At 40.9% G+C, this 57413-nt stretch carries 64 protein-coding genes and 1 tRNA gene (2 of these 65 cut by a window edge); 24 read left to right on the top strand and 41 right to left on the bottom strand.

The annotated features are described in order from the left end of the window. On the top strand, window positions 1-318 hold the 3' portion of the coding sequence (locus POV26_RS09455) for a peptidylprolyl isomerase (protein WP_272856236.1). Its footprint begins 408 nt before the window's first position; 318 of the gene's 726 nt are visible here — the last part of the coding sequence; its start codon lies off the left edge, out of view; it ends in the stop codon at window positions 316-318. A 384-nt stretch (window positions 319-702) separates the two neighbouring features. On the opposite strand, the gene tnpA is transcribed toward POV26_RS09455, so the two are convergent. The 4 genes from tnpA to POV26_RS09475 form a co-directional block, all read right to left on the bottom strand. Further along, window positions 703-1170, bottom strand: a complete 468-nt coding sequence (gene tnpA, locus POV26_RS09460; protein WP_272856237.1) for an IS200/IS605 family transposase — start codon at window positions 1168-1170, stop codon at window positions 703-705. Window positions 1171-1803: 633 nt separating this feature from the next. Beyond that, entirely contained in the window at window positions 1804-2802 is a 999-nt protein-coding gene (locus POV26_RS09465) for a T9SS type A sorting domain-containing protein (RefSeq protein WP_272856238.1), read from the bottom strand. 147 nt (window positions 2803-2949) lie between these two features. Then, window positions 2950-3573, bottom strand: coding sequence for a trimeric intracellular cation channel family protein (locus POV26_RS09470; RefSeq protein ID WP_272856239.1), 624 nt, complete (start codon window positions 3571-3573; stop codon window positions 2950-2952). Then, window positions 3570-4295 (bottom strand): RDD family protein, encoded by a 726-nt coding sequence (locus POV26_RS09475; protein WP_272856240.1) that lies wholly within the window; start codon window positions 4293-4295, stop codon window positions 3570-3572. The genes POV26_RS09470 and POV26_RS09475 overlap by 4 nt, the downstream gene beginning before the upstream one ends. Window positions 4296-4334: 39 nt before the next feature. Here POV26_RS09475 and POV26_RS09480 point away from each other — a divergent pair, with 39 nt between their 5' ends. From POV26_RS09480 to POV26_RS09510, 7 genes are all read left to right on the top strand, one after another. Beyond that, complete coding sequence (locus POV26_RS09480) at window positions 4335-5309, top strand: stage II sporulation protein M (protein ID WP_272856241.1); 975 nt, start codon at window positions 4335-4337, stop codon at window positions 5307-5309. Next, a complete protein-coding gene (locus POV26_RS09485; RefSeq protein WP_272856242.1) occupies window positions 5284-6210 on the top strand; it encodes a hypothetical protein in 927 nt (308 codons plus the stop codon). The genes POV26_RS09480 and POV26_RS09485 overlap by 26 nt, the downstream gene beginning before the upstream one ends. Before the next feature lie 25 nt (window positions 6211-6235). After that, a complete protein-coding gene (locus POV26_RS09490; protein ID WP_272856243.1) occupies window positions 6236-6928 on the top strand; it encodes a hypothetical protein in 693 nt (230 codons plus the stop codon). Continuing rightward, complete coding sequence (locus tag POV26_RS09495) at window positions 6918-8105, top strand: DUF4350 domain-containing protein (RefSeq protein WP_272856244.1); 1188 nt, start codon at window positions 6918-6920, stop codon at window positions 8103-8105. The genes POV26_RS09490 and POV26_RS09495 overlap by 11 nt, the downstream gene beginning before the upstream one ends. Window positions 8106-8108: 3 nt before the next feature. Continuing rightward, complete coding sequence (locus tag POV26_RS09500) at window positions 8109-9101, top strand: AAA family ATPase (RefSeq protein WP_272856245.1); 993 nt, start codon at window positions 8109-8111, stop codon at window positions 9099-9101. 91 nt (window positions 9102-9192) lie between these two features. Beyond that, window positions 9193-10527, top strand: a complete 1335-nt coding sequence (locus tag POV26_RS09505; protein WP_272856246.1) for a DUF58 domain-containing protein — start codon at window positions 9193-9195, stop codon at window positions 10525-10527. Between the two features lie 57 nt (window positions 10528-10584). Beyond that, a complete protein-coding gene (locus tag POV26_RS09510; protein ID WP_272856247.1) occupies window positions 10585-11523 on the top strand; it encodes a hydrogen peroxide-inducible genes activator in 939 nt (312 codons plus the stop codon). Between the two features lie 96 nt (window positions 11524-11619). On the opposite strand, the gene POV26_RS09515 is transcribed toward POV26_RS09510, so the two are convergent. Further along, complete coding sequence (locus POV26_RS09515; RefSeq protein ID WP_045079953.1) at window positions 11620-11817, bottom strand: hypothetical protein; 198 nt, start codon at window positions 11815-11817, stop codon at window positions 11620-11622. A 190-nt stretch (window positions 11818-12007) separates the two neighbouring features. After that, window positions 12008-12460: a DUF4442 domain-containing protein gene (locus tag POV26_RS09520; RefSeq protein WP_272856248.1), complete on the bottom strand. Its 453-nt coding sequence runs from the start codon at window positions 12458-12460 to the stop codon at window positions 12008-12010. Window positions 12461-12594: 134 nt separating this feature from the next. Here POV26_RS09520 and POV26_RS09525 point away from each other — a divergent pair, with 134 nt between their 5' ends. The 6 genes from POV26_RS09525 to POV26_RS09550 all read left to right on the top strand — a co-directional run bounded on the left by POV26_RS09525 (window position 12595) and on the right by POV26_RS09550 (window position 16679). Continuing rightward, complete coding sequence (locus tag POV26_RS09525; RefSeq protein WP_062619090.1) at window positions 12595-13095, top strand: DUF4870 domain-containing protein; 501 nt, start codon at window positions 12595-12597, stop codon at window positions 13093-13095. Then, window positions 13079-13264 carry a hypothetical protein gene (locus tag POV26_RS09530; RefSeq protein ID WP_062619091.1) on the top strand — a complete coding sequence of 62 codons (186 nt, stop codon included), beginning with the start codon at window positions 13079-13081 and terminating at the stop codon, window positions 13262-13264. The genes POV26_RS09525 and POV26_RS09530 overlap by 17 nt, the downstream gene beginning before the upstream one ends. Beyond that, on the top strand, window positions 13261-13599 hold the full coding sequence (locus POV26_RS09535) for a PadR family transcriptional regulator (RefSeq protein ID WP_062619092.1): 339 nt from the start codon (window positions 13261-13263) through the stop codon (window positions 13597-13599). The genes POV26_RS09530 and POV26_RS09535 overlap by 4 nt, the downstream gene beginning before the upstream one ends. Beyond that, window positions 13596-15308, top strand: a complete 1713-nt coding sequence (locus POV26_RS09540; RefSeq protein ID WP_272856249.1) for a PspC domain-containing protein — start codon at window positions 13596-13598, stop codon at window positions 15306-15308. Before POV26_RS09535 ends, POV26_RS09540 begins: the two co-directional genes overlap by 4 nt. Before the next feature lie 69 nt (window positions 15309-15377). Then, window positions 15378-16097, top strand: coding sequence for a head GIN domain-containing protein (locus POV26_RS09545; RefSeq protein ID WP_272856250.1), 720 nt, complete (start codon window positions 15378-15380; stop codon window positions 16095-16097). Between the two features lie 150 nt (window positions 16098-16247). After that, window positions 16248-16679: a hypothetical protein gene (locus POV26_RS09550; RefSeq protein ID WP_272856251.1), complete on the top strand. Its 432-nt coding sequence runs from the start codon at window positions 16248-16250 to the stop codon at window positions 16677-16679. Window positions 16680-16750: 71 nt separating this feature from the next. On the opposite strand, the gene trxB is transcribed toward POV26_RS09550, so the two are convergent. Both trxB and mqo read right to left on the bottom strand, forming a co-directional pair. Next, a complete protein-coding gene (trxB, locus tag POV26_RS09555) occupies window positions 16751-17713 on the bottom strand; it encodes a thioredoxin-disulfide reductase (RefSeq protein ID WP_272856252.1) in 963 nt (320 codons plus the stop codon). Window positions 17714-17826: 113 nt separating this feature from the next. After that, entirely contained in the window at window positions 17827-19329 is a 1503-nt protein-coding gene (gene mqo, locus POV26_RS09560; RefSeq protein ID WP_272856253.1) for a malate dehydrogenase (quinone), read from the bottom strand. Window positions 19330-19561: 232 nt separating this feature from the next. Between mqo and POV26_RS09565 the strand changes: the two genes are divergently transcribed. Further along, window positions 19562-19635, top strand: a tRNA-Pro gene (locus tag POV26_RS09565). 209 nt (window positions 19636-19844) lie between these two features. Here the strand turns inward: POV26_RS09565 and POV26_RS09570 are convergent. The 4 genes from POV26_RS09570 to POV26_RS09585 form a co-directional block, all read right to left on the bottom strand. Beyond that, window positions 19845-19967 (bottom strand): hypothetical protein, encoded by a 123-nt coding sequence (locus POV26_RS09570; RefSeq protein ID WP_272856254.1) that lies wholly within the window; start codon window positions 19965-19967, stop codon window positions 19845-19847. A 73-nt stretch (window positions 19968-20040) separates the two neighbouring features. After that, window positions 20041-20982 (bottom strand): YeiH family protein, encoded by a 942-nt coding sequence (locus POV26_RS09575; RefSeq protein WP_272856255.1) that lies wholly within the window; start codon window positions 20980-20982, stop codon window positions 20041-20043. Then, complete coding sequence (locus tag POV26_RS09580; protein WP_272856256.1) at window positions 20979-22121, bottom strand: mechanosensitive ion channel family protein; 1143 nt, start codon at window positions 22119-22121, stop codon at window positions 20979-20981. Before POV26_RS09580 ends, POV26_RS09575 begins: the two co-directional genes overlap by 4 nt. Window positions 22122-22310: 189 nt before the next feature. Next, window positions 22311-23087, bottom strand: coding sequence for a cation:proton antiporter regulatory subunit (locus POV26_RS09585; RefSeq protein ID WP_272856257.1), 777 nt, complete (start codon window positions 23085-23087; stop codon window positions 22311-22313). 210 nt (window positions 23088-23297) lie between these two features. On the opposite strand from POV26_RS09585, the gene hemN reads away from it, so the two are divergent. The 5 genes from hemN (at window position 23298) to POV26_RS09610 (ending at window position 28960) form a co-directional block, all read left to right on the top strand. Then, window positions 23298-24662, top strand: a complete 1365-nt coding sequence (gene hemN, locus POV26_RS09590; RefSeq protein WP_272856258.1) for an oxygen-independent coproporphyrinogen III oxidase — start codon at window positions 23298-23300, stop codon at window positions 24660-24662. Window positions 24663-24767: 105 nt separating this feature from the next. Beyond that, complete coding sequence (locus POV26_RS09595) at window positions 24768-26051, top strand: alginate export family protein (protein ID WP_272856259.1); 1284 nt, start codon at window positions 24768-24770, stop codon at window positions 26049-26051. Between the two features lie 27 nt (window positions 26052-26078). Then, window positions 26079-27545 (top strand): copper-containing nitrite reductase, encoded by a 1467-nt coding sequence (gene nirK, locus POV26_RS09600; RefSeq protein ID WP_272856260.1) that lies wholly within the window; start codon window positions 26079-26081, stop codon window positions 27543-27545. Between the two features lie 89 nt (window positions 27546-27634). After that, on the top strand, window positions 27635-28327 hold the full coding sequence (locus tag POV26_RS09605) for a formylglycine-generating enzyme family protein (protein WP_272856261.1): 693 nt from the start codon (window positions 27635-27637) through the stop codon (window positions 28325-28327). A gap of 12 nt (window positions 28328-28339) precedes the next feature. Then, window positions 28340-28960 (top strand): SCO family protein, encoded by a 621-nt coding sequence (locus POV26_RS09610; RefSeq protein WP_272856262.1) that lies wholly within the window; start codon window positions 28340-28342, stop codon window positions 28958-28960. A gap of 52 nt (window positions 28961-29012) precedes the next feature. Here POV26_RS09610 and POV26_RS09615 read toward each other — a convergent pair whose 3' ends face one another. The 27 genes from POV26_RS09615 to POV26_RS09745 form a co-directional block, all read right to left on the bottom strand. Further along, window positions 29013-29198, bottom strand: a complete 186-nt coding sequence (locus POV26_RS09615; protein WP_272856263.1) for a hypothetical protein — start codon at window positions 29196-29198, stop codon at window positions 29013-29015. Window positions 29199-29210: 12 nt separating this feature from the next. Further along, window positions 29211-29378, bottom strand: coding sequence for a hypothetical protein (locus POV26_RS09620; protein ID WP_272856264.1), 168 nt, complete (start codon window positions 29376-29378; stop codon window positions 29211-29213). 12 nt (window positions 29379-29390) lie between these two features. Then, on the bottom strand, window positions 29391-30128 hold the full coding sequence (locus POV26_RS09625) for a sulfite exporter TauE/SafE family protein (RefSeq protein WP_272856265.1): 738 nt from the start codon (window positions 30126-30128) through the stop codon (window positions 29391-29393). A gap of 220 nt (window positions 30129-30348) precedes the next feature. Continuing rightward, the gene (locus POV26_RS09630) at window positions 30349-30795 is read right to left on the bottom strand and encodes a FixH family protein (protein WP_272856266.1); all 447 of its coding nucleotides are present in this window, start codon (window positions 30793-30795) and stop codon (window positions 30349-30351) included. Between the two features lie 127 nt (window positions 30796-30922). Next, window positions 30923-32347: a cytochrome c oxidase accessory protein CcoG gene (gene ccoG, locus POV26_RS09635; RefSeq protein WP_419180014.1), complete on the bottom strand. Its 1425-nt coding sequence runs from the start codon at window positions 32345-32347 to the stop codon at window positions 30923-30925. Between the two features lie 61 nt (window positions 32348-32408). Further along, window positions 32409-33392: a cbb3-type cytochrome c oxidase N-terminal domain-containing protein gene (locus POV26_RS09640; RefSeq protein WP_272856267.1), complete on the bottom strand. Its 984-nt coding sequence runs from the start codon at window positions 33390-33392 to the stop codon at window positions 32409-32411. Continuing rightward, a complete protein-coding gene (locus tag POV26_RS09645) occupies window positions 33389-33586 on the bottom strand; it encodes a CcoQ/FixQ family Cbb3-type cytochrome c oxidase assembly chaperone (protein WP_272856268.1) in 198 nt (65 codons plus the stop codon). The genes POV26_RS09640 and POV26_RS09645 overlap by 4 nt, the downstream gene beginning before the upstream one ends. Before the next feature lie 2 nt (window positions 33587-33588). Beyond that, on the bottom strand, window positions 33589-35790 hold the full coding sequence (gene ccoN, locus POV26_RS09650) for a cytochrome-c oxidase, cbb3-type subunit I (protein ID WP_272856269.1): 2202 nt from the start codon (window positions 35788-35790) through the stop codon (window positions 33589-33591). 13 nt (window positions 35791-35803) lie between these two features. Next, the gene (ccoS, locus tag POV26_RS09655) at window positions 35804-36031 is read right to left on the bottom strand and encodes a cbb3-type cytochrome oxidase assembly protein CcoS (RefSeq protein WP_062619247.1); all 228 of its coding nucleotides are present in this window, start codon (window positions 36029-36031) and stop codon (window positions 35804-35806) included. A 63-nt stretch (window positions 36032-36094) separates the two neighbouring features. Next, a complete protein-coding gene (locus POV26_RS09660) occupies window positions 36095-38500 on the bottom strand; it encodes a heavy metal translocating P-type ATPase (protein ID WP_272856270.1) in 2406 nt (801 codons plus the stop codon). Between the two features lie 119 nt (window positions 38501-38619). Continuing rightward, window positions 38620-39834 (bottom strand): hypothetical protein, encoded by a 1215-nt coding sequence (locus POV26_RS09665; protein WP_272856271.1) that lies wholly within the window; start codon window positions 39832-39834, stop codon window positions 38620-38622. Window positions 39835-39961: 127 nt separating this feature from the next. After that, entirely contained in the window at window positions 39962-40687 is a 726-nt protein-coding gene (gene ric / locus POV26_RS09670) for an iron-sulfur cluster repair di-iron protein (RefSeq protein ID WP_272856272.1), read from the bottom strand. A 150-nt stretch (window positions 40688-40837) separates the two neighbouring features. After that, window positions 40838-41302, bottom strand: coding sequence for a hemerythrin domain-containing protein (locus POV26_RS09675; RefSeq protein WP_272856273.1), 465 nt, complete (start codon window positions 41300-41302; stop codon window positions 40838-40840). A gap of 4 nt (window positions 41303-41306) precedes the next feature. Then, on the bottom strand, window positions 41307-41600 hold the full coding sequence (locus tag POV26_RS09680) for a hypothetical protein (protein ID WP_272856274.1): 294 nt from the start codon (window positions 41598-41600) through the stop codon (window positions 41307-41309). Between the two features lie 85 nt (window positions 41601-41685). Continuing rightward, a complete protein-coding gene (locus POV26_RS09685) occupies window positions 41686-42432 on the bottom strand; it encodes an SDR family oxidoreductase (protein ID WP_272856275.1) in 747 nt (248 codons plus the stop codon). Between the two features lie 8 nt (window positions 42433-42440). Beyond that, on the bottom strand, window positions 42441-42890 hold the full coding sequence (locus tag POV26_RS09690) for a carboxymuconolactone decarboxylase family protein (protein ID WP_272856276.1): 450 nt from the start codon (window positions 42888-42890) through the stop codon (window positions 42441-42443). A 13-nt stretch (window positions 42891-42903) separates the two neighbouring features. After that, the gene (locus POV26_RS09695) at window positions 42904-43578 is read right to left on the bottom strand and encodes a ferredoxin reductase domain-containing protein (protein WP_272856277.1); all 675 of its coding nucleotides are present in this window, start codon (window positions 43576-43578) and stop codon (window positions 42904-42906) included. Between the two features lie 54 nt (window positions 43579-43632). After that, a complete protein-coding gene (locus tag POV26_RS09700) occupies window positions 43633-43974 on the bottom strand; it encodes a carboxymuconolactone decarboxylase family protein (RefSeq protein ID WP_272856278.1) in 342 nt (113 codons plus the stop codon). Between the two features lie 50 nt (window positions 43975-44024). Continuing rightward, window positions 44025-44321 (bottom strand): cupin domain-containing protein, encoded by a 297-nt coding sequence (locus tag POV26_RS09705; protein ID WP_272856279.1) that lies wholly within the window; start codon window positions 44319-44321, stop codon window positions 44025-44027. Between the two features lie 37 nt (window positions 44322-44358). Next, window positions 44359-44793, bottom strand: a complete 435-nt coding sequence (locus POV26_RS09710; protein WP_272856280.1) for an RrF2 family transcriptional regulator — start codon at window positions 44791-44793, stop codon at window positions 44359-44361. A gap of 100 nt (window positions 44794-44893) precedes the next feature. Continuing rightward, window positions 44894-45322, bottom strand: a complete 429-nt coding sequence (locus tag POV26_RS09715; protein WP_272856424.1) for an RrF2 family transcriptional regulator — start codon at window positions 45320-45322, stop codon at window positions 44894-44896. Window positions 45323-45439: 117 nt separating this feature from the next. Continuing rightward, window positions 45440-46705: an acetyl-CoA hydrolase/transferase family protein gene (locus POV26_RS09720; protein WP_272856281.1), complete on the bottom strand. Its 1266-nt coding sequence runs from the start codon at window positions 46703-46705 to the stop codon at window positions 45440-45442. Window positions 46706-46958: 253 nt separating this feature from the next. Next, the gene (locus POV26_RS09725) at window positions 46959-47555 is read right to left on the bottom strand and encodes a thioredoxin family protein (protein ID WP_272856282.1); all 597 of its coding nucleotides are present in this window, start codon (window positions 47553-47555) and stop codon (window positions 46959-46961) included. Between the two features lie 174 nt (window positions 47556-47729). Further along, window positions 47730-49301: an L-aspartate oxidase gene (nadB, locus tag POV26_RS09730; RefSeq protein ID WP_272856283.1), complete on the bottom strand. Its 1572-nt coding sequence runs from the start codon at window positions 49299-49301 to the stop codon at window positions 47730-47732. After that, window positions 49301-50227, bottom strand: coding sequence for a quinolinate synthase NadA (gene nadA, locus POV26_RS09735; protein WP_272856284.1), 927 nt, complete (start codon window positions 50225-50227; stop codon window positions 49301-49303). The genes nadB and nadA overlap by 1 nt, the downstream gene beginning before the upstream one ends. Before the next feature lie 6 nt (window positions 50228-50233). After that, window positions 50234-51559: a cbb3-type cytochrome c oxidase subunit I gene (locus tag POV26_RS09740; protein ID WP_272856285.1), complete on the bottom strand. Its 1326-nt coding sequence runs from the start codon at window positions 51557-51559 to the stop codon at window positions 50234-50236. Further along, window positions 51549-52019 (bottom strand): c-type cytochrome, encoded by a 471-nt coding sequence (locus POV26_RS09745; protein ID WP_272856286.1) that lies wholly within the window; start codon window positions 52017-52019, stop codon window positions 51549-51551. Before POV26_RS09745 ends, POV26_RS09740 begins: the two co-directional genes overlap by 11 nt. Before the next feature lie 113 nt (window positions 52020-52132). On the opposite strand from POV26_RS09745, the gene POV26_RS09750 reads away from it, so the two are divergent. The 4 genes from POV26_RS09750 (at window position 52133) to POV26_RS09765 (ending at window position 56805) form a co-directional block, all read left to right on the top strand. After that, entirely contained in the window at window positions 52133-54187 is a 2055-nt protein-coding gene (locus POV26_RS09750; protein ID WP_272856287.1) for an acetate--CoA ligase family protein, read from the top strand. Window positions 54188-54397: 210 nt separating this feature from the next. Then, the gene (locus tag POV26_RS09755; protein WP_272856288.1) at window positions 54398-55351 is read left to right on the top strand and encodes a hypothetical protein; all 954 of its coding nucleotides are present in this window, start codon (window positions 54398-54400) and stop codon (window positions 55349-55351) included. Between the two features lie 202 nt (window positions 55352-55553). After that, complete coding sequence (locus POV26_RS09760) at window positions 55554-56333, top strand: hypothetical protein (RefSeq protein WP_272856289.1); 780 nt, start codon at window positions 55554-55556, stop codon at window positions 56331-56333. After that, on the top strand, window positions 56323-56805 hold the full coding sequence (locus POV26_RS09765; RefSeq protein ID WP_272856290.1) for a hypothetical protein: 483 nt from the start codon (window positions 56323-56325) through the stop codon (window positions 56803-56805). The genes POV26_RS09760 and POV26_RS09765 overlap by 11 nt, the downstream gene beginning before the upstream one ends. 75 nt (window positions 56806-56880) lie before the next feature. Here the strand turns inward: POV26_RS09765 and POV26_RS09770 are convergent, their stop codons facing one another. Next, on the bottom strand, window positions 56881-57114 hold the full coding sequence (locus POV26_RS09770) for a cytochrome C oxidase subunit IV family protein (protein ID WP_272856291.1): 234 nt from the start codon (window positions 57112-57114) through the stop codon (window positions 56881-56883). A gap of 1 nt (window position 57115) precedes the next feature. Continuing rightward, a protein-coding gene (locus tag POV26_RS09775) for a cytochrome c oxidase subunit 3 (protein ID WP_272856292.1) crosses the window boundary here: on the bottom strand, window positions 57116-57413 show its 3' portion. The gene runs 287 nt beyond the window's last position; 298 of the gene's 585 nt are visible here — the last part of the coding sequence; its start codon lies beyond the right edge, outside the window; its stop codon occupies window positions 57116-57118.

Consider the following 57413-nt stretch of genomic DNA (forward strand, 5'->3'; position numbering starts at 1 on the left):
TCAACCCCGAGAAAACGTGCCGCTCTGGGCAGTAAATATCTACTTCCCGCAGAAATCATTCCCGGGCGTGTGCACGAATACGGAACTGTTTCGGGCGCGAAGGAATACCGCGAAAACCCCGATAACAGAACGGCGCCGTATGAATTTTTCATCTTCCTCGGGCCAAAATCTTCAACCACACATTTAAACGGAAAATACACCATCTTCGGAAAAGTGACCAAGGGGATGGACGTGGTGGAGGAAATCTCAAAAGTGAAAGCGGATGATGGGGATTGGCCGTTGAACAATATTTATATTACTGCGAAGGTTTTGGAATAATCCTGAAGGGATTAAATACATCATACCTGGCAAATATACGACCCCAATAGGGTCGAACACACATTCAACTATTATTTTCTATAAATATATGAACCCTCCGCGGGTTCGGGAGATAATATTTGTTTCAAAATCCCGAAAAGGATTACATATTTATAGCAATGAATAATAATTAGAAAATACGACCCCGACGGGGTCGAACATCTATTCCATAATTTATTTCTATAATTATATGAACCCCCTGGGTTCGGGTTGCGGATATTTAAATCCCGAAGGGATTACATATTTATAACAATACGTAATAATCTAAAGATACGACCCCATCGGGGTCGAACACCCACGGCACAATTTTTTTCTATAAATATGTGAACCCCCCGGATTCGTTATTCAATATTCAATCCATTCAAAAAGATAATCCTCTTTGAAATCTACCTTGAATTTTTTCAAAAATAAAATGTATTCATCCCGAAACGATTGTTTTTTATGGTGTTCCTTTTGATTCTGAATATACCTAATCACATTGTCCAACGCAGAATGGCTATATGAAAAAGCACCAAACCCATCCTGCCATTCAAACTTGTATTTGGTAAACTTTTTTTCATTTATAAACTTGTTGGATGATTTTTTTACTTCGCGTACCAAATCTGATAGACAACAAGAGGGTTTCATTCCAATCAAAAAATGAATATGGTCTTGGACGCCGTTTATTGCAAGCATTTTCTGGTTTTTGTTTTGAACTGTTCCAGTAATATATTTGTACAACTCATCTTCCCAAGATGGCAGAATTAAACTGTTTCTACCTCTAACGGCAAAGACAACTTGAATATATATTTGAGAGAAAGAACCGGCGCCCATTGATTTAAGATTATCAATTTAAAAATACATCATTTTGATTAAATCCCGAGGGGATTACATATTTATAACAATAACGGAACAATGCGTATATGCGAACCCAACGGGGTCGAACACACATTCAACTATTATTTTCTATAAATATATGAACCCTTCGGGTTCGGGAGATAATATTTGTTTTTAAATCCCGAAAGGATTACATATTTATAGCAATGAATAATAATGAGAAAATACAACCCGCCGCGGCGGGGTCGAACACCATCGCCAAACATTTTTTCTTGGATAAAGATTTGTGAGAAGGTTCCCGCCCCCATGGATTTAAATTTATCAATCGAAAAATACACCTTTTTTTAATCCCGAGGGGATTACATATTTATAACAATAACGGAACAATGCGCATATGCGACCCCAACGGGGTCGAACCTCGACACATCAATCGTTTTCTATAAATATATGAACCCTTCGGGTTCGGGAGATAATATTTGTTTCAAAATCCCGAAAAGGATTACATATTTATAGCAATGAATAATAATGAGAAAATACGACCCGCCGCGGCGGGGTCGAACACCCACGGTACAAATTTTTCCTACAGATATGTGAACCCTCCGGATTCGGAATAATAAAGATTTAACTAATTTACTTTTTTACAAATTTTTTCGTAAAACTTTTTCCGTTTAAAAATATTTGAGCAAAATACATTCCCGCAGGCAACTGGGAAACATCAACGGTTTTTGAAGAAACACCCATTACCAAAATCCCTTGAGTGGAATAGATTTTTATGCTATCTATATTTTCTTTTGATTGAATGTTGAGCATATTTCCGGTTGGATTAGGGAATAGTTGAAATTCTGCGATTGAGAAATCTTCGGTGCCCAATTGACAATCTTCGCTGTAGCTGGCGGTTTCGTCTTTGCACCAGCCAGTATAATTGGATTGGTCACAAATCTGACTGTTTGCATAAGTTTCATCGTCCACTTGAATACATTGTAAATCTGGATTTCCATAAATCCAAACTATTGGCATATTTTGATTGTTACCATTTTTAATATTTAAAGAGGTAAGTTCATTATTATAAGCATACAAACGTCCTATTTGTGGATTTTGTGATATATCGAGATTTGTTAATTTCATATTATCACAATCCAATATCTTTAAATTTGGATTATTAGTTACATCAATTTCCGTCAATAAACTTTGATGCACAATAATTTCTTCCAAATCAATATTTTGACTTATATCTATTTCTATTAATGGATTCGTATAAGCCCATACGACTGAAAGGTTGGGGTTTTGACTTAAATCCAATGATGTAATTTGATTCTCAAAACAAAACAATAATTCAAGTTGTGTATTGTGGGAAACATCTAAAATTTCTATTTGATTTTCCTCAATATATAATTCAGTAATATTTACAAAATACTCCATTCCTTCAAGGGAAACAATGTTATAATCTGAAGCGGTTATTCTGTTAGCGGCTTCAGCTTCGGTTATTTGTATCTCCCCATCATTGTTTGTATCAATTCCCGCTATAGGATTTACCAACGCAGCCTTAAAATTAGCATCCGGAATATTCACAATCTGCGCACTGGCAAAACCACAGATTAAAAAGAAAAATAGAACGTAAATGTTTTTCATATAAAAGATTTTGGACAGATTAATTTTGATGGCAATATATCAATTTTAGAATATTCTTCTAAACTTCTAAACTCATAAACTCATAAACTTTTAAACTCATAAACCCATAAACCCATAAACTTCTCAACTCATCGACTTCTCAACCCATCAACTTCCTTCCAACTCATCCTTCCTGTAAATACTCGGCAACGAAAGATTGAAATAAACTGCCAGTAACCTTACTATCATTACGATGGAGCCCGAAATAATGACGACAAAATCTTCGGGAATCGGGGAATACTGCAACAGGAAGTACGCAGACGCCCCCAAAATACAGGCCGTGGCATAAATTTCCTTTCTGAAAATAATCGGGATCTCATTACAGAGAATATCACGAAGCACACCGCCAAAACAGGCCGTTATAGTTCCCAAGGCAATGCAAATCAAGGCCGGAAAACCTGCGGCAATACCTTTCTCAACCCCAACGATTGTATAAAGTGCTATTCCAATGGTATCAAACAATAACAGGGAACGCCGGATGTGCCCGAGCCGCTTTCGGAAGGCAACGGCAAATATGGTGGTGCCGAAAATGACATACACATAAGTAAGGTTCCGCATCCAGGCAATGGGCGCTTCAATAAGAATATCGCGCAGAGTTCCGCCGCCCACAGCGGTTACAAAGGCTATTATTAAAATCCCAAACGGGTCCAAACGTTTGTTGAGCGCCGTAAGCACTCCTGAAATAGCGAACGCGATGGTTCCGAGAATATCTATTAATAATATTAGCTTCACATGTTCTGTGTAAAATGGTTATAATCGCGCAAAACGGTATCTATATATTGTTTATCGTATAAATCGGAAGACGTTTCCAAAACGCTTTCCACTTTTTTCCGAAGCGCGTTCAAGGTCTTGAAATCGTTGGATTTCATTGCAATAAGATAGGTTTCCTTTATAAGTCTGGCGTCTTTGTCGCTCAGCTTGGTTACGTTTAAAAACTTGGGTTGGTAATCGTCCGCGATTTCTTCTAAAATGGTGTGGCTTATTTTTACCTTGCTTTTCGTACTTATCACAACGGTTCCCGCAGCGTGGTCGCCAACGCGCTGTCTTTTATCGGAAAAAATAATCGACAGCAACCCGATGGAACCCAAAAAGATCCAAATATCTACCAACCGGAGCAGCCATAAAACCATATAATCGCTCCAGCGGGCGGGGCTTCCGTCCACTTTTACCACGCGGGTTTTCATCGCCATCTTTCCTACGGTCCTTCCGTTGAAAAGGATGTGCATATAAAGCGAATAGAACATCACCGGCAAAAGCAGGAGTTGCTGCAGCCCGAAAACAGTCCAATGGTCGCTAAAAGCCATGTGCATTGCTTCCGTGGCCAGTTCCACAATATAGAAATACACGAAAAAGAGGAATAAATCTATCAAAAAAGCGAGGATACGCTCGCCCACACTCACTATTTTGTAGTCCAGGTTTACGTTTTGGGTTGTATTGATTTCTAAGTTTGCCATGTAAAAGCAAGTGGTTATATTTATCGAAAATTTCAGAAGATGCGCGAAGCGGCATTCGTCAAGCAAAATAAGGAAAAATGGATTGCTTTTGAAAAGGCAATCACACTTAATTCAAAAATAAGTCCAGACCAGCTTGCCGACCATTACATCCAACTTACCAACGACCTTGCCTATGCGCAGACCTATTACCCTGACAGCAAGGCGCTTCAGTATTTAAATTCGTTGGCTTCGCAGGCGCACCAAAAGATTTATAAGAATAAAAAAGAAACCAAAAACCGCATTGTAAGTTTTTGGAAATACGAGTTTCCGCTGTTTTTCCGGCAGCATCAGCGTATGTTGCTCTTTTCGTTTTTAATCTTTGCCACCGCTACGGCAATTGGCGCCATTTCAGCCTTGAACGACGATTCATTCGTTCGATTGATTCTCGGCGACGGTTACGTAAACGAAACATTGAACAATATTGACAAAGGCGACCCGACCGCCATTTACAAAAGCGGCAGCGAGATCGGCACTTTTTTGGGCATTACCATCAACAACATCCGTGTGGCGTTTTTGGCGTATGCTTTTGGGGTGATCACTTCTTTGGGAACCGCCTATTTGCTCTTCAGCAACGGGGTAATGCTCGGGGCTTTTTTCACATTTTTTTATAATCGTGATTTGCTCTTTGAAGCTTCAAAAAGCGTTTGGCTGCACGGCACCATCGAGATTTCGGTAATTGTTATTGCAGGCTGCGCGGGAATGGTGATGGGCAACAGCATTCTTTTCCCCAAAACATATTCGCGGAAAGTTTCTTTCTTAAAAGGCGCTAAGGACGGCCTTAAAATCGTGGTGAGCACCATTCCCTTTTTCATCATTGCCGGTTTTATTGAAGGGTTTATAACCCGTTACAGCAATATGCCCGTTTGGTTGGCAATGACCATTATTTTTACTTCCTTGGCACTTATTATTTTTTATTACGTTATTTATCCCATCATCCTCAACAAAAAGCATGCAGCACAAACACATACCGCTTAAACAGCAACGCGACGTAGGCGAAATGATCACGGTCTATTTCGAGTTTTTCAAACAGAATTTCAAGCCTTTTTTAAACATTTTTATCAGCTATAACGGAATCTTTATCCTTGGATTTTTGGGCGTAAGCTATCTTTTGGTTACTGGTTTCATCGGTACATTTGTAAACACGCCCGTTTTTGGAATAGGTGCGGATACTTCCAGTTACGAAGCTTATTTTATTTCGGGGGTTGTGGGTTTTATTGTTCTCTTTATGATCACGGCCCTCCTAAATTATAGCCTCGCCGCGGTTTATATGATTCAGTACCAGCAAAATAAAGGCGGTGCCGTGGAGAAAAAGAAGGTTTGGGAAATGGTAAAACAAAATCTCGGAAAAATTTTCCTCTTCGTCATTTTGGCGATGTTTATGTATGTTGTGCTCGTGGTTTTTGGCGTAATTATCTCTTTTATTCCACTTTTGGGAACCATTGCCTATTACATAATGATTTTGGCCTTCATGAGTTGGATGGGCCTTTCGTTTATGGCCATGATAAACGACAACAAAGAAGTAACCGACGCTTTCGGGGAAGGCTGGAAACTGCTGAGAAAGTACTTTTGGAAAAGCGTCCTTTCAAATTTGGTGATTGGCATGCTGCTCGGCATTTTAATGATGGTCGTTTTGATGGTTCCCGGAATTTTGATAGGAATCTATGCCTTCCATTCCTTGGACACGGGCGTTGACCTTGCCAATTCGCCAGTGGCAAATGTGATTTGGACGCTGGCACTTTCTTTTGTTTTAATACTTTATACCATTAACCAATCGCTTTCGCAGTTTGTAAACGGAATTCTCTATTATTCCCTGCACGAGGAAACCTATAACGAGGCCACCCGAGAACGTATTGAAAATATTGGCGCGGGTGAATAGATACCTTTTCATATTATTTTTTCTTTTGAATTCCCTCGCAGCCATAGCTTCCGTGAAAGATAGTCTCACGGTTTCAATTGACAGCACCAAGGTTGTTCCAAAACATTTTTCAGAAAATTTAAGTGAGAAATATTCCGGAAGTGATTTTGACTACGATGCCATGGAAGGCGAGGCCGAAAACTTTTTGGGGCGCGCCATTACCTGGTTTTTCCAAAAGCTCGGGGAAATTTTCGGCATCAACCTTTCACCCGAAATGTATCAGATCATCAAATTCATTATTTATGGCCTGCTCATCGTTTTCGCAATATATATTTTGGTGAAATTGCTCGTCGGCGATAATGCTTCGTCCTTTTTCAGCAGAAAAAGCAAAATGGTCGCGCCGCTCAATATTCAAGAGGAACATATTGAAAATATAGACTTGGACAGCTACATAAAAAACGCTTTAAAGGAAGAAAATTACCGCTTGGCGATTCGCTATATGTATCTTAAATCATTGAAATTACTGTCGCTGAACAACATCATCGATTGGCATTTTGAAAAAACCAACAGCGACTATTACCGCGAAATTGAGAATACTACCTTAAAGGAAAACTTCAAAAAAACTTCCTATCTCTACGACAACATTTGGTACGGCGAATACGCACTGGATAAGGCCGGTTTTGAAAACGCCGAAAAAGATTTTGAACGACTGAACCAAAACCTGAAAAATGCTGGATAAACGTTCAAAAAGGGTACTGTGGATTTTCGGAATCGCGTTGCTGGGCATCGTGATTACGGAGCTCGTGCGCCCAAAACCTATCGATTGGCGCGCCAGTTACACTTCGGCAGATAAAATTCCGTTCGGCGGGTTTGTGCTATTTGAGGAAGCCCCTTCCCTATTCAAAAATGCCGAAATAGAAAAGATTGCCAAAGACCCCTACGAGTTTTTGACGGACAGCACCTATGCGCAAAATTCGGCCTATATTTTTATCAATGACGAAATATTCTTTGATGAAAGACAGACCGATGAAATTTTAAAATATGTGGAAAACGGAAACACAGTGTTTATCGCTTCCCGCAGCATTGGTTACATTCTGCGGGATTCCCTCGGCATCGAATCCACGGCCAATTACAATATTTTGGAAGAAGAAATTCGCCCTCAATTTTTCTCGCCTTCTCTAAAGCAGGATTCGCTTCCCGCTTTCAAAAAAGGCGTTTTTAAAGCTTCCTTTATCGAAATTGACACCTTAAATACCACCGCATTAGGATATTATGAAAATGCCGATAATGCATTGGGAGATTTGAATTATGTGAAAGTAAACTTCGGAAAAGGACAGTTTTTATTGCACAACTTGCCCGAAGCTTTTTCAAATTATTATCTGCTAAAAGGCAACGAGCAATACGCCGCCAACGTGCTCTCGTACATAGATGCGGACAAAATTTATTGGGATGAATATTTAAAATCCGGCCGAAAAGTGGTCACTTCGCCCATGCGATTTGTTTTGGACCAAGCGCCGCTCACTTGGGCATATTATGTTTTAATTGGCGGATTGTTGATTTTTGTACTTTTCAAGGGAAAAAGGGAACAGCGGATTGTGGAAGTTATTGAGCCGATGGAAAATACTTCGGTGGAATTCACCAAAACCATTGGCGACCTATATTTTCAGCATAAGGATTACAGCAATATTATTGCAAAGAAAATCACCTATTTTATGGAAACCCTTCGCTCAAAATATTATGTGAACACAAATGAAATTACGGAAGATTTCATCAAAAAACTGGCGCTGAAAAGCGGAAATACATTGGAAAAGACCCAGAAATTGATGCACTTAATAAAACATTTAAAAGAAAAATCAGTCCACAGTGAAGCCGATTTGCTGGAACTGAACAAGCAAATAGAAGCATTTAGACTATAAATTATGGAAGAAACACAGGAAAATCCGTTGGAATTCAACGCGCGAATCGATTTAAAAAATCTGCAGGAAGCTGTTGAAAAAATAAAAGCCGAACTCGGAAAGGTAATCGTTGGCCAACACGATATGCTGGAAATGCTAATCATTTCAATACTTACCGACGGCCATTCGTTGATTGAAGGCGTACCGGGCGTTGCGAAAACCTTGACCGCAAAACTGTTGGCAAAGACGTTGGCGGTAGATTTCAGCAGAATCCAGTTCACGCCAGATTTGATGCCGAGCGATATTTTGGGAACTTCAATTTTCAACGTAAAAACGAGCGAGTTTGAATTTAAGCAGGGTCCCGTTTTCTCAAACATCGTTTTGATTGACGAAATAAACCGTGCCCCCGCAAAAACACAGGCTGCACTTTTTGAAATTATGGAAGAGCGCCAAGTAACGATGGATGGCATCGAATATAAAATGGAACCGCCATTTTTGGTTTTCGCCACCCAAAACCCTGTGGAACAGGAAGGAACTTACGCCCTGCCGGAAGCGCAATTGGACCGTTTTCTTTTTAAAATAAATGTGCCCTATCCTACTTTGGAAGAAGAAATCCACATCCTTGAAAACGAACACCACCGGAAGGATGCTTTTGTTTTAGACAGCGTGACACAAGTACTGGACGCAAAACAGATTGCGGAATATCAACACACCATTAAACAAATAATTATTGAAAGCAATTTGCTGAAATACATTGCCGCAATTGTGGACAATACACGAACCAACGCAAATCTATTTTTGGGTGCCTCTCCACGTGCATCGTTGGCGATTATGAATGCTTCCAAAGCATTGGCTGCAATGAACGGCCGCGATTTTGTAACGCCGGACGATATTAAAAAAATTGCTCCTTCGGTTTTAAGACACAGAATTATGCTAACCCCGGAGCGCGAAATGGAAGGAATAACGGCAGATAAAGTGGTGCAACAGATTATTGAAACTATTGAAATTCCGCGTTAGGGATTCGGGATTTGTTAACCTGCCTGCCGATAGACAGGTTCAGGATTCATTAAATCTTGAATTTTGAACCTTGAATTTTGAATTAAAAAAAATGAAGAAATTCCTTAAAAGCCTATACCTAAAAAAACGATTTTTCAGCGTGCTGTTCTCGCTTGCGGTGCTGTTTGTGGTTTCGTACTTTTTTCAGGAACTGTTTGGCGTGGCAAAGCTTTTGTTTTATTTGCTTTTGGGAGTTTTCGTTTTTGATGTTTTCCTATTATATCGAAATAAAACTGGAATTCAGGCACAGCGAATACTGCCCGAAAAGCTTTCCAACGGTGATGATAATTCCATCGAAATTAAGGTTGTAAATAGGTTTCAGTTTAAAACTTCCGTGAAGATTATTGACGAATTGCCCATTCAGTGGCAGATTCGCGATTTTAAGATCGAAGCTATTTTAAATGCTTCCGAAGAAAAGAAATTTACCTATCAAGTCCGGCCAACAGAGCGCGGGGAATATCACTTCGGAAATCTGAATATCTTTTCCTCTACGGTTTTGGGATTGGTTGCCCGTAAACAACAGTTTTCCGCGGAAGCGATGGTGCCAAATTATCCTTCGTTTCTTCAGCTTAAAAAATATGATTTCATCGCTTTTACCAATAGATTGAAGCTTTTCGGACTTAAAAAAATCCGAAGAATTGGCCATACCATGGAGTTTGAGCAAATAAAGGATTACACGTCGGGCGACGATGTGCGGAATATAAACTGGAAAGCCACGGCAAAACGAAACAGCCTGATGGTGAACCAATTTCAGGATGAAAAATCACAGCCGGTATATTCGGTAATCGATAAAGGAAGGGTAATGAAAATGCCCTTCAACCAACTGAGTTTGCTGGATTATGCCATTAATGCTACACTTGTTATTTCAAACATAGTCCTCAAAAAACACGACAAAGCCGGAATGTTCACGTTTTCCCGAAAAGTGGAAGACCGTGTCATTGCGCAACGGCGAAGTGCGCAAATGCACCTTATATTGGAAACACTTTACAATGTGGAAACCGATTTCTCGGAAAGTGATTTTTCGCGATTGTATGTTGATGTGAAGCGACATATCAAGCAACGAAGCCTGCTTTTGCTTTTCACAAATTTTGAAACGATGGATGCTTTGCACCGTCAGTTGCCGTATTTACAGGCAATCAACAAAGCCCATCTTTTGGTGGTTATCTTTTTTGAGAATACCGAGTTGAAATCCTTTATGCACAAAAAAGCAACCACCACCCATCAAGTTTTTGAGAAGACAATTGCTGAAAAATTTATTTATGAAAAGAAGCTGATCGTAAACGAGCTACATAAATACGGCATCCAATCCATTCTTACCGCGCCGGAAAACCTTACGGTGAATACCATCAATAAGTATTTGGAAATAAAGGCGAGAGGGCTTCTTTAAATTTTCACTATAAATTATATTGATTAAATATGTAAATTTGCATAAATATAATTTACAATGACAATCACCCAACTTAAATACGTTTTGGCAGTCGCCGAACAGCAGAATTTCACAAAAGCTGCCGAAAAAACTTTTGTAACGCAACCCACGCTAAGTATGCAGATTCAAAAACTGGAGGAGGAATTGGAAATCCAGATTTTTGACCGAAGTAAAAAACCCATTGAACTTACGGGCGTCGGTAAAAAAATTGTGGAGCAGGCACGAAACATTGTCAATGAGTCCGAACGCATGCAAGATGTTGTGGACCAGGAAAAAGGCTTTATTGGCGGGAATTTCAAACTCGGCATCATTCCTACCGTAATGCCAACATTGCTTCCTATGTTTTTGAAGAATTTTTCAAACCGTTATCCAAAGGTGCAATTGAAAATTGAAGAACTGAACACAGACGAAATCATTACAAAAATTAACGATGGCTATTTAGATGCCGCCATTGCAGCCACTCCGCTGGAACAGGAAAAAATAAAAGAAAGACCCATTTATTATGAGCCATTTGTAGGCTACATTCCGGAAAATCACCGTTTGGCCTCAAAGGAAAAGTTGGAAACCAATGACCTTGACATTGAGGATATATTATTGCTAGAAGACGGGCATTGTTTCCGCGATGGAATTATAAACCTCTGCAAAGCTTCAAAAAACGGGAGAAGTGAAAAATTTCAATTGGAGAGCGGTAGTTTTGAAACGTTATTAAAACTAGCCGACGAAGGTTTGGGCATGACGCTCCTTCCCTATTTACATACCTTGGATATTTTGCCTTCGCAAACCAAGAATTTAAGATATTTTAAGGAACCTTCCCCTGCACGCGAAGTGAGCTTGATTTACAGTAAAAGTGAGTTGAAAATGCAAATTATCAATGCGCTGCACGATATTATTTCTGGCGTAATCCGCGGGGCAATTGCTTTTCAGGACGTGAAAATTATAAGTCCGACTAAAAAGTAGCCCTTATTCAGAGGTCAGTATTCAATGGTCAGTGAAATAACTAAATAACCCATTAACTATTAACTAAAAAATCCCGCCGAAAAAGGCGGGATTTTTTTATGGGTTTAGATAAATTAGACATTGATTTAATTGGGGGTTCTGCTTGATAAGCGAGTCAATCCAGACTTTTAGTTCTTCTACTTCGTAGGGAAGTAATCTGGTTAACGCTTTCTTCAACTCCTTGCAAAACAAATTGACGTCAAAACTTACTTTTGAAAGTACAGCTTTGGTGTAATCAAACATTGCTCTTGCCATAGCTAATTGAGGTTTAGTTAAAAATTTAAGTAGGTAGATTTTTACAATAGGCAGAAGATTTTGTTTTAATGCGTTTTAAATATAACCATTTTTTTCGAATTAAATTCTGTTTGCGAGCCAATTAAGCTTGTTAAAAAATTGTTAATCACCTATCTGTGTTTCGCAAACCTTTGCACAATTGAGGTTTACACTATTTAACCTTTAAAGTCCATTCAAATTCAAAAGTAGAAACGACATCCCCCGCCGCATCCTTTCCTTCAGATTTCATCCAAATGGTTTGACCTTCCCCCGTAGAAATAGTTTTATCAATTGCTTCATTTATTAATGCACCATCGGTACAGGTAAACAAAATTCTGCCCTTAGCTTTTTTAGTGAAAGTAGCTCTATTATTCGCCACGAGCATCGAGATGTTTTTATTACTCTCCTTTATTTTCGACATAACCATAGCTCCGGTACTGAGCTCTGCAGCCATCCCCTGTACCGCCCAAAAAATGGATTTGAACGGGTTTTGATTTATCCATCGATGTTTTACCGTGGTTATGCAAGTTGTTTCTGAAATTGATTTCACGCGTACGCCCGTAAAATAAGCCGAAGGCAATTTAAACAATAAAAAAGTATTGATTTTACTTGGGCTCAGTTTCATTTTGACTTAAATATTATACGAAGATATTCAATATATTCTACACTTCCTATTTGTTAAAAATATGTTAATTATAGTACTATGCGTAACATACTACTGTCTTTTAGACATATATTTGCATAAGAAAATAACAAGCAATGGAAACTACAATTTCAGAAAACCAGAAAAACGTAAGTGCATTTATTCACTTATCCACCTTTTTAAAATACTTTTTCCCGTTCGCGAATTTTATCGCGCCATTATTGATTTGGACATTCAATAAGGAAAAGGCTTTTGTGGACGAGCACGGAAAGCAGGCAATCAATTTTCAACTGAGTGTTTTAATCTACACCATACTTATTGGATTGATTTGTCTCCCCTTCTTTATCATTTTCGCGACGGACTTTATTTCATTGATAGAAACCATTGATAACAATGCAGGGGAATTTTCAGTAAACAACATTCAAAATCTTTCAGGATACATATTATTGTTCGGATTGGCCATTTTATTGCTTCTGGCATTGTTCGTTTTTGAACTCTATGCCGTAATAAATGCGTCCATCCACGCTTCGCGCGGGCAACTTTATCATTACCCACTTTGTATTCCATTTATAAAAACCAACCTTAAAAACCCTATTCAAAATGAGCACATTAGTTAGTTACCTATTGGCCGCCATTTTACAATTTATAGGCGTAAGTATGCCCACGGAACAGGAAACTGTTAGCGCATTGACTCATCAACAATGCGAAGAAACCACCAGTGTGCTTCCCTATTCATTCATCATCAATAGCGAACAAGAATTAAAAACAAGTAAAAACGAATTATGAAAATCGAAAACACAAAAGCACAGATGCGAAAAGGAGTTTTGGAGTTCTGTATCCTTTCCGTTTTAAAAGACGGCGAGGCATATACCTCAGACATTCTTGAAACTCTAAAGGACGCAAAAATGCTTGTCGTGGAAGGCACCATCTACCCGCTGCTTACAAGGCTGAAAAATGCGGGGCTGCTTTCTTACCGTTGGGAAGAATCTACCAGCGGACCGCCACGCAAGTATTACGAACTTACCGATACCGGTAAACTATTTTTAACCGAATTGAACGATACCTGGGCAGAACTGCAACAGGCCGTGAACAAAGTAACCAGCGAAAAAAACAAACAATGAACAAGACAGTAAATATAAATTTGGCAGGCACTTCCTTTCACATAGACGAAGATGCCTTCGGGAAACTTTCGCGCTACTTGGACGCCATCCGCAAATCGCTGAAAGGAGCTGACGGTAGTGAAGAAATTATGCAGGACATTGAAGCCCGCATCGGCGAACTTTTTTCCGAAAAAATTGAAAGCCCTTCACAGGTAGTCACTTTAAAAGATCTTGACGAAGTGATTTCAGTGATGGGACAACCTGAAGATTATGAAGTTGACGACGAAATTTTTGAGGACGTACCGCCTTCCTCAAAAAACTATACCAAATCCCGAGCAAATGCTTCACACAAGCAACTTTTTAGAGACATTGACAACAAATATATTTCAGGGGTTTCCTCTGGTCTGGGCCATTATTTCGGAATCGACGCAATTTGGATCCGTCTTTTATGGATACTGTTGATCGTTGCCGGATTCGGCTCTCCAATTGTTGTCTATATACTATTGTGGATTTTGGTTCCGCCAGCGCTTACAACTTCGGAAAAGTTGCGAATGACTGGCGAACCAGTCAACATTTCAAACATTGAACGAAAATTCAAGGAAGGTTTTGACAATGTTGCCGATCGCGTAAAAAACGTGGATTACGACAAATACGGCAATAAAATAAAAACTGGCGCTTCGGGTTTTTTCGACAGCTTGGGAAACTTAATCGTGGCACTTTTTAAAGTGTTCGCGAAGTTTATTGGCGTCATTATAATCATCGTTTCCCTTTCAACTATTATTGGCCTGGTCGTGGCGTTTTTCACCTTCGGCTCCATGGATTATTGGGCAAGCAATGAAATAGCCGAAAAAATAGCGATGGTAGATGTAACCAATGTGCCCATGTGGCTATTGGCTCTATTGGGGCTATTTGCCATTGGCATCCCGTTTTTCGCCTTGTTTGTTTTAGGGTTGAAACTTTTGATAAGCAATTTGAAATCCATGAGCCCTACCTTGAAAATATCACTAATCGTTGTTTGGGCTTTATCAATAATTGGGTTGACCATTTTGGGAATCAAACAAGCTACCGAAGAAGCATACGACGGAAATTATATTGAAGAGCAGGCATTGGCCGTGCGAACGGGAGATACATTGCAGATTTCGATGCGTGCCGACAAACAATTCAGTTACCGAGTGAGCCGTGACAATGCGTTGCAGTTGAAATATGATGCCAATGAAAAAAAGGTGATTTATTCCAATGATATTATCCTGAATATAAAATCCTCAAAAGATTCCATTGGTAAAATTGTTATTGAAAAATCTGCCGAGGGCAACAACCAGCTTGAGGCAAAAAAACGCGCGGAAGCCATTGAATACAACTATTCTTTTGAAAATAGCAATCTGGTGCTGGATGGATTTTTCATCACGGCCACCAAAAATAAGTATAGGGACCAGCAAATAGAAATAACCGTTTATCTGCCTGAAGGAACTGTAATCTTTTCAGATGAAAACGTAAATTCCTACTACAATTACAGCTCAAATTTTGCTGAATTGAGCGATTATGACAATGACGCGCACTATTACAGAATTTTGAAAAACGATTATGAATGTCTGAACTGTAAAGAAAAAGAGGAAAACGTTCAGGAAATTGATTCCTTGGAAATGATAGATTCCGGAAAAATCCAAGATACCATCAAACCCATAAAAAATGAAAGTTGGGAAGAAGATGTAAAAAATGATTTGAAAATTTGAGTGAGGATGCTATAAAATCTCGAAAAACAGTAACAGTAACCATTGATTTATAACCAAAAACACATAATTATGAGAACTTCAAAATTTATTATGGCCATTGCCGCAGCATTTCTTTTAAGCGCTTGTCATTTCAATATTAATACAGGCGAAAACGGCAACGGAAATGTTATTACCGAAGAGCGCACCGTTTCTGAAGATTTCACGGAAGTACGCGGGAGTGCCGGACTGGACGTTTATCTCACGCAAGGCGATGAAAACAAAATAGTTGTGGAAGCCGATGAAAATCTGCTTCAATATATTGAGACCGATGTGGAAGATGGGAAACTGCACGTTACCACTTCAGAAAATATTGGCCACTCAAAAGCAAAGAAAGTTTATGTTACTTACAGAGAATTGACCAACGTTGAAGCAAGCAGCGGAGCGGATGTAACCGGAAATTCCGTTATTAAAAGTGAAAGACTTTCATTAAAGAGCAGCAGTGGCGCAGATTTAAAAGTAGAGGTTTTTTCAAAGGAACTTTCTGCCAAGTCCAGTAGCGGTGCAGATTTGGAGGTTTCCGGAAAGGCTTCCTCTTTCACGGCAGACGCCTCAAGCGGCAGTGAAATTAATGCGAGGGAATTATTCGTAGCCACCTGCAATGCCGAAGCCTCCAGCGGTGCGGAAGTAACCGTAAACGTAAAGGACAATCTGGAAACACACGTTAGCAGCGGCGGAAATATAAACTATTACGGAGACCCTGTGTCAGTAAACTCAAATAAAAGCCATTCGGGGAGCGTGAACAAAATGTAAATGCTATCGATACGTTTTTTTCTAAAACACACTCTGAATTGCCAAAAAGGCTTAACATTTTCTAAAAGAATTGTTAGGCCTTTTCACATTTATAAAAATTTTAAGAGGGTTTTGTTTTTAAAATTCCATCTTTAAAACAAAACTAAAATTATGAAAAGACTCCTAATAGTATTAGCAATAGTTGTATTTGCATCCTGCAGCTCTGACGATGATTCGGGCGATGCAAACACCAATGAATTTGAACAGATAAAAACCACCCTCCCGCAAGGAGAATGGAAGATCACAAAATTGATCGATGGCCAGTCAGACCACACGGTCGATTTTGAAAGTTTTGTTTTTACATTTAGTGAAGATGGAACCGTGGCTGCAAAAAACGATCTTTTTACCGAACCCGGAACGTGGGCTTATGACAATAGCTCCAATAGTGGTGAGGAATTGGTTTTGCAATTCAGTGAAACAACTCCTTTTGATGAAATAAATGACGATTGGGATATTGTTTCGGTAAGCAATTCAAAAGTTGAACTCAAGGATGTAAGCGGTGGCAACGGCGATACGGAACTGCTCACTTTTTCAAAATTGTAAACTTTAAAAAATCCTAAGATCAAAAATGCCGCGGTAAAAGCGGCATTTTTTGATGTTTATATTTTGAAAACTTAAGCCGTAACCTCAGTTTCTATAGTTGCCAAATAACGTTCGGCATCCAAAGCCGCCATACAACCGGTTCCCGCAGCGGTTACCGCTTGGCGGTATTCCTTGTCCTGCACGTCGCCACTGGCAAAAACGCCCGGTTTGTTGGTTTTGGTGGATTTTCCTTTTGTAATAATATAACCTGTATCATCCATATCCAACTGACCCTTGAAAATTTCAGTATTAGGCTTGTGCCCAATAGCTATAAACAGACCGGTAATTGCTATTTCTTCCTTTTTACCAGTTTGGTTGTTTACCATTCGCAAACCTTCAACTACAGTATCTCCCAAAACCTCATCCACTTCAGTATTGTAAAGTACTTCAAGGTTTTTAGTGTTGTTAACTCTGTGTTGCATCGCTTTGGAAGCTTTCATATAATCTTTACGGACAAGCATGGTAACTTTTCTACAGATATTCGCCAAATAGGTAGCTTCCTCCGCAGCGGTATCGCCTGCCCCAACTATGGCAACGTCCTGATTTTTATAGAAAAACCCATCGCAGACCGCGCAGGCAGAAACCCCGCCACCGCGCAATTTTTGTTCGCTTGGAATGCCCAGGTATTTTGCTGTTGCTCCTGTTGAAATTATTACGGTTTCAGCTTCAATTTTGGTGGAATTGTCCACGGTAACTTTATGGATTCCGCCCACTTCATCACTAAACTCAACATTTGTAACCATCCCGATCCGCACCTGTGTTCCGAAACGTTCGGCCTGCTGCTGCAGTTGCACCATCATGGTTGGGCCGTCAATTCCTTCGGGATAGCCGGGAAAATTATCCACTTCAGTAGTTGTGGTCAATTGTCCGCCGGGTTCCATTCCGGTGTACAGAACAGGTTTTAAATCTGCGCGTGCAGCATATATTGCCGCGGTGTATCCCGCTGGGCCTGAGCCAATGATAAGGCATTTTATTCTTTCAATAGTTTCGCTCATGATATTTTCTTCAATAGTGTTTTTCGAATGGCAAAAATAGCAACTTTCAAAGGAATGTGCCTGCAAAAGTTATGAAGAATTGTTATTAAAGTATTAAGCAAGCCTATCGTTTTCTACGGAAGGTTTATTTGAAGTGTTTCGGAACATTTGAAGCGTACCTTTTTAAATTCTTCCGTATTTTCCTCGATTTCCTTATTCCAAAAAGGCACCATTTCTGAAAGTTTCTGTTGCCATTTTTCAGATTTAAATTGCTGCGGAAAGGCAAAATCCAAAACGTGGACCATAATAGCTACTGCCACCGAAGCGCCCGGCGAAGCACCCAAAAGTGCAGTAATTCGGCCGTCTTTGCTATGCACCACTTCCGTTCCAAATTCGAGCGTGCCTCCCTCCTCTTTGTCGCGTTTAATAATCTGTACCCGTTGCCCAGCTACTTTTAGTTCCCAATCTTCACTTTTGGCATCTTTTACGAACTTTCGAAGTGTTTGCATCCGGTCTTCATGGCCCATTCTTACCTGTTCTATCAAATATTTTGTGAGCGGGATATTGTGCCAGAAAACGCCCCACATAGACGGAATATTGTCCCATTTTATACTTTTGAAGAGGTCAAAAAATGAACCTTCCTTCAAGAATTTCGTACTGAAACCCGCAAAAGGACCGAACAGGAGTTCCTGTTTTCCGTCAATATAGCGCGTGTCCAAATGTGGCATGGACATTGGCGGTGCACCCACTTCGGCCTTGCCGTAAACCTTGGCGTGGTGTTTTTCAATTATAGCCCTGTTTTTGCAGATGAGCCACTCCCCGCTCACGGGAAAACCGCCGTAACCATCCTTTTCGTCAATTTCCACTTTTTGGAGTAAAGGCAACGCGCCGCCACCGGCGCCAATAAAAACATGTTCGGCATCACAATGGATTCTTTCCTTCGTTTTCAGGTTTTTTATTTTTACCAACCAGTCCTCGTCTTTCGTTGGATCAACATCTTCTACTTCGTGCAGTGTGAAAACTGGCGTATCAAATTTTTCTTCCAAAATTTTGAAAAAGGTTCGGGTAAGCACGCCGTAATTTACCTCTGTTCCCAATTCCATGCGGGTCGCGGCGATTTTTTCGGAATTGTTTCTTCCAGTCATCATCAACGGAAACCACTGTTCCATTTCCTTGAAATCTTCCGAAAATTGCATGCCTTCAAACATAGGATGCTTTGTCATTTCGGCTACGCGTTTCTTTAAAAATTCAACATTATCTTCCCCTTCAACCCAGCTATGATGTGGAACTGGGTGCATAAAATCCTTTGGATTCCCAATTAAATTATGGTTCACCAAAAAAGACCAAAATTGTTTCGATTTCTCGAACTGTGTACAGACTTTTATGGCTTTTGAAATGTCTATGGAGCCATCTTCGTTTTCGGGTGTGTAATTCATTTCACAAAAAGCGGAATGCCCAGTGCCGGCGTTGTTCCAGGCCGCGGAACTTTCCAGAGCAACCCTGTCCAATCTTTCGAGAATTAGTATTTTTTGGTCGCTGTCAATCAGTTTCAGCATTAGCGCAAGGGTGGCGCTCATAATGCCGCCGCCCACACAGATAAGGTCGTAGTGTCCGTTGATTTTTTCTGAAGAATTCATTTTAAGAACAGTTTCTTCAAAATTAGAGATTGTAATTTCCAAAATACCTTAAGAAGATGCTAATTAACCAAGGAAATTTCAACTTTTGAAATATTCGAATATTAATTGAAGTACTTTATTGCGAAACTTCATATTTTGGTTATTTTTGCACTTCCAAATTCGGATTTACGATTTACGATTTACGATTTGGAATTTTCAATTTTGAATTTTCAATTTTGAATTTGTAAAAAATCGGGATGTGGCGCAGTCTGGTAGCGTATACGTCTGGGGGGCGTAGGGTCGCAGGTTCAAATCCTGTCATCCCGACTTTTAAAAGACACTTTCGGGTGTCTTTTTTATTGGGGTGGCGCAATGAAACCACCACGAAAGTGGTTTCGTTGTGCCGCTCAACGACCCAAGCAGGTTCATCCCGAAGCCTCGGGACTGTAATCCTGACTTTTAAAAAGACACTTTCGGGTGTCTTTTTTTATTGGGGTGGAGTGGTTTCGTTGTGCCGCTCAACGGCCCAAGCAGGTTCATCCCGAAGCCTCGGGACTGTCATCCCGACTTATAGAAGGCATCTTATGGGTGCCTTCTGTTTTTGGGGTGGCATTGTCCGTTGGCGCAGCCAAAAGGGCAATGGCGTACGACGACCCCATAAGCAGGTTTAAAAAAAGTCATCCCTAATTATAAAAGACACTTTTGGGTGTCTCTTTATTATGATGAAGTTATTTAAAATGAAATGATTGCCAAAATAGAACTTATAGAAATAAAAACCCAAAGCGAAACCCCAAGAATCATCGGCTTCCAGCCTGCCGATTTTATCTTGTCTATGGAAAGTCCGGCGCCAATTAAAAACAGGGTCAACACCAAAAGCGATTTTGAAATACTGGTAATGCCTCCCGTAATAACGGCAGGAATGGCTACGTAACTATTAAGTATGATTGCCAAAATAAACAGGAAGATGAAATAAGGAATTTTCACGCTTTTTCCCTTTCCTTTAAAAAGAAATACAGATAACAAGGAAAGCGGGATAATCCAAAGTGCCCTGGCCAGTTTTACGGTTGTTGCAACTTTCAGCGCTTCTTCCCCAAATGTATAGGCCGCACCAACTACCGAGCTGGTGTCGTGAATGGCAATTGCGCACCAAAGCCCAAACTCGTGCTGGTTCAGCCCGAACAAGTGCCCGAGCGGCGGAAAAACAATCAAGGCGATGGAATTCAACAGGAATATAACACCCAGGGAGATTGAAATATCCTTTTCCGAAGCATCTATGACCGGTGCAACGGCAGCAATGGCGCTTCCGCCACAAATCGCGGTCCCCGAACTGATGAGATGACTGCCCTTGCGGTTCATCTTTAAAAGTTTCCCCAAAAAATAACCAAGAATCAAGGTTATAGAAATTGAAAACACGGTCAATATAAACCCGTCTTTTCCAGCGGCCACGGTCTCTTTTAAATTCATTCCAAAACCCAGGCCAACTACAGCTATTTTCAGAAGCCAGTTTACCGCTTTACTGTTAAGCGTTAGGAATGGATGCCCTAAAAAATATGAAAAAAGGAACCCGCCCACCAAGGCCACGGGGCTGCTAACGTAACCCAAAATACAAAGCACCATACATAATATAAACAGTACCTTTACGAGTGTTTCATTCCGATTGGCAATTTCTTTCATTTTTGACCTTCTTCTTTTTTAATTGTTTCCTCTTTATTTTTTAGATCCTCTTCGTTTTCCTTTTCCTTTTTTAGTACAACCGTTCGGTACGGAAATGGAATCTCGATTCCTTCACTGTCAAAACGTTTTTTTATGCTTTCCAGCAAATCACAGCGCATCTCAAAGGAATCTGAATAATTTTGCGCCCAGGCCCAAGCACGGACCGTGACCGAGGAATCATTTAACGAAACAAGGGCCGTCCGGACCACTGGTTTTCCGTCTAAAATATCGGTCGCCGATCGGTTGTCCATAATTAGGGGGTGCTTTTCGCATTCCTCTTGCATAATTTTTTTTGCCAAATCAACATCACTGTCATAGGAAATTCCTATTTCAATCCTCTCGCATATCTTCATTTCGCCCAAATCATAATTTATCAGTTTCTCCTTATTGATAATGGCATTGGGAATGACGATCATTTTGTTTTCAAAATTGCGTATTACCGTGTGGCGCAGCGTTATATCTACAACGGTTCCCACCATCGTGTCGGTAACTTTAATAACATCGCCAATCCTGAAAGGTTTAAATGAAATGATAAACACGCCACCCACCAAATTTGCCAACGCTTCCTGCGAAGCAACACCGGCAATAAGCGCAATTACCCCTGCCCCACCAAGTGCGGTTTTCGCAATACCCTCAAGCGAAGGAAATGCCAAAAGTGCAAAAAGGATTCCCGTAGTATATATGCCAATGATAGCCACATACCGTAAAAACTTAAAGCTTGTTGGGTCTTCTGCATTTACGATTTTTCTTTTAATGCTTAAACGAAACCACATATTTGTGGATGCAGCACCCACAATGGTTACCACCGCAACAATTCCCAAATAAAGAATTAATCTGAAGTTGTGCCGAAGTGCATCGTATTTTTCTTGATTGACAAAAAGAAAGCTTAAACCTATCAAACCGAGAACGAGCCAAAGCGCGTTCAGTATCCGTCTTACCCAGTTAACTGCTCTTGGAGGCTCATCCGGATATTTTTTCGATTCTTGCCGGAGTAGCCATTTGTGGAGAAGATTTGTTAACAATCGCAGGATGATTACGGAGCCGATAATCTTCGAGGCGTAAATGATTTGATCCTTATATATTTCAAAAAAATCCATCATATCTTTATAATTGTCCTTTTTTAAATTCGAAGTTTATTCCCGTTCATCCCAAGATTGTTTCTGGTAAAAATCTATAGGCGATTGCAAGGTTTTTTTAACATACAAAAACTGTTCGTGAAAATATAACAGGGATCGGCACGTTTTGGAGTTCCTATATCCTTAAAAATTTATGCAAAATCAGCTAAAACTCTACTGATCCTTTGCTGCTTTACGATCAGCCTGCTGCTTTTCAATTCTTCTATTTTCTTTTTCAACGTATTTTTTATGTGCTATTGAAGCCACAAAATCTCTTTTACGCGAATAAAGGTTTTTAATTACATCCGCCTTTCCGTAAACCGTAATTACATCGCCGGGCAAAATACAAAAACTGCCCGTGGGCGAACCCACATAATCGCCATTGGCACGGTCTATTCCCAAAATGGTGATACCTTCATGGCGCAAATCCATTTCCAGCAAGGTTTTGTTCGCCATCCAGTTATCCTTATCCACTTTTTTCTCGCTTACTTTGTAGTCGTCCTTTAAATGCAGGACTGCAGCATAATCCTGAATATCCAGGTCGGTATATTTTTTCAGCATCCTATTTATTATTTTGGAGAGCCCACGGTCCACCCATTTACTTTTTACGGCCCACCAAACCAAACTCAAACCTAAAACCACGATAACCAAACCGTACAATTTGGAAGTTAAAGTATCCGGCAAGACGAAGGTTAAAATTAGGGAAGACATTACAGTTACAATCCCGGCGTTACCAATTAGCATGAGGTTAAATACAATTTTACGGCGAACGGGGTGATTCATTATTTTTTCTGATTCGGAAGTAGTGAAACCCGCACCGGTATAGGCAGAACGCGCTTGAAACCGTGCGCTTTGTGTAGAAAGCCCGGTATGGATCAACGCAATCGTGGCAATTTTTGTAATCAATGCCGAAAGGGCTACCACTAAAAATAAGGTTACTGCTGCAATCATATATTTTCAAAATTAAGAAGAAATATTCGGCTTCCCGTTCTTTATAAGAATATTATAACTTCATTTATTTTCGTAACCTTTTATTTAAAAAAAAATACGTGTTCATATCAAAAATGAATTTTTTCCAACAAAAATTCTCTAAGTCCAACTGATAATTATCATTTTATGGTTTGCAAGGCACCCCTATTTTTGAAGTCGAAAAAATAATCCATGCAGAACAATTTAGTTTCAAAATACAACGTCCCGGGCCCGCGATATACCAGTTATCCCACAGTTCCTTATTGGAACAATGCGGAGTTTTCACTGAGCGAATGGAAAAGAAACGTCATCCAAAGTTTTTCGGAAAGTAATTCCAGTGAAGGCATAAGCCTCTATATTCACCTACCTTTTTGTGAAAGTCTCTGCACTTTTTGTGGCTGCAACAAGCGGATTACCAAAAACCACGGAGTGGAAACGCCCTATCTGGATTCTGTTTTGAAGGAATGGCGGCTTTATTTGGAAATGTTCCCCGAACGTCCAATTATAAAGGAATTGCACCTCGGCGGCGGTACGCCCACCTTTTTTTCCGCGGAAAATTTAAAACTGCTCATAAAGGGAATTTTTCGCGATGCCAGCATGGCCGAAAACCCCGCTTTTAGTTTTGAGGGTCATCCCAACAATACCAAGGGCGAGCATCTACAAACACTTTTTGATTGTGGTTTTACGAGGGTGAGCTACGGCGTACAGGATTACAACCCTACAGTGCAAGTGGCCATCCACAGGCTGCAACCCTTTGTGAACGTAAAAAACGTAACCGAAACCGCACGCCAAATTGGCTACACCTCCGTGGGCCACGACATTATTTTCGGGCTTCCCTTTCAGAAAAGGGAACACGTTATTTATTCCATAGAAAAAACCAAGGAATTGATGCCAGACCGCATCGCCTTCTATAGCTACGCCCATGTGCCGTGGATAAAAGGAAATGGCCAGCGCGGTTTTAAAGAGGCAGATTTGCCCAGTGCCGCCGAAAAGCGCGAAATGTACGAAACCGGCAAAAAAATGCTGGAAGAGGCGGGCTACATTGAAATCGGGATGGACCACTTCGCCCTTAAAACCGATAGCCTCTACAAAGCAGTGGAAAACAAAAAACTGCACCGCAACTTTATGGGCTATACCGATAGCAAGACCCAACTCATGCTGGGGCTTGGCGTTTCTGCCATTGGCGACAGTTGGTACAGTTTTGGGCAAAACGCAAAAAATGTAGAAGAATACCAAGATTTGGTGGAACAGGGCATTCTTCCCGTTTATCGCGGTCATATGCTCAATGAGGAAGATTTAATTATTCGCAAGCATATTTTGAATATGATGTGCCGTTTGGAAACTTCCTGGGAAGATGCCTCGCTCCAATTTAAAGAATTGCCGGATGCACTTGACAAACTGAAAGAAATGGAAGATGACGGGTTAATTAAAATTGGTGCCACAAAACTTCAAATTACTGAAAAAGGACGTCCGTTTGTACGCAATATATGTATGGCTTTTGATGTACTTCTGCAGCGCAGCCAGCCCGAAACGCAATTGTTTTCGATGACCGTTTAGTCAATTTGACAAAAATTAATTTTTTTTCATTTTGTGACCTACGTCATATTTTACCGCAAACACAATACTGACCTTTGTGTCAGAAATCAAAAAAAAACCATTCTTATGAAGGTTTCAAAAAGTGTGTTTCTTTTCCTGTTGGTACTTAGTTTTACCAAGGGATTCTCACAGTTTACCGTTGACGCCGAATTGCGTCCCCGCTTTGAATATAGACACGGATACAAAACTCTTTTCCCAGATAATTCGGATCCGGCGACCTTTGTATCACAGCGCACGCGGCTGAACTTTGGCTATAAGACCGAAAAGCTGTATTTCTATTTAAGCCCCCAGGACGTAAGGGTTTGGGGCGATGTGCCACAGCTGAATGTTGCAGACGAAAACGGATTTTCACTGCACCAAGCCTGGGCCGATGTCTTGTTAATTTCAGACCTTTCCTTGAAAATTGGGCGCCAGGAAATTGTTTACGACGATCAGCGTTTCTTTGGAAATGTGGGCTGGGCGCAACAAGGCAGAAGCCACGATGCGGCAATCGTGAAATTTGAACCCAGTTTTATGAAACTTCATTTTGGCGCGGCATACAATCAGGACGGGGAAGCCTTGGCTGGAAATATCCTTACCACAAATACCTATAAAAGCCTTCAATATATTTGGCTTCACAAGGATTGGAAACCACTCTCGGCGAGCTTCCTATTTGTGAACAACGGCTTGCAATATATAGACGAAACGGACGAATCAAAAAACGATACGCGCTACAGCCAAACTGCGGGAGTTCATTTAAACGCCAATTTGAGTAAATTCAACTTTGCTTCCAATCTTTACTATCAATTCGGGAAGGACGTGGCAAATAATGATTTGAGCGCTTACCTCCTTTCGCTGGAAGCAACTTATTCCGTATTGGAGAATTTAAAAATTGGTTTAGGTGGCGAGCTGCAGAGCGGAAATGAGTACGGCGCCCCTTCCGATGGAAAAAACAAGGCCTTCAATCCGCTTTATGGCACCAATCATAAATTCAACGGGTTTATGGATTACTTCTATGTAGGCAACCACATCAACAATGTGGGGTTGCTGGATTTGTATGGAAACGTGAAATATGCCTTCAATAAAAAATCAAACATCAATTTGGCGCTTCATCAATTTTTCGCTGCCGCAAAAATAAATGACAATACGTCAAAAGATTTGGGCTTTGAATTAGATTTGGTAACTTCGCATAAATTGAGCGAATACGTGCAGGTTCAAGCAGGGTATTCGCAGTTTTTTGCACAGAAAGGTATTGAAATCACAAAAAACAATTTTGACGCTAATACAAACAACTGGGGCTGGCTCATGGTGACCATAGACCCTATTTTGTTCACTTGGCAAAAACCAAAAACTGAAAATAATAAACAATAAAAACAACCATATTTTAAAACCGAACCTATGAAATTAGTTATCAACCACAAATTAATTACCAAAATGCTGCTTGGTTTAGGCACGGTGGCATTTCTTTCGGGCTGCGTAAATGACCAATCCGACAAAAAATACAACGACACCGTTGATATTCCCGTAAACCAAGAAATGATTGCGGAACTTACCTCCCCACCCAACGTACCTACTCCCGTAGGAAAACGAATGGCCAAAAAACTAATCGTGGACTTGGAAATCCAAGAACGCGAGGGCGAAATGACCAACGGCGTAAAATATGTGTATTGGACCTTTGGCGGAACCGTTCCGGGAAGTTTCATCAGAACCCGTGTGGGCGACGAGGTGGAATTTCACTTAAAAAACCACCCGGACAACAAGCTTCCGCACAACATTGACCTTCACGCCGTGAACGGTCCCGGTGGTGGGGCAGAGTCTTCCTTTGTAGCTCCCGGCCACGAAAAAGTATTCTCTTTTAAGGTGCTTAACCCAGGACTCTATGTGTACCATTGCGCAACCGCACCAGTAGGTATGCACATTGCCAACGGAATGTACGGACTTATCTTGGTGGAACCCGAAGGCGGCTTGCCTCCGGTGGACAAAGAATATTACATTATGCAGGGCGATTTCTATACCGAAGGCAAATATGGCGATCGGGGCCTACAGGCATTCGATATGCAAAAAGCCATCGATGAAAAACCAGACTATGTTGTTTTCAACGGACACGTAGGTGCCATGACCGGCGACAATGCCATTACCGCAAAAGTGGGCGAAAAAATCCGTCTTTTTGTTGGGAATGGTGGCCCTAACCTGGTTTCTTCCTTTCACGTAATTGGAGAGATTTTTGACAGAGTGCACGTTGAAGGCGGCGATATGATCAACGAAAATGTACAAACAACCTTGATTCCTGCCGGGGGTGCCGCAATTGTGGAATTCCGCATAGACGTTCCCGGAACCTTCATACTTGTGGATCACTCTATTTTCAGGGCCTTCAATAAAGGTGCCTTGGCGATGCTAAAAGTAGAAGGGGAAGAAGACAAACGCATTTATTCCGGTGAAATCCGCGACGGTATCTATCTTCCAGAAGGTGGAGCCATCCAGTCTATGCCAAACGGAGCAAGAAAAGAAGCAAAAGAAGAAGTGAAGGCATTGAGTATTGAGGAGCGAATGAAATTCGGAAAAGATAAATATATGGCTACCTGCGTTGCTTGCCACCAAGCAAATGGACAAGGTATTGAAGGCGCTTTTCCTCCATTGGCAAAATCTGATTACCTAAATGCCGATGTGGACAGGGCTATCGATATTGTATTGCACGGTAAATCGGGTGAAATTACCGTTAACGGTAAAAAATACAACAGTGTAATGACTGCCCAAGCGCTTTCTGATGAAGAAGTAGCCAACGTACTTACATACGTTTACAACAGTTGGGGCAATTCCAAAAAAGAAGTTACCCCAGAAATGGTGCAAGCTGTTAGAAACAAATAATAAACTTTTTAAAATTGAAATTTTATAACACCGCCTTTTTTATAGCCTTTTCTTTATTATTTTGTGGAGTCACGGCCCAAAATGATAAGATGGCCCTAGTAAAGGGCGGTGTTTATTTACCGCTATATGGCGCCGAAAACAAAACGGTAAAGGTAGATCCTTTTTTGATGGACGTATATCCCGTAACCAATTCAGATTATTTAAAATTTGTGGAGGAAAACCCTCAATGGAAAAAAAGTCAGGTCAAACCTTTATTTGCCGATAAAAGTTATTTGACCAATTGGAAAAATGACGAAACCTTTCAAGGGCTGCCCGATGCGCCCGTAACCAACGTTTCATGGTTTGCAGCCAAAAAATACTGCGAATGTCAAGGCAAACGTTTACCGACCATGGACGAATGGGAATTCGCCGCCATGGCCAATGAAGAAGTACAGGATGCCAGAAAAATAGAAGCCTACAACCAGTTCATCCTAAACTGGTACGAAACCCCAAAAACCTTTAAAAACCCCATAGGTGAAACCTTCAAAAATTATTGGGGCATCTACGACCTTCACGGCTTGGTGTGGGAATGGACCTTGGATTTTAATTCCGTCTTAATTTCAGGGGAATCCCGAAAGGATGTTGATAAAGACTCCAATCTCTTCTGCGGAAGCGCGGCCATCGGTGCTTCCGATTTAATGAATTATGCGGCCTTTATGCGCTATGCCTTCCGGGGAAGTATGAAAGCGCGCTATTCCTCCCAAAATCTGGGTTTCCGTTGTGCGAAGGATGTTGAAAACTAAAAAAACAGAAAGATGAAAAATTTTAGATTTATGGCAGTATTGGTTGCATTAGTGGCCTTATTTTCCTGCAATAACAATTCAGAAAAAAACACAGGCGCCGCTGAAACAGCAAAGGTAAAAAAGGCGGAGGGCGATGCCATTCCGGAAATGTCAATCTACAACCTTCCCTCCCATTGGACGACCCAAAATGGGGAAGAAATTGAACTGAAGGATCTGCAAGGAAAAGTAGTGGTCATGGTTATGATCTACACAACCTGCAAAGCCGCCTGCCCTCGGTTGGTTGCCGATATGCGCAATATTGAAAAACAAGTGCCCGAGGAAAAAAAGGACAATGTGCAATATGTTTTTGTGAGCATCGACCCAGAAACCGATACGCCCGAAAGACTAAAAGCGTTCAGTAAAGAGAATGAAATGGAAGATGACAAATGGCTCTTCCTTCGCGGGACCGAAGAAGACACCCGCGAATTTGCAGCAGTGCTGGCGGTTAATTACAAGCAGATCTCACCCATGGATTTTTCACATTCAAACATCATAAGTGTTTTTGACCAAAATGGTGAAATGGTGCATCAACAAGAGGGCTTGGGCGTTGATAATAAAGAAACGGTGCAGGCCATTATTGATTTGGCGAAATAAGAAAAACAGATCCTAAAAAACAGAGAGTTGCAAATATCATTGCTTTGACATCTCAACTTTTTCTTGCGGGATTGTCATTTTTCTTTTTTCGGTTATGAACCATGTTTTTACGTTTTTTGCTTCGCTTTACATACAAAATTAACCCGCCTATTATTGCGAAACACACGACGATTGATATTATTGTGGCTACCAAACCACCCGTAAAATCAACCAAAGGAATGAAGTCTGTTATTTTCATAGTCAAAAAGATTTAAACGTTTTCGTCTTCGGGAGCAGTTATTTCATCCTCATGCTTTTTCTTGCCACCCATCACAAAGCTGATAACGATAGCAGCAAGAACAACGCATAAAACTGCAAAGAAAATTATAAGGGCCGTACCTATACCCCAGTTTGCCAAAGGAATCATTGCATGTATCATATTTTGAATATTTTATTGGTTATTGATTGTTGTGTTTTCTGAAATTGTATTGTCGCAATTATAATTGGCATCAACCGTTTCCGTCATCGGTTTTGGGGAAATGTAGGGAATGCCCAGCCCCAGGCCCCGAACTATAAAAAGACAACCGATAATTACTACAAACACCGGAATTGCCCGACGGATGCGCTGCCGAACCTGTGCGTTTAAAAAATTGCCCAAATAAATGGCAGAGGTCATCAGGGGAATGGTTCCCAAGCCAAAGACTGCCATATACAAACTTCCCTGCAGAGCATTGCCGGAAGCGATAGCTCCAAAAACTGCCATATATACCAAACCACACGGCAGGAAACCGTTTAAGAAACCGATAGTCAAAAAAGTATCGGGGGTTTTCTTTTTGAGTTCCTTCCCGAGAGCGGATTTCACTTTGGAAATAATACGATAGATAGGTTTTGAAAAATTGTAATTGTTGAAAGTTTTCTGCGGAATAAAAATAACCGCAAGCATCAAAACCCCTATCAAAATAGAGAGTTGCTGCTGAAAACCGAAGAGATTCAAACTTCTTCCCACCAACCCAAAAACAAGCCCAATAATACTGTAAGCCAATATCCTTCCGAAATGATATAGAAAAATCTGCCCAACTTTCTTCAGATTATTACTTCTGTCCACGGGCAACAGAAACGCAATAGGCCCACACATCCCCACGCAGTGGAAGCTTCCCAGTAATCCGAATATGAGGGCGGTGTATAACATTTTTTTGTTCCTGGTTTCAGGTTTCAGCGTTAAGTGTTAAGTGTTAAGTGTTAAGTGTTAAGTGTTAAGTGTTAAGTGTTAAGTGTTAAGTGTTAAGTGTTAAGTGTTAAGTGTTAAGTGTTAAGTGTTAAGTGTTAAGTGTTAATGTAATAAATTTTCAAAATTTGAATGAAACCTAAACTTTTAAACTTCTCAACTCATAAACTTCTCAACTCATCCACTAATAAACTATTTCATTTTTATATAAATAATCTTTTCCTTCATAACTCCATTGTACAATGGTGTTCCATCTTCCGGCCACCAACAATTCATCGGGAATTAATACGCTGTGGGATGAAAGTTGCAAAGGCTCTTGAAAATCAAGTTTTTTGTTGGACGGTCGATAAAGAAGAATTGTACCCGTAATTTTGGAGTAATCCATATTTTCGGGAAAAGTTAGCATCCAGCCTGCTTCGGTTTTTTTCCCTGTAATGTTGACCGCCAAGGAATTTGAATTTGCCCTGTCATCAATTTCTTTTTGATAGACCAATTCCTTTTTATAATATTCCTCCGTTACCAAATCGTAATCGTACTTTTTGTCGGTACTTATTTTTATAACGAAAAATAAGATAAAGCCTATAAAAAGTACCATTCCAATCACCAATCCGGTTCCCCAATTTATTTTCATCCCAATAGTATTTATTGATTGTTCGTATTATTTATTTCCAAGCTTCGCCTTAAATCTATAAGATTCACTTCGGCGAAACCTTGCTGGTTATTTTTCCTTCATCGGGCATCAAGCACCCAGCACCCATCTATTTATAATTTCTTGGTCCGAGGAACGTGACGCTGGTGGTTTCTATCAAATCGTCACCGCTGTAAACCTCGATTACCGCCCGGTTTTTATCGCCGCTCAACGCTGCGTTGTTTATTTCAATGAAAAGCGTTCCTTCAGCCAAACCTTGCGCGGGAACTACAATTTCACCCTGTTTTACGCTGTGAATGGTTCCTTTTGGCGATTTCAGCTTAAAGTGAATGTCCTCAATATTTTTTGTGGTCTTGTTGAGCAATTTATAAGTGAAAACATTGCTGATAATATTGTTGTCCTTATGTTCATAAAGCTGCCCGGGAAGCCTAAGAATATTAGCTTCCACATCACTTCTTAAAAACAGCATTCCGGTAAGCACGCCGATTAGAATAACCAAAACAGCCGTATATCCCTTCAATCGGGGCGTAAATTTGAAAGGTGCTTTCTTTTCAATATTCTCTTCACTTGCATAGCGAATCAAGCCCTTCGGAAGGTTTACCGCTTCCATAATACTGTCGCAAGCGTCTATACAAGCCGTACAGTTTACGCACTCCAGCTGTGTACCGTTTCGGATGTCGATGCCGGTAGGACAAACGTGAACGCATTGAAAGCAATCTATGCAATCCCCCTTGCCGGAGGCTTCCCGATCTTCGTTCTTTTTAAATTTTGCACGGCCTACTTCCTTTTCGCCCCGCTTATGGTCGTATGCCACAACAATTGATTTGTTGTCCAGCAACACGCCCTGCAATCTTCCATAGGGACAAGCTATAATACAAACCTGCTCGCGAAACCAAGCAAAGATGAAATAAAACACTGCCGTAAAAATCAACAAAGATGATACTGTGCTCAGATGTTCCATTGGTCCGTCCATAACATAGCGGATCAATCTATCACTTCCTATTAAATAGGCCAAGAAAATATTGGCAACAAGAAATGAAATAACAAAAAACAGGAACCATTTCAGTGAGCGTTTCCTTATTTTTTCGGCATTCCATTTTTGCTTGTCCAGACGTATTTGGGCACCTCTGTCGCCATCTATCCAGTATTCAATTCTTCTGAAAACCATTTCCATAAAAATGGTCTGGGGGCAGATCCACCCGCAGAAAATCCTTCCGAAGGCGGCCGTAAAGAAAATAATGAACACCACCATTATGATCATCATAATCACGAAGAGGTAAAAATCCTGGGGCCAAAACGGAAACCCGAAAATGTTGAAACGGCGTTCCAAGACATTAAAGAGCAAAAATTGGTTGCCGTTAATCTTCACAAAAGGAGCGGCAAAGAAAAAAGCAAGCAATACATAGCTTACATACTTTCTGTACTCATAAAATCTTCCAGAAGGTTTTTTAGGATAGACCCAAGCTCTTTTTCCTTCTTCGTTTATGGTACCAATACTATCTCTGAAACTTTCGTTTTCTTCCGGAATGCTCACTTTCGTAAATTTTTAATTGTAAAACTTGACAGTTGAGATATTAATTGGAAAATAATATATATTATTTACGCTCCAATTGTGACTCTTCAACGGCAGGCTCTTCGGTCATTTCAACCTCAACCTTAGTTGAATCAGCGGCTTTTACCTCATTAGTGCCCGAAGCTGCGTTTTCGTCTTTCCAAATATCTCCTTCGGGCTCCTTGCCATCTGCAGGATTGGTGCCGTGGAGTGTCATTACATAACTTGCTACTTGGGCCATTTCATTAGGTTTTAGATCGGTTTTCCAAGCAATCATCCCTTTTCCTGCGCGCCCACCTTCGCTAATGGTATGGAAAATATTCTTGATACCACCGCCCAATATCCAATAATCATCGGTAAGGTTTGGCCCAATTCCTCCTCCTCCACTATCCTTATGGCAAGCGACACAGTTTTCGGTAAATATTGTCTTTCCAGCAGCAATATCAGATGGGTCGGTAAGTTGTTCTACTGTCTCTGCATCTATTAAGTCCTTGTTGTTTTTCTTAAATTCAGCAACTTCCAATTTGGCCTGTGCTACCTCAATTTCATATTCCTCAGTTTGGTTTGTGCCATCAAATATGTGGTAACGCACCAAATATACAACTGCGAAGATGATGGTTGCATAAAACATATACACCCACCACGGCGGAAGGTTATTGTCCAATTCACGAATACCGTCATAGTTATGGTCCAATACAATTTCCTGCTCTTTAGCCACAGGTTTGGCATCGAGCATTTCCTTGTATTTTCTTTTGAACCAACCGAAACGATTATCTACTCGCATTTTCTCCGCTAAAAGATACCGTTCTTGGGCTTCACCGGTCAAGCCGTCAAATAATACACGTTGAAGGGCAGCAACAATAATTTCCAATGCAATTGCGAAGAAGAACAACATGCCCAGAACAGCCCAAATAATAGGATATTTTACGATGGCCCATTGGTCACCGGAGTCAATGATTAATTCCAAGAGAAAAAAGGCGAGGATGATAAAGCCGATAACTCTTAAATATGATGCTGTGGTTTTCATAGTAGTTCGTCGTTTTGGTTGTTAGTATCTAAGTCCAATGGAATATTGCTTACTTCCTTTATATGTTCTTTTTTGGCAGTAATTACCCAATAAAAGAGTACCACAAAAAAGATGAAGAATATTAATAGCGAAATCAATGGATATATTTGAACGTTGTCTATGTTCTCGAGGTTTCCTTTTACAAATTTCAACATAACTATTCGTTTTTAGCCGAAGCATCTTCGGTGTTCTGTACTTTAATATCGGTTCCCAAACGTTGCAGATAAGCAATAACGGCAACTATCTCACGGTTTTTCATTTCTACAAATGCTTCCCCATTTTCCTCAGCGTATTTCTTGCTGGCTTCATACGTAGCCACAAAATCTGGATCGCTGTATAGATTCTGCTCAATTTTTGCACCTTGCTCATCCATCCATTGTTGCGCATTCGCTATTTCCTCTTCGGTATAGGGAACTCCCAAGGTTACCATCGTGCGCATTTTTGTTTCGGTGTCTGATTTATCCAATTCTGAATTTATCAACCATTTATAGGAAGGCATAATGGAGCCCGAGGAAGTACTCTGCGGATCGTACATATGGTTCAAGTGCCAGTTATCTGAATATTTTCCACCAATACGGTGCAAATCAGGACCCGTACGCTTACTTCCCCATAGGAATGGGTGATCGTACACATATTCCCCAGATTTTGAATATTCACCATAACGTTCCACTTCGCTTCTGAACGGTCTAATCATCTGCGAATGGCAGCCTACGCAACCTTCACGGATATAGATATCCCTTCCTTCCAATTCCAAAGGCGTGTATGGTTTCACACTTGAAATTTTTGGCACATAATCATCTACCATTAGCGAAGGTATAATTTGCACCATACCTCCAATTAAAATGGCAATGGTTGCGTAAATGGTCAATTTAACAGGGCGACGCTCAAGCCAAGTGTGCCAACCTTCACCGGCAGTCTGTCTTTTGGTCACGGGCGCGAGTGGCGCAGCTTCGGCCAATTCATCAGTAACCTTGCTTCCTTTTCTTGCCGTCATCACAACGTTATAAAGTAAAATGAAGGCTCCCGTAATATAGAGCGTTCCACCTATGGCGCGCATCCAGTACATTGGGATAATTTGGGTAACGGTTTCCAGGAAGTTTCCGTAGGTAAGCGTACCGTCTGGGTTGAACTGGTTCCACATAGAAGCCTGCATAAAACCTGCTACATACATAGGAAGGGCATACATGATGATACCTAGTGTTCCAATCCAGAAATGGGCGTTTGCCAATTTCACGGAATATAATTTTGTTTTGAAAAGTCGCGGTACCAACCAATAGATCATACCAAAGGTCAGAAATCCGTTCCAGGCCAATGCCCCAACGTGTACGTGCGCAATAATCCAATCGCTAAAGTGGGCAATTGCATTTACGTTTTTAAGCGAAAGCATTGGACCTTCAAAAGTTGCCATCCCGTAACCGGTAATTGCCACTACCATAAATTTCAATACGGGGTCAACCCGTACTTTATCCCAAGCGCCGCGCAGGGTTAAAAGCCCGTTTATCATACCTCCCCAAGATGGAGCAATAAGCATTACGGAAAACGCAACGCCCAGGTTTTGGGCCCATTCCGGCAGTGCCGAATACAACAAGTGGTGCGGTCCTGCCCAGATATAAATAAAAATCAACGACCAAAAGTGTACAATGGATAGTCGGTAGGAATATACCGGTCTATTGGCCGCTTTCGGCACAAAATAATACATTAAACCAAGGAAAGGCGTGGTAAGGAAGAACGCAACCGCATTATGCCCGTACCACCATTGCACCAGCGCATCCTGTACACCGGAATACATGGAATAACTCTTCAGGGCGTTCACCGGAATGGCCATACTGTTCACGATATGCAAAACAGCTACGGTTACCCAAGTTCCCAGATAGAACCACAAGGCAACGTATAAATGGCGTTGGCGTCTTTTCACCATTGTCATAATTAGGTTGATGCCAAAAGCAACCCAGATTATTGCGATGGCAATATCAAATGGCCACTCAAGCTCGGCATATTCCTTTGAAGTTGTGTAGCCCAACGGAAGCGTTATCGCAGCACCGACAATGATCGCCTGCCAACCCCAAAAGTTTAGGTTACTAAGAAAATCACTCCACATTCGCGCTTTTAGCAAACGCTGGGTGGAATAATAAACCCCTGCAAAAATGGCGTTGCCCACAAAGGCGAAGATCACCGCGTTTGTATGCAGCGGACGTAAACGCCCGAAACTGAGCCACGAAATACCATCGGTCAGGTTTGGGAACAAAAACATAAAAGCGAGCAATAAGCCCACGCTCATACCAATGAGGCCCCAAAAAATGGTTGCATTGATGAATTTTTTGACAATCTGGTTGTCGTAGTAAAACTGTTCTGTTTGCATAGTTTTAATAGAATTATTCCTGCCAGGTGGCAGGCTCGGTTTCTGGTTTGGTTATGGTTTTTTTTGAAGTGTTTTTTATGTTCGCGCTGCCTTCCTTTACCAGTTCATCCTCAAAAAGCATACGGACGGAAGGCGTATAGGTATCGTCATACTGGCCTTTCTTTACGGAATAGATAAATAGCGCAAAAAAAATGAGCGCCACAAAAACGCTGATTGCCAATAGCATATAAATTATGGTCATACCTGAAAATTATGATTCAAAAATATTATTGCAAACGCCTTTAAAATATGACATTCGTCAATTTTACTTATTTATATTCGTTCTTAATTTCTTTCCCGCATATTGGGTAGCTATTGTTGTAAAAATAACAATACTTATTGAACTTAGGGGCATCAAAATAGCAGCAACCACTGGTTTTAAATGTCCCGTAACCGCAAATGTCAACCCTATTAGATTGTAAAATAGGGAAAATAAAAATGCCCATTTGATAATCTTTATACCCTTTTTCGAAAAATTCAAAAAATCCCCTATTTTATTAAATCGGGTAGCGTCCAAGATCCCATCGCAAGCTGGGGAAAAGACGTTTGTGTTTTCCGAAATCACAAAACCTACATTGCTCTGTTTTAAGGCACCGGCATCGTTCAAACCATCACCAATCATAAGTACCTGCTTTCCTTTTTGCTGAAGGGCTTTTATAAAATTCAACTTGTCGTCCGGTTTTTGGTTGAAATATAGTTTTGTGCCTTTGGGCAGTAATTCTTCCAGCCGTTCACGCTCGCCTTCGTTGTCGCCCGAAAGGACAACCACATCTTTATCGGTACCCAACTGTTCAAAAATTTCAGCAACACCGTTTCTGTACTCACTGTTGAATATGTAACAACCCTTGTAAACCTGGTTGGCGCTAATATGGACGGTAGTTCTATTTTTTACTTCGGAAGTCAATTCATCATAATACCCCACAAATTCATAGGATCCCACTTTTATGGAATTGTTTTTAGCAGTTGCGGAAATCCCCTTCCCTACTTCTTCTTCAAATTCATCCAAGGTTTGGATATTATTTTTGTCGAGCATATTGTAAAGCGAGCGGCTCAAGGGATGGCTCGACGCCCGAAGTGTACTCGTGAGCAATTGCTTTTCTTCCTCTGAAAGCGCAATACCTTCATAGCTAATCATATTTTTTTGGTTGGTAGTGAGGGTTCCCGTTTTGTCAAAAACCACGGTGTCCAGCTTCGCCATTTGTTCGATTACTGAGGCTTCCTTCAAATAGAGTTTTTCCCTTCCGAAAATGCGCAGCACATTGCCCAAAGTGAATGGCGCGGCAAGGGCAATGGCGCACGGACAGGCCACGATCAAAACCGAGGTGAACACATTAAAGGCTTTGGAAGGATCGACCACAAGCCAAAAAATGGTAGAAATAAATGCTATGGTAAGTAGAACGACAGTAAATCGTTTGCTGATACTGTCCGTAATCGATTCAAAAATGCCGGATTTATCCTTGCTGAAAACGTCGTTGCTCCACAATTGGGTAAGGTAACTTTGGGCTACGGGTTTCAGAACTTCCACTTCCAAAATACCGGCTTGTTGCTTGCCGCCCGCAAAAAGTTTATCACCACTCTGTTTTGAAATAGGCTCCGCTTCACCGGTAACAAAACTGTAATCAATGAGTGCATTTCCCTTAATTAAAATAGCATCCACGGGAATTATTTCGTTGTTTCGAATCAATAAGCGGTCGCCTTTCTGTACGGTATAAACCTCTGCTTGTTCCTCGATGGTGTTTCCTTCGGCATTTTTAAAAAGTCTTGTAACGGCAATTGGGAAATACGATTTGTAATCCCGCTCAAAGGAAAGGTAGCTGTAGGTTTTCTGCTGAAAAAATTTCCCAAGCAATAAAAAGAAAACCAAGCCCGAGAGACTGTCAAAAAAGCCAGTGCCCAAGTCGAATACTATGTCTATCGTGCTTCGTATAAAAAGCACCGCGATGCCCAAAGCGATGGGAACGTCTATGTTTAGAATTTTTGAACGAAGTCCTTTATATGCAGAAGTAAAATACCCGCTTCCTGAGTAAAAGACCACGGGCAGCGAAAACGCGAACATCAACCAGCGGAAAAACGGCTTAAACTGGTCCAACCAGAATTCGGAATGCTCAAAATATTCAGGAAATGAGAGGAACATAATATTTCCAAAGGCAAATCCCGCTATGCCAAGTTTGTAGATAAGGCTTCGGTTGATATATTTTTCCTTTTTTTCGGAATCGTCCAGCGAAATATAGGGTTCGTAACCTATTCGGCTTAAAAGAATTACTAAATTTTTAAGCGAATTCTCTTCAGCAGAAAAAGTAATCCGTACCGTTTTTTCGGGAAAGTTAACCTGTGAGGATTTAACGGAAGGATTTAGTTTATTGAGATTTTCCAATATCCAAATGCAACTACTGCAATGGATGGAAGGAATCAAAAAAGAAACGATCTGCGTATTGCCGTCGTTAAATTCCAGCAATTTTTCCACAATTGCCCCATTGTCGAGAAAATCATATTTCCCCGCAATTTCCTTTGGGGAAATGCCGGGCGTATTTTCCAGATCGTAATAATAGCTTAAATCGTTGTCGTGCAGAATATCAAAAACCGTCTTGCAGCCGTGACAGCAGAAGGATTTATCCTCATGTTTGATTTCAACGTCCAAACACGTATCACCACAATGAAAACAGTTTACCATCAATCTAAAAAATTGCTCGTTATACCTGTTGCAAAGGTTGCAAGAGATTTGGTTTCGAGAAATGACAATTATCAGCTTTTATCTTATTCTGAAATAACCGTTCGCACGATTATTTTGCCTTAAGCAGAAAGATATGAACTTTTAATGTTTCTGAAAAATAAAATTCCCACCGCCAGCGGAAAGGCACAGCTTAAAATGGCCAACAGCCAATAATATTCGACGAAAAAAGGCAGGCCCAGCCAAAGCGCAAAGGCTTTATAGAAAATAAGTAGCTCGGTGCTGATGAAAGCGAAAAAGAAAATCCACAAAAAGTTTTTGGACAGTTTTATCAATTTGAAATATTCCAAAAAGCCGAGCATTGCCATTATTACGATGCCGAGGAAAACCATATGCAAATAGCCGATTACAAAATCCTTCAATCGAAAAGCTAAGTTTGCGATGTAGGGAAAAGCAGAGAAAAGCTGCATCAAAATCTTTAAAGCGAGCAAGGCTCCGGCAAATTTCAAAAGAAAAAAACAGGCTGGGCCAAATTCAGTTCTCAAAACCGAAAAATGGTTTTTAAACAATGAATAAAGTTCAAAAAATGCCAAAAGCTGGGCCACGGCGCCGGCCAGTCCCAAAAGGTAAATAACCGTGGGCGGCACAAACCAAAGAAAGGAAAGAAAGACCGTAAGTATCACTCCAAAATTCAAAAGCAGAAAAAACGATTTCAATTTTTCGGGGTTGAAGTGGATTCCCTTTTCCTCAAAAACATAGAACAAAACGCCCAACAAAGCAATTAGGAACCAACCGTTATACTGAAAATGCAGATAAAAATAAATAGAGGATTTGTACCAAATGGATTCCGGACCCAGAGTGGCCATCACGCCCCCGATTGCCCACGGGCCAATACTGGAAATAACCAGATACCACAGCGCGGTTTTTATGAGTTTCCAGGAAAATCGCTGTTTAAAATGCTTCGGAATATATTTCATTGCAAACCAGGCAAACCAATAGGAAGCGAACAAAAACAACGTGGAGAAAATAATGGAATACAACGCATACCCCTGAATGGGAAAAGTTACAAGCATTCCCACAATACAAAGATTTGTAAACAAAAAAATACGTTTGTACAGTTTCGGCTTTTGTGCTTCGGAAAGGAAAATTTTATAGATTAAAGTGGTCAGCCCTAAATAAATCCAGCCCAGCAAAGCCGTGTGGGAATGTGCGTGAAGGAGAAATTTATAATTGAAAGGAAGAGATGCAACAACATAGAACCTCAGCAAAACGCCCATTAATGCTACGATCAAAAAATAAGCCAAGGCTATGCCTATATGTTTCTTTAAATCTACCAAGCCGTAAAATTAAAAAAACAGTCCGGAATATGGCAGCAAACATTCAAAGTTGCCAATTTTCCGAACTGTCCTGAAAACCAATCAAATAAAAATCAAGATTTGGGGATGGGAATACTCTTTTATAGCGTTAGTTTCTTTTAAGTTTCTTTTCCAAATTCAAGGCCTTTGGGAAAAGGATATTATTTTCCAAGTGGATGTGCTGGTGCAGGTCCTGCTCAAACTCGTCGAGCTTTGCATAAAATGCGCGATACGTGTTACAGGCGCCCTGTGGTGGAGTAAAGTTGTTGCTCAATTTTGAAATCTTGCGCAAAATCTCGCCAGCTTCCTCGTGTTCTTCCTCCATCATTTTTATGGGGTTTTCCACAGTGCCAAAATGGATTGCGGGTACTTCGCCGTTTTCGCGCTCTGCAGTTACCAGTTTTTTGATGAAAGGGAACAGGATCAATTCTTCCTTTCTCTGGTGTGCCGCCATAGCTTGAACCACTTGTGTTACCAAAGCCTCAATTTCGGCAAGTTCGGTATAATGGTGACCGTGTACGTGGTTCACTCGTTTTGAATATTGCAAAAGCAAGGGACTGCTTTCCTCTACATAGGTATGGTGTACGTTTATAATATGGTCGGCCAAAAAGTCCAACTTCCAACTGTTATAATCGTGGGCACGGTCCTGTACTTTGTCGAGGTTTAATAGCTCCTCTTCCAAAATTGATGGATCTACTTTGGCCTTTTCGCAGGCGCGGGCAATACTGATGCCTCCGCCGCAGCAAAAATCGATGCCATGCTTTTTGAATATATGTGCGGCCTTTATGTTTTCGGTAACCACATCGGCTACGGTACGTTCTTGGAGTGTTGTCATAATTTTTAAACTTTTAGTGAATATTATTGGTGCAAATTTCAACAGAAAAAAAGGAACAAAGTATGACTTAAATCATAAAATGACATTTTTATCAGAAATAAGGATTGGCCGTTAACTCGCTAATACTTAATAGCATTTAAGCAACAGATGCTATTCCCAAAAAGGATCGTGATAATCGGGAGGTTTTCCCAATTCGCTGTGTATTTCCTCTATTTTCTCCAGTTGTGCCTTCGTAGCCACTTGCTGTATTTCGTTAAAAAGCACCCGTTCCTCAAACCGGATGTGCGCATCGAGTTCCTCTTCCAAATGGTGGAGCGACTTTTCAGGGTTTTTTGTATCATTGAAAAGTCGTTTTATCCGTCGGTGTTCCTTTAGGGCGCGTTCAATTAATTCATTATCTTTTTCAAGTATCGGGAAAAGATATTTTTCCTCATCCCTAAAATGGGGCTTTATTTCGTTTTCATAAAACCACTTTGCGTATTCCTGCAGGCGTTCGGTCTCAATATTCTTACTGAAACCTTTCCGCAGTTTCCAACTGAACAGTAGGCCAAAATGGTGTTGCCGGCTTAATGGTATCAATGCCTGATGGCGTTTAATAGGTTTTTTCTTCTCCATAGATTTAAGGGTTTTCTATATATTTTATGTGTTTGCCGCCACATTTTGGGCAACGTTCCACAATTCGTTTTTTGTTTTTAAATCCGTCCACGTGCTCCACCATGAATTTCCCGACTTTAACGTATTTGTCCCGATGGTTTTTTACATCTATCTGTTTGTCCTTGGGCATTAGGCGGATTTTATCATCATATTCCTGATAGCCCCAACAAAAAGGACAGTTTTTTTCGCCAACCGCTTCTTTGGATATTTCTTTCGGTTCCTTCCGAAAAAATGTCAGTAAACGATGAATATAACCCATTTATATAGATTTAAAAAATGATTGTTTATTCTAACAGACTAAAGACTCGATTATATATGAATTTTTCTATACCATTCAAATATTCTTATATGCTGTGTCTTTTCGTCCTATGCCAATTTTTATCCGGTGCCTTTGGGTTAAGTGGCCTAACGGTCATTTCACTTATTAGCATATTGTCCGGTGTCTTCAAAATGTGCAACAACGTAGAGGCAATATCTTCTGGCTGAAGCATGTTTCCATGGGCCTCTATTCCAGAACTCTTAAAAAAAGAAGTGTCTATAGAACCGGGATTTAAACAAGTAACCTTAATATTATATACCCTTAATTCCTTAAAAAGTGCTTCGCTAAAACCATTGATGCCATATTTTGTAGCAGAATAGGCGGCACCTTCGGCGCGGGTGGTAATGCCGAGAATGGAACCGATATTTACTATATGTGCACTGTCTTTTTTTGGCTTCATAAGTTTTACGACTTCTGAAGTGATACTGTACATTCCATTCAGGTTGGTGTTTATCATTTTGTACCATTCGCCTGCAGGCATTTCGTCTATCTTTCCGAAAGAACCCGCGCCCGCATTGTTGATAAGAATATCCGGGGAATTTTGTTCGGAAAAAGTTTTGTCGATCCAATTTTTTACAGCTTTTCCATCAGAAATATCAAGCTTTACGGGAATGAATTTACGGCCGATACTTTTTTGCGATTTTTGAAGCGCATCGTTATTACGGGCAAGTCCAAAAACCGTTGCGCCCGCTGCCGCCAATGCTTTGGAAATGGCTGCCCCCAGCCCACTGCTGGCGCCGGTAACGATTGCTATTTTATCTTTTAGTTCCATTTGAAAATTTATGGATTATAGCTGCCCGGTTCTACGCGAAAACCAATAGCCAAGCGGTTCCAACCGTTGATTGCAACAATGGCCATGGTTAGCTCCAAATGCTCTTTTTCACTAAAATGTTCGGCAACCGATGCATACAGTCCATCTGAAATTTCGTTTTGGGAAATCAAGGTCAACGCCTCGGTCCAGGCCAGTGCCGCTCGCTCCCTTTCGGAATAATAGGACGTTTCGCGCCAAGCGGATAAACCGTAGAGCCGTTGCTCCGTTTCACCAGCTTTACGGGCATCCTTGGAGTGCATATCGATACAGTAGGCACAACCGTTGATTTGGGATGCGCGCATTTTTACCAGATGGTAGAGATTTTTCTCCAAGCCCGAGGCCGCTACATATTTTTCAAGTTCCAACATTCCCGCAATGGCCTTGGGGTCTGTTTTGTAATAATCCAATCGTTTCTGCATTTCCGTTATTTTTTTAATCAAAATCTTCCGTTACGATTTTGTCCTTTGAAACATTGAGGTTGACCAATTGTTTTTCAACCGCCTCCATCATTGGCGGTGGCCCACAGAGATAGAAATACGAATCCACTGGCGAGGCATTTTGCTTTATAAACGCTTCTGAAATCTGGCCGTGCGCATATTTATCGGTTTTTTCCTCGGAAAGGATATTTATGAAATTATTTCCGAGCATTTTCTCAAATTCATTTTTTAAGATAATATCGGAAGCGGTTTTATTGGCAAAAAGAAGTTTATTGTTGCCCAAATTTCCTTTTTTTCGCAATTCCCGAAGAATGGCAATAAAGGGCGTAACCCCTGCCCCACCGGCAATAAAAGTACCTTCGCCTTTGTATTGGATTGCCCCAAAGATATCGTTTACTATTAGGTTGTCCCCTGGCTTCAAACTGAGCAATTCATTGGTAACCCCTTTGTGTTCGGGATAGGTCTTTATCATAAATTCCAGATAATCATCTTCGGGAAGACAGGTAAATGTAAAAGGCCTCCCTTCATTTTGCCAGCCCTGTTTGTCAATAAAAATTTCGGTGGCCTGGCCGGGGATAAAATCCACGCCCGCGGGTTTTTCTGTTACAATGTGCAGCACATCGTGGGTGTGGTGCTCAATTGTTTTGATTTTTACAGGTTCATTTTTCATACTAAAACGGTTTATTTGTTTGATGCCTCCCTGCGCCCCAAGTTTCAAAAAAAATCAATCTTTATATTGTTCCATTTCTTCCATGGCAATGGTAGCGTGGGCATAGGCCGCCCCGGCGCGCATTTCGGAAGCGACCCAAATGGCTTCCATAATTTCCGCCTTGCTCGCGCCTTTGCGCAGGGCCTGCGGGGTATGCGCACGGATGCAATAAGGGCATTGGGTAACGTGCGCAACGGCCACGGCAATCAATTGTTTTGTCTTTTCGTCAAGGGCGCCGGCTTCAAAAACGGTCTTGCTGAAATTACGCCAGGCCTCAATATTCTTGGGAGCCAAAGCCGCCTTTTTTTGTGCCAGTTCGCGAGTGGTTTCGGGGAATATATCTTTCTTTTCCATCATTGTGAGTTTAAATTTAACAATTCTTCAACCCGATTTTAGTTAAAGAGGGTTTAACTTTCAAATTCAATTTTCGAATTACTTTCCATAATGGCAATGGCGTGAAAATCGGATTTTATTTCCAGACTATGCGCCACCATAGCCGGAATGATAAAGGTTATACCCGCAAAAAGTGTATAGGTCTCTTCCGGCATTATTAAGTTGGCTTCACCCTTTAAAACAACGATTACGGCCTCGCGGGTGCTATGGTGCAGTGGCATTTCCATCCCAGCCTTTGCGGTTACTTTCAAGGTTTTAAAGACCTTACCGTTTTTTAAGGGGATCATTTCAGGTTTGTGTATTGCTTCCATTTTATTACCATTTTGTCATAAATAGTTGTAAAATTTTTTATCGCTTTAAAAAGGACATTCCATCATCCACGCCGTGGGCAAGTTCATAGAGACTGGTATTTTGAAGCATTTTTTTCAAATTGTCCCGTATTCCCGCAAACTTGTTGTGCATTAGGCACGGTTGGTTCGCATCGCAGGAATCAAACCCGAGAGCGCAGCCCATATATATGGAATCACCGTCTATGGCAGAAACAATATCGCTCAACTTAATGGCCTCTGCCCTACCCTTAGGAATTACAAAACCGCCCGTGGGCCCCTTCAGCGAATGGAGAATATCCCGCTTGGCCAATTGATGCAGGATTTTTGCGGTAAATGCTTCTGGGGAATTGACATTATAAGCGATGTCCTTTAAACTAACGCGATTTCCCAAAGAGGATTGCGAGGCAATATATACCGACGCTTTTATTCCATATTGACACGCTTTCGAAAACATTACCAATTTTATATTGAGCAAAGGTACATAAAATTCCTATTTCTGATAAAGTTATCAGAAATAAATTATTTCAGCACGATGGCAGTTGGTTTTAAAGTGATTATAGTTTCAGAAATGTTTCCCCGTTCCGAAGTTTTTCAGAAAGTTGCATTACGGTGGTATTTTCACACATATTTTTCAAACCCTCCCGAACATCATTAAACTGATCATGGACCGGACAGGGATGTTCTGAGGAACATTCGGGGAGCCCTAAACTGCAACCTTTAAAAATGGAATCCCCATCAATACAGGCAACTATTTCCGCAAGTGTGAGTTTGGATTTCTTTTCCAAATAGAAACCGCCATTGGGACCTTTCTTTGAAAGAATTATCCCTGAACGTGCAAGTTGTTGGCAGATTTTAGCGGTAAATGGTTCCGGGGAATCAACAGCTTTGGCAATTTCGACAATATTGGGTCTTCTATCCAGTTGGGATTGCTCCGCAATGAAGAGGACAGATCTTATTCCGTATTCGCACGCTTTTGAGAACATATTTTTTGTTTTGTTCAAATTTAAAAAATTCCAGCAATTAAAAAGTATAAAAACACCTTAAAGTCTATGTATGGAGTGTCTTAAGTTGTTGAAAACAAAAAAATATTCAAATAAAAGTTAATGAAATCGTTGTTTCGCAGCCTTCTCCAAGGCTTCCCGATGGTCGGGATGGGCAATGGAAATAAGCGCTTTGGCACGTTGTTCCAATCCCTTTCCGAAAAGATTCACCACTCCGTACTCCGTAACCACATAATGCACGTGCGCCCTAGTGGTTGTAACGCTGGCGCCTTCCTTTAAAAAAGGGGTAATTTTGGAAATGCCTTTATTGGTTATCGACGGCATCGCAATTATGGGCTTCCCGCCTTCTGAAAGCGAGGCGCCACGGATAAAATCCATCTGTCCGCCCACGCCGGAATATTGGTACATCCCGATGCTATCCGCACAAACCTGGCCGGTCAAATCAATCTCAATGGCGCTGTTTATTGCCGTAACTTTCGGGTTTCGGCGAATAATGGCAGTATCATTGGTATAACCTGCTTCCTTGAAATGCACAATCGGGTTGTCGTCAATAAAGTCGTATAATTTTTTGGTTCCCATTGCGAAACAGGTAACTATTTTCCCGGTTTTTATTTCCTTGTCCTCGCCGGTAATTATTCCTTTTTCTACCAATGGAAGAATGCCGTCGCTGAACATTTCAGTGTGGATTCCCAATCGTTTATGGTTGCCCAGGTTGTGGAGCACCGCATTTGGAATATTGCCGATGCCCATTTGAAGCGTGGCGCCATCTTCCACCAATTCAGCAACATTTCTTCCTATGGTAGCCTCGATTTCAGAAGTTTCTCCTAAAATTGAAGCGTAAATAGGCGTATCTATTTCGACCCCGAAATCTACATTATTTATATGAATAATGCCATCGCCGTGGGTTCTTGGTACGTTCGGATTGATTAGGGCAACTACATGTTTTGCAGTCTGGATGGCGGGCAGGGTAACATCAACCGAAACGCCAAGCGAACAATACCCGTGCTTATCCGGCGGTGAAACCTGAATGAAAGCCACATCCAAGGGAAGAATATTTCTTCTGAAAAGCCAATGGATTTCACTTAAAAAGACTGGAATATAATCGCCGTGGATTGTATTGACTCCTTTCCGAACATTATCGCCCACAAAACAACTGGAAAGCTTAAAAGCCTCCGTGTAAGGCGCCTGGGTGTATTTGGCCTCCCCGTGGGTGTGGATTTGGATTATCTCAACATTTTTCAGCTCGCGATAACGCTCACACAAAGTGTCTATCAACAAATTGGGCGTCATTGCCGCGCCCTGAAAAAATACGCGATTATTTGATTTTACTATGGATACGGCCTCTTGGGCGGAAACGATTTGCATAATTAGCCCCCTTACCCCAAAGGGGGAATCCGGGTCGGATGTTTAGTTAATAATAATGCAAAGGTTGGGAATCTTATCTGCTTCTAAAATGATTTTAGTCAGATTTTTTGGAAATTGAACTTTTGAGCCACGACGGTTGAAATTACGACTGTTGGAAGCACAACGGTTTGAAACCCGAGTGATAGTAATTATTCTTTTTGTCGTGGGTCGTGTAGCGAAGCGGTCGGGGGTCAAATCGTCGTCTTGATTCCTTTTACGCTTTTACATTCAGGGTTTCCAAAATATCATTAATTATTGAAACTCCTTTATCATTATTGTACCACACTTGCAGCATTTCCTTAAAGGCATCGTCAATCTTTCCGTGATGTTCCTTGTAATCGGCAACCAATTTTGTCGCAGCCTTGGAACGTGGACCCCAAGTTTGAAGTACGTTGAAAGCTTCATCAAGCATAATAACCACGGGGATGGAGCGCGAACCATTGGTTAAAAATTCATCCATCAATTCCGGATTTTCATCTCGAAGCACAATTTTCAAGTCGATGTTTTCTGAAAGTTGTGCAATTTTGTTTAGGAATGGAAGCGTTTGCGCCGCATCGCCACACCATGGTTCGCTAATTACCAGCCACGTCTGTTTTTCAGAAATGTTTTTGAAAACCTCCATGCTTTCTTCCGGAATTTCAGCGGTTTTGTCCAATCGCTTGGTACGGCTGAAGTTCAGTTTTGTATAATCAATCTTTTCTTGGGTTTCTTCGCCAGTGGTGCGGCCTTCCGCCACCAATTGTTTGAAAAGCAAGTTGTATTCGGAATAATCCATTGCTTTTTTTACGGAGTTTTCTATTAAATTTTTCATCTTATTTTTTTACTTTTTTAGATTTTGTTATAAGATAATTTGGGATTCAGATTTCTATGATTTTGTACCCTAACCCTAAAGGGAAATCATAGAAATCTTCATTTTTCATCCTTTAGGACAGAGGCAAAAAAATGAAGATTTCTATTTCTTTTTAATGGCATTATTATTTCCAAATTATTCTACGGCATTCCTTTTTTTATAATCTTCATTAAAATATCCCCCACGGTTTTCCTTTCGTTTCAGGGATTGCTGGATAATCAAATGCGCCACGTTTACCATATTCCGAAGCTCTGAGAGCGCAGTATTCAATTTGTGTTTTTGGTAGAGTGCTTCCATTTCAAAATACAAAATTTCCAGTTGTGCCGAAGCTTTTTCTAAATCGCTATTGTTTCGAACCACGCCTGCATATCTTCGCATCAACCGTTGCAACTGCTCCGTTTTTTGCTGAAGGATTTCAGAGCCTTTCAACAAAACCGTGCCTTCGTCATTCCATTCCGGAATGGCTTTGGTCGTGTGGGAAGGCTTATGTTTACAGAGATACTGAAAAATGCGATCCGCATAGACCAAAGCTTCCAACAACGAATTGGATGCCAGTCGGTTGGCGCCGTGCAAGCCGGTGTATGAACATTCGCCACAGGCAAAAAGATTTTTTACCGAAGTCTTTCCATCCATATCCACAACCACTCCGCCACACATATAATGCGATGCGGGAACCACGGGAATCCAATCATTTGCCACATTGATGTTTCGCTGCAAACAGGTTTCGTAAATAGTTGGGAAGTGTTTTTTGAAATCATCAATATCCAAATGCGTACAATCCAGAAAAACACAATCGTCGCCCGATTTTTTCATTTCGGAATCTATGGCGCGCGAAACGATATCACGGGAAGCCAATTCGCCCCGTTCGTCATATTTCAACATAAACCGTTCGCCCTTTTTATTCCGAAGAAATGCCCCGAAGCCACGCACCGCTTCCGAAATCAAAAAGGAAGCGCCGTTGTTTCCGTCGTAAAGTGCGGTGGGGTGAAACTGGATAAACTCCATATTTTGGATGCGCGCCTTTGCGCGATAGGCCATCGCAACGCCATCGCCCGTTGCAACGGCCGGATTGGTGGTGTGCCCGTAAACCCGCCCCATTCCACCGGAAGCCAGCGTGGTGCAGTCAGCCTTTATCGTAAAAATATTCCCGGAAATCTGATCCAAAACATAGGCCCCGTAACAGGAAAGATTTTCAGTCCTTTCTTCGGAAAAGTGATGCTCGGTTATCAAATCTATCGCAAAATGATGTGGCAGTAAAGTTATATTTGGCAGTTGATTGGCGCGTTCCAAAAGCGTGTTTTCAATCTCGTTGCCCGTGGTGTCTTTATGGTGGATTACCCTAAATTTTGAATGGCCTCCTTCCCTGCCCAAAGTGAGTTCGCCGTCGGCGTCGGTGTCAAATTTGGCACCCCACGCCATCAGTTCGCGCAATCTTTTTGGGCCTTCTTTTATGACCATTTCCACAACCGCTCTGTCGCAAAGTCCGTCGCCCGCAATCAGCGTATCCTCAATGTGTTTTTGAAAGGAATCTTCCTTCAAGTCAAAAACCGCCGCCACGCCGCCCTGCGCATATTTGGTGTTCGATTCAGACTGGTGCGCTTTGGTTACAACCGTGATTTTTTTCTTCGGAAATTCCGCCGCAAGCTTTACCGCAAGCGTCAAGCCCGCAGCGCCCGAACCGATAATCAAAAATTTGGTTTCCAGCATTATTTCGATAGTTCCAGCATTCGCTCAATGGGCAGAATGGCTTTTTTTCTTATTTCCTCGGAAACTTCTATCTGCGGAGTTTCGTGCAGCAGACAGTCGTACAGTTTTTGCAAGGTGTTCATCTTCATAAACGCGCATTCGCTGCAGGCACAGGTGTTGTCCTCTTCCGCAGGCGCGGGAATCAACACGGCTTGCGGTACTTCCTGTTGCATTTTATGAAGGATTCCAGCTTCGGTGGCGACTATAAATTTTTCCGCAGGATGTTTTTTCACATAATCAATCATGCCCGCCGTAGAACCGATATAGGTCGCGGTCTCCAAAATATGGCTCTCACTTTCGGGGTGCGCAATAATTTTTGAACCCGGGTGCTCTTTGTAAAGTTTCAGCAATTTATCCATTGAAAACGCTTCGTGTACTATGCAGGCGCCGTCCCAAAGCAGCATTTTCCGACCGGTTTTCTTTTGAATATATTTCCCCAAATTTTTATCGGGCGCAAAAATAATGGGAACGTCCTTCGGCACGGAATTCACGATTTTTTCGGCATTGGAAGAGGTGCAGATAATATCGCTCAATGCCTTTACTTCCGCAGAACAATTCACATAGGTTATTACCACGTGGTCCGGATGCGCCTCCACCAATGTGCTGAAAGCATCGGGCGGACACGAATCTGCCAGCGAGCAACCCGCCATCAAATCGGGCAACAAAACTTTTTTGTCGGGGTTCAAAATCTTTGCGGTTTCCGCCATAAAATGCACGCCGGCAAAGACGATCATTTCGGCATCCGTTTCCGCAGCTTTTTGCGAAAGGCCCAAACTGTCGCCCACATAATCTGCCACTTCTTGAATTTCGGGCACTTGGTAGTAGTGCGCGAGGATTACTGCGTTTTTCTGCTTTTTCAGTTCGGTTATTTTTTGATGTAAATCCATCGGAAATCAAGTTTTAATTTTTTGAAGTAATGCTTTGAAAATAGGCGTCGCAACAATCAACAACGAAACAAAAATCCCTATTCCAAAGATGAAAAATGAAATATAGTACGGCACGATTGAATCCTGCATTTCAGCGAACGATCCTTCCTTTGAAACGTACATCCAGTAGCTGCGCTTGGCCCCGGCAATTATCAACGAAACGAAAAAGATAAACAGCGAAATATTGAATGCCACAAAACCCCTTTTTACCCATTTGGTATCGGTTTGCAGCGTTGGCCGCACGTAGTGGGCAATAAAGAAGAGCGCCGAAAAAAGGATCGTCGTGTTAATGCCTATCGTGGTTCCCATAGAATGCGCCACCGTAATATGCGTGCCGTGGGTAAAGAAATTGATGGCGGGAATGGAGAACAACAGCGCCAAAATAATGTTTATAAAAATCCAAAAATCGGTTGCCAGCAGAAACCGATATGTCATGGGATGGTTTTCCTTTTCCACCTTTAAAACGGAGCGTTTCCAATTGTAAATGATCGACGCCAAAACAATCCACTCGGTCATACTTATCGCATAGGCAACGTAGCGGATCCACGGCTGTGTGGGCAGTAAATAAGTGTGGTGCGCCCAGCCGAACATCAAATTGGTGAGTCCCAAAAAGTAGAAGAAAAACGCCATTTTATTGGTAGCAACGTCGGTATCCTTTTTGATTTTTGACATCAAATAGATGGAGATTCCGTAAACAAGCATATTCCACGAACCGGTAAATGAGCCGGTAGATTTCCACTGTACGGCGAAATCCTTTATAAAATGCAGCCTAAAAAAATCGAACAGCCAAAAATGCGCCTCCATCAAATGGTAGCACATAAAGGCGATACCCGTGCCCCACATCCAAAAATAGACGGGCCAGCCCTTCATATTGGTGTAAAGCGTTTTGAAATAATTGATGCCGAAAAGTACCCAGCCCAGTAATATCGGGATCATCAAAATGGGTTTGAAGGCGAAATATTCGCGCCCCTCGGTATAATCGAAAGCAAAAGAGAAATAAATGGCGACGCCCGTCAACAGGAAAAGTACGAAATGCAGCGATTGCAATTTGCGAGAAAAAAGCTCAAATTTTTCAACCCAAGCGATAAAGAAATAGATGCTGCCCGTAGCGGCGAGCACAATCCACGAAGTTTCCGAAGTAACGTGAAAGGGCCGCAGTTTGGAGAAGGGAATCGTTTCCTTTAAAAAATCGGGCAAGAGGTATTGAAACGATGCGGTTAACCCAAAAAGCATCCCCAAAAACAGGGCGGTGAGCGCAAACAACAAGAAATATAGCGGCACTTTATTCTTCATTTCGGTATTTTATTTTAACCCAGCCCGTGGCCTCGATCTCGGCGTCATAATTGGGGTAAATGCCCGTTTCATCCACCTGTTTCAGGTATTCCACGAGGGCATCCTTTTCTTCTTCTGTAAAATGGAATTGCGGCATACTCTTCACTCCGCTGTTCAAAAAAGCCTTTATATAGTTTGGGCCCTTGCCTTCGGTAGAATAAATATTGGTCAAATCGGGGCCCAAATACCCGCCCAAACCGTACAATTGGTGACAGGACCAACAACGGTTGCTTTGGAACAGCTGCTGGCCTTTCACTGCCACTGGAGATAACTTTTCGACGGCCACGTAGCCGTCGGTATTATAGATTACATAGTTATAAAAGCCGAAAAGGGCGAGCAAAATCGCCATAATGAAAATATAAGGCCTTGGATTGGAGACCATTTCAATTTGAATTATTTGGGCATAAAAATACCTTTTCACTGCTGTGCGAAATATGATATTTATCAGTTTTTAAGACTTAGACATCTTTTATTTTCGTACTTCCCAAAAATCCCTCGAATTCACTTTGCATTTCAACATCATTTCTAAAAAATATGGTCAACAACCAACTACTAAATCCGAAAAGTATCGCCATAATCGGTGCTTCCAATGACACCAAAAAACCCGGTGGCAATATGCTTAAAAATATTCTTGCCGGAGGGTTTGCGGGAAATCTTTACGCGGTGAATCCAAAGGAAGAAAGGGTTCAGGGCATAAAGAGTTTTTCTGAAGTAAAGGAAATTCCCCAAACCGACCTTGCCATTCTTGCCATTCCGGCAAAATATTGTCCCAAAACGGTAAAAATTTTGGCCAAAGAAAAAAATACGAAGGCTTTTATAATCATTTCCGCAGGTTTTGGCGAAGCGGGCGAACAGGGAAAACAATGGGAGCAGCAGATAGTTTCGACGGTCAGTTCGGTTGATGGTTGCCTGGTTGGTCCAAACTGCATCGGCGTAATCACCGAAAATTACAAAGGCGTTTTTACGGCTCCCGTGCCCCAATTCAACCCAAAGGGGTGCGACCTCATCTCGGGGTCGGGCGCCACGGCAGTCTTTATTATGGAAGCAGGAATGGCGCTGGGCGTTTCCTTCGCGAACGTATTTTCCGTTGGAAATGCAGCCCTGACGGGCGTTGAGGATATTTTGGAATATATGGATGATAACTTCGATGCCGAAAAAGACCCGTTGATTAAATTGGTGTATCTCGAAACCATTTCCAATCCGCAAAAGCTGTTGAAACACGCTTCATCCCTCATAAAAAAAGGTGCAAAAATAGCGGCCATCAAAGCAGGAAGCACCGCCGAAGGCAGCCGTGCCGCCACCTCGCATACCGGAGCGATTGCGAGTAGCGATATGACGGTGCGCGCGCTATTCCACAAAGCGGGGATTGTGTATTGCAGCAGCCGTGAGGAACTGCTAAGCGTGGCCTCCATTTTCAACTACAAAAAACTGGAGGGAAAAAACATCGCCATTATCACCCACGCCGGAGGGTCAGCGGTGATGCTGGCAGATGAGCTTTCCAAAGGCGGCCTAAAAGTTCCCGAAATATCAGGGCCCGATGCCGAAAAGCTGAAAACCTTCCTCTACCCCGGCGCTTCCGTAGCCAACCCAATCGATTTTTTGGCCACGGGCACTGCGGAACAATTGGGCATCATTATCGATTATTGTGAACACAAATTTGACAACATAGACGCAATGGCCGTGGTTTTCGGCAGTCCGGGGCTTTTTGATGTGGAAAATGTTTATAATGTGTTGAGCGTCAAACTCGAAATCTGCAACAAGCCTATATTTCCCGTGCTGCCTTCCGTGGTGAACGCGCAGCGCGAAATCCAATCGTTTTTGAAAAAAGGACATATCAATTTTCCCGATGAAGTGGTTTTGGGGAAAGCCCTCTCCCAGGTTTTCAATACGCCGGAACCTGTTTCCGAAGCAATTTCACTCCCGAAAATTGACATCGAAAAAATACGAAGCGTTATCGATACGGCCTCCGAGGGTTACTTGGGTGCCACCCAAACGCAGAAGCTATTGGATGCGGCGGGAATTCCGAGGGTTACGGAACTGGTGGAAAATTCAAAGGAAAAACTGCTCGCCGCAATGGATTCCCTGGAATTTCCGGTGGTGATGAAGGTCGTGGGCCCGCTCCACAAAAGCGATGCAAAGGGTGTGGTGCTGAATATCACTTCAAAAGAAGAAGTTTCGGAAACTTTTGATAGGCTGATGCAAATAGATTCAGCAACGGCGGTGATGGTTCAGCCGCAACTGGCGGGACTGGAACTGTTTGTGGGCGTAATGAAGGAGCCCGGTTTCAACCATACTATTCTATGCGGTTTGGGCGGGATTTTCATCGAAGTGCTAAACGATGTTTCGGCGGGTTTAAGCCCTATTTCAAAAAACGAAGCCCAGCAAATGGTCCAATCGCTTCGCGGGTATAAACTCATTCAAGGTGCGAGGGGCCGAGAGGGCGTTGACGAAAACCAGTTTGTGGAAATCATCCAACGGCTTTCGGCTTTGGTGGAAGCCGCCCCGGAAATCACGGAGATGGACATCAATCCGTTGATTGGCACCCGAAAAAATATTGTTGCCGTTGATGCACGGGTGCGGGTTGGGTAAAGTTTTAATATTGATGAAAATGCTGACTGCGATGGTTCGGAAATACTGGGGCAGTTGTGTTATATTTGAAATTAATCAAATAAAGGTACAATGGGTATAAATGCAACTATTATCTTTATCTAACTGTTGTAGTGTATTTAAAAATCAACTACCGTAAGTGTAAGGTAATTGCGGACAAAATTTGTAATTCTATCTTGCAACAAAAAAAAGATGATAATAGATAAATCACATTTCGAAAAACAGATAGACACTATAAATCAAATTCTTTGGAAAAAAGACTTTGAAGTAGTTCCATTGCAAAAAATGAAACTTATGAACTTCAAAAAAGAGGAAGTTTTACAACACTATTCTCTGACTTTTCAAAACTTTCCATTAGTTATAGAAAAATCATCAAATGAAATTGGAATATCAATATTTGCATCTGAATTCTTTGAAGTATATTATGAAGTGGTCAACAGAGACCGCACTATTTCGGCGGAAAAAAATAGTGAAATTCTAAAAAAAAGGAAGAATTTCAATGCAGAAAATAACTTAGAAACCATTGAAATATTCGTGGATGAGTTTTTTCACTCATTGATTTACAACTATGAAAGTTTCATATCCAATACGATGAAACAACATTATTTTGTCGGGGTAAATGATGAAGTCAAAATTTTATTGAACATTCTGAAACGTTATAAAAACGTCTTAAAAGATAAGACAAAGCAAATAGATATATTTTGGAGTATTCGCCTCGATAAAAATATTTCCGACTTAATTTTAGAAATGCTAATTGAATTTATTGAGCAAAGACTAAACATACTAACCATTTCAACGGATAATATTAATTTTGAAAACACCTTAACCTATGTGGAAAATGACATTGCAAGTATTGAATGGAATGGTTCTCAACAAGAGCTTTGCGAGCTCATATTAGAATTAGAGGAAAAAGAATGGATAGCACAAATCAAAACGGGAGATAGAAGAAAAATTGCTAGTTCAATTACTAAAATCTTTAATTTAGATAAAACAAAAAGAAGAAAAAATTCTAATGCAGATAATTCATTTTACCAATTATTAAAGGGAGAATACGAGGATAAAATAAGAAAATACCCTTTTATGGAAAAAGATAATTACGAGAAAAAATTTAATGGAATTATAGCTTGTACAAAATCACAAACTTAATAAAAATTTCACCACAACACGAGTATAAACCCAATAGCGGGTAAGTGCATAAACCAAAAGTGTTTTTATAAATTTAAGGTCATTTATAAATCGAAAAGTAAGTGTGCAAATCCCGCTACTGCGCTTATACCAAAAATTGTACAACATATTAGCCCAAAACAAAAATTAACAATGAGATATGAATTAATTGTATCTTTGAAATGTGGAAAAAATCGGAGAAATAGAAATTCGTGTTATTGGGAAATCTGGAAATCAAGATTTAAGTCCTGAAAACTATGACATTAAGCATATTGTATCAATATTGCAGAATGTTGAGGATTTACTATTTCCTACTAACAAAAAGGATAGACCAATTATAACCTACGATATCCAAGAGGGTTCTGTTCGACATTTGTTCAAAACCACAATCCAAACAGTAATTGGATTTAGTGCAGTTTTATCACAAATTCAGGCAAATGAGTCAATCGATTTTCTTGAATTAAAGACTGCTAGAGCAATTGAAAATATTCAAAATTTATCTCGTCAAAAAAATTACGAATTTCAAATAAAAACATCGCTTAATGATAGTTATGAATTAACCATTAATCCAAATACAAAATTTATCAGAACAGAAAATATTTGGGTAGATGCAGAGTTTTATTTTTATGGTATTTTAAAAGATGCTGGTGGCAAAAGCAAAGCCAATATACATTTAGATACAGATGATTTTGGATACTTGTCCATAGAAACTGGAGAAGAATTTTTAAAAGAAAGAGAGGAAAACTTACTTTACAAAAAGTATGGTGTTCGAGCCAAAGGCCAACAAAATATAGAAACTGGAGAATTAGATACTAAATCACTCCAATTAATTGAGCTTATCGATTATCAACCGAAGTTTGATAGTGATTACTTAAATTCTCTTATCAAAAAAGCCAAGGATAGTTGGAAAAATATTAATGCTGACGAATGGCTGTTAAATTTAAGAGGAGGTTATGAAGCATAGTGTCTTATTAGATACAAGTTTTTTCATTAGACTTCTAAACGATGAAGACCCACTTCATACAAATGCAGTTGGATATTTTAAATACTTTTTAGAAAACGACATTGTTTTAAAAGTCTCAACAATCTCAATTGCAGAATACTGTGTGCTGGGAAAATTAGAAGACTTACCTTTAAAAAATATTCAGATTGTTCCTTTCAATTTAAAAGAAGCCGAGAAAACTGGACAATTTGCAAATATAATCTTTGCAGAAAATAAAGTTAGTGAAGAAACACTAATACCTCGTGCAATAATACCGAATGATTCCAAACTCTTTGCCCAAGCTGACTTAGATAAATCAATTACACATTTTGTGACTTCTGATATTCGCTCTAAAAATACTCTCGCATTATTGAAAAAAGGAATCAATCCAAAGTTTGAGATTATTTCTATTGACGTTCCCTTCACTGAAACTTTTGGTATTTTAGACCTTTAAAAAAAGTTGCCAACAACGCATCCTACGAAAAGCACCAATCTCCTTCTTCAAAACTAACATTCTCTATTTAATTCTTTAAACCGCCCAAACCACAACAAGCAAAAGGGTCAAAAACGCCACGAGCAGTACCTTCCAAAAAGCATTTGCTTTTTTAAGTTCCATAAAAAAGAATGCCACGCCTATAAATTTCAAAAAGGAAAGCCCTAAAATGATTGTTGCAACATAGGTAAAATCCAGATTGGCAAACACCGCGGAAAGCAGGGTCAGGCCAATCAAAACAAGCCAGGTGATGTTAAAAGTGCGTTCCATTTTAAAAGAGTAAATAGATTATAGGGAATAGCAACAGCCAAATCAAATCGCACATATGCCAAAAGGCTGCGCCCGATTCGTAATCGGCAATTTTGAGAGTTTGGGGTTTTTTGCTGAGGGTCCTTCCCAAAACCAGCAATATAATTATCCCCACCACTACGTGTATTACGTGAAAAAGTGTGAGCATCCAATAATAGCCAAAGAAAGCATTGAAGCCCATCGTCAATCCAGCTTCAATCTTATCGGCGTATTCCACGGCCTTTAGGGCCAAAAACAACATTCCGCCGAGAATGGTCAAC

The sequence above is a fragment of the Aequorivita todarodis genome (assembly GCF_028561335.1).
Lineage (GTDB): Bacteria > Bacteroidota > Bacteroidia > Flavobacteriales > Flavobacteriaceae > Aequorivita > Aequorivita todarodis.

Coding starts and splice junctions, on each gene's coding strand:
- POV26_RS09640 (WP_272856267.1), bottom strand. CDS start 33,392: ATGAAAACCACAGCATCATATTTAAGAGTTATCGGCTTTATCATCCTC.
- trxB (WP_272856252.1), bottom strand. CDS start 17,713: ATGAGCGAAACTATTGAAAGAATAAAATGCCTTATCATTGGCTCAGGC.
- POV26_RS09465 (WP_272856238.1), bottom strand. CDS start 2,802: ATGAAAAACATTTACGTTCTATTTTTCTTTTTAATCTGTGGTTTTGCC.
- POV26_RS09625 (WP_272856265.1), bottom strand. CDS start 30,128: ATGTTATACACCGCCCTCATATTCGGATTACTGGGAAGCTTCCACTGC.
- POV26_RS09755 (WP_272856288.1), top strand. CDS start 54,398: ATGATAATAGATAAATCACATTTCGAAAAACAGATAGACACTATAAAT.
- POV26_RS09595 (WP_272856259.1), top strand. CDS start 24,768: ATGAAGGTTTCAAAAAGTGTGTTTCTTTTCCTGTTGGTACTTAGTTTT.
- mqo (WP_272856253.1), bottom strand. CDS start 19,329: ATGAATTCTTCAGAAAAAATCAACGGACACTACGACCTTATCTGTGTG.
- POV26_RS09660 (WP_272856270.1), bottom strand. CDS start 38,500: ATGGTAAACTGTTTTCATTGTGGTGATACGTGTTTGGACGTTGAAATC.
- POV26_RS09770 (WP_272856291.1), bottom strand. CDS start 57,114: ATGGAACGCACTTTTAACATCACCTGGCTTGTTTTGATTGGCCTGACC.
- POV26_RS09630 (WP_272856266.1), bottom strand. CDS start 30,795: ATGAAAATAAATTGGGGAACCGGATTGGTGATTGGAATGGTACTTTTT.
- POV26_RS09530 (WP_062619091.1), top strand. CDS start 13,079: ATGAGCACATTAGTTAGTTACCTATTGGCCGCCATTTTACAATTTATA.
- POV26_RS09605 (WP_272856261.1), top strand. CDS start 27,635: ATGGCCCTAGTAAAGGGCGGTGTTTATTTACCGCTATATGGCGCCGAA.
- POV26_RS09480 (WP_272856241.1), top strand. CDS start 4,335: ATGCGCGAAGCGGCATTCGTCAAGCAAAATAAGGAAAAATGGATTGCT.
- POV26_RS09515 (WP_045079953.1), bottom strand. CDS start 11,817: ATGGCAAGAGCAATGTTTGATTACACCAAAGCTGTACTTTCAAAAGTA.
- POV26_RS09705 (WP_272856279.1), bottom strand. CDS start 44,321: ATGGAAGCAATACACAAACCTGAAATGATCCCCTTAAAAAACGGTAAG.
- POV26_RS09675 (WP_272856273.1), bottom strand. CDS start 41,302: ATGGAGAAGAAAAAACCTATTAAACGCCATCAGGCATTGATACCATTA.
- POV26_RS09550 (WP_272856251.1), top strand. CDS start 16,248: ATGAAAAGACTCCTAATAGTATTAGCAATAGTTGTATTTGCATCCTGC.
- POV26_RS09680 (WP_272856274.1), bottom strand. CDS start 41,600: ATGGGTTATATTCATCGTTTACTGACATTTTTTCGGAAGGAACCGAAA.
- POV26_RS09695 (WP_272856277.1), bottom strand. CDS start 43,578: ATGAAAAATGAACCTGTAAAAATCAAAACAATTGAGCACCACACCCAC.
- POV26_RS09685 (WP_272856275.1), bottom strand. CDS start 42,432: ATGGAACTAAAAGATAAAATAGCAATCGTTACCGGCGCCAGCAGTGGG.
- POV26_RS09495 (WP_272856244.1), top strand. CDS start 6,918: ATGCTGGATAAACGTTCAAAAAGGGTACTGTGGATTTTCGGAATCGCG.
- POV26_RS09740 (WP_272856285.1), bottom strand. CDS start 51,559: ATGAAGAATAAAGTGCCGCTATATTTCTTGTTGTTTGCGCTCACCGCC.
- nadA (WP_272856284.1), bottom strand. CDS start 50,227: ATGGATTTACATCAAAAAATAACCGAACTGAAAAAGCAGAAAAACGCA.
- ric (WP_272856272.1), bottom strand. CDS start 40,687: ATGACAACACTCCAAGAACGTACCGTAGCCGATGTGGTTACCGAAAAC.
- POV26_RS09725 (WP_272856282.1), bottom strand. CDS start 47,555: ATGAAAAATTTAATAGAAAACTCCGTAAAAAAAGCAATGGATTATTCC.
- POV26_RS09610 (WP_272856262.1), top strand. CDS start 28,340: ATGAAAAATTTTAGATTTATGGCAGTATTGGTTGCATTAGTGGCCTTA.
- POV26_RS09485 (WP_272856242.1), top strand. CDS start 5,284: ATGCAGCACAAACACATACCGCTTAAACAGCAACGCGACGTAGGCGAA.
- POV26_RS09535 (WP_062619092.1), top strand. CDS start 13,261: ATGAAAATCGAAAACACAAAAGCACAGATGCGAAAAGGAGTTTTGGAG.
- POV26_RS09710 (WP_272856280.1), bottom strand. CDS start 44,793: ATGTTTTCGAAAGCGTGTCAATATGGAATAAAAGCGTCGGTATATATT.
- POV26_RS09540 (WP_272856249.1), top strand. CDS start 13,596: ATGAACAAGACAGTAAATATAAATTTGGCAGGCACTTCCTTTCACATA.
- POV26_RS09520 (WP_272856248.1), bottom strand. CDS start 12,460: ATGAAACTGAGCCCAAGTAAAATCAATACTTTTTTATTGTTTAAATTG.
- POV26_RS09475 (WP_272856240.1), bottom strand. CDS start 4,295: ATGGCAAACTTAGAAATCAATACAACCCAAAACGTAAACCTGGACTAC.
- ccoS (WP_062619247.1), bottom strand. CDS start 36,031: ATGACCATAATTTATATGCTATTGGCAATCAGCGTTTTTGTGGCGCTC.
- hemN (WP_272856258.1), top strand. CDS start 23,298: ATGCAGAACAATTTAGTTTCAAAATACAACGTCCCGGGCCCGCGATAT.
- POV26_RS09700 (WP_272856278.1), bottom strand. CDS start 43,974: ATGATGGAAAAGAAAGATATATTCCCCGAAACCACTCGCGAACTGGCA.
- POV26_RS09720 (WP_272856281.1), bottom strand. CDS start 46,705: ATGCAAATCGTTTCCGCCCAAGAGGCCGTATCCATAGTAAAATCAAAT.
- POV26_RS09615 (WP_272856263.1), bottom strand. CDS start 29,198: ATGAAAATAACAGACTTCATTCCTTTGGTTGATTTTACGGGTGGTTTG.
- POV26_RS09575 (WP_272856255.1), bottom strand. CDS start 20,982: ATGAAAGAAATTGCCAATCGGAATGAAACACTCGTAAAGGTACTGTTT.
- POV26_RS09505 (WP_272856246.1), top strand. CDS start 9,193: ATGAAGAAATTCCTTAAAAGCCTATACCTAAAAAAACGATTTTTCAGC.
- POV26_RS09570 (WP_272856254.1), bottom strand. CDS start 19,967: ATGGGGTCGTCGTACGCCATTGCCCTTTTGGCTGCGCCAACGGACAAT.
- POV26_RS09715 (WP_272856424.1), bottom strand. CDS start 45,322: ATGTTCTCAAAAGCGTGCGAATACGGAATAAGATCTGTCCTCTTCATT.
- nadB (WP_272856283.1), bottom strand. CDS start 49,301: ATGCTGGAAACCAAATTTTTGATTATCGGTTCGGGCGCTGCGGGCTTG.
- POV26_RS09500 (WP_272856245.1), top strand. CDS start 8,109: ATGGAAGAAACACAGGAAAATCCGTTGGAATTCAACGCGCGAATCGAT.
- POV26_RS09580 (WP_272856256.1), bottom strand. CDS start 22,121: ATGATGGATTTTTTTGAAATATATAAGGATCAAATCATTTACGCCTCG.
- POV26_RS09585 (WP_272856257.1), bottom strand. CDS start 23,087: ATGATTGCAGCAGTAACCTTATTTTTAGTGGTAGCCCTTTCGGCATTG.
- POV26_RS09750 (WP_272856287.1), top strand. CDS start 52,133: ATGGTCAACAACCAACTACTAAATCCGAAAAGTATCGCCATAATCGGT.
- POV26_RS09545 (WP_272856250.1), top strand. CDS start 15,378: ATGAGAACTTCAAAATTTATTATGGCCATTGCCGCAGCATTTCTTTTA.
- POV26_RS09765 (WP_272856290.1), top strand. CDS start 56,323: ATGAAGCATAGTGTCTTATTAGATACAAGTTTTTTCATTAGACTTCTA.
- POV26_RS09690 (WP_272856276.1), bottom strand. CDS start 42,890: ATGCAGAAACGATTGGATTATTACAAAACAGACCCCAAGGCCATTGCG.
- POV26_RS09620 (WP_272856264.1), bottom strand. CDS start 29,378: ATGATACATGCAATGATTCCTTTGGCAAACTGGGGTATAGGTACGGCC.
- POV26_RS09645 (WP_272856268.1), bottom strand. CDS start 33,586: ATGTTGAAATTTGTAAAAGGAAACCTCGAGAACATAGACAACGTTCAA.
- nirK (WP_272856260.1), top strand. CDS start 26,079: ATGAAATTAGTTATCAACCACAAATTAATTACCAAAATGCTGCTTGGT.
- POV26_RS09525 (WP_062619090.1), top strand. CDS start 12,595: ATGGAAACTACAATTTCAGAAAACCAGAAAAACGTAAGTGCATTTATT.
- ccoN (WP_272856269.1), bottom strand. CDS start 35,790: ATGCAAACAGAACAGTTTTACTACGACAACCAGATTGTCAAAAAATTC.
- tnpA (WP_272856237.1), bottom strand. CDS start 1,170: ATGGGCGCCGGTTCTTTCTCTCAAATATATATTCAAGTTGTCTTTGCC.
- POV26_RS09510 (WP_272856247.1), top strand. CDS start 10,585: ATGACAATCACCCAACTTAAATACGTTTTGGCAGTCGCCGAACAGCAG.